This is a genomic window from Micromonospora sp. URMC 107, assembly GCF_051386315.1.
In the GTDB taxonomy this organism is placed as follows: domain Bacteria; phylum Actinomycetota; class Actinomycetes; order Mycobacteriales; family Micromonosporaceae; genus Micromonospora.
Genome location: NZ_JBPQTK010000039.1, coordinates 1 through 43,649, shown reverse-complemented (window position 1 = coordinate 43,649; position 43,649 = coordinate 1). Strand labels below are relative to the sequence as shown.

The 43,649-nt window shown below is 73.5% G+C and carries 44 protein-coding genes and 1 pseudogene; 26 read left to right on the top strand and 19 right to left on the bottom strand.

Going from position 1 to position 43,649, the window contains the following annotated elements:
- The coding region (locus tag ACSNN9_RS12125; protein ID WP_436673149.1) for a bifunctional transcriptional activator/DNA repair enzyme AdaA at nt 1-760 on the bottom strand (760 nt) is incomplete at its 3' end.
- 141 nt (nt 761-901) lie between these two features.
- Here ACSNN9_RS12125 and ACSNN9_RS12120 point away from each other — a divergent pair.
- Nucleotides 902-1,384 (top strand): hypothetical protein, encoded by a 483-nt coding sequence (locus ACSNN9_RS12120; RefSeq protein WP_436673148.1) that lies wholly within the window; start codon nt 902-904, stop codon nt 1,382-1,384.
- A gap of 122 nt (nt 1,385-1,506) precedes the next feature.
- Here the strand turns inward: ACSNN9_RS12120 and ACSNN9_RS12115 are convergent.
- A pseudogene (locus tag ACSNN9_RS12115) lies at nt 1,507-2,274 on the bottom strand (EamA family transporter); the annotation flags it as partial.
- 91 nt (nt 2,275-2,365) lie between these two features.
- Here ACSNN9_RS12115 and ACSNN9_RS12110 point away from each other — a divergent pair.
- The 4 genes from ACSNN9_RS12110 to ACSNN9_RS12095 all read left to right on the top strand — a co-directional run bounded on the left by ACSNN9_RS12110 (nt 2,366) and on the right by ACSNN9_RS12095 (nt 5,515).
- A complete protein-coding gene (locus ACSNN9_RS12110) occupies nt 2,366-2,869 on the top strand; it encodes a MarR family winged helix-turn-helix transcriptional regulator (protein WP_358080991.1) in 504 nt (167 codons plus the stop codon).
- A gap of 148 nt (nt 2,870-3,017) precedes the next feature.
- The gene (locus ACSNN9_RS12105; protein ID WP_436673147.1) at nt 3,018-3,785 is read left to right on the top strand and encodes a Type 1 glutamine amidotransferase-like domain-containing protein; all 768 of its coding nucleotides are present in this window, start codon (nt 3,018-3,020) and stop codon (nt 3,783-3,785) included.
- 141 nt (nt 3,786-3,926) lie between these two features.
- Nucleotides 3,927-5,012, top strand: coding sequence for a redox-regulated ATPase YchF (gene ychF / locus ACSNN9_RS12100; RefSeq protein WP_436673146.1), 1,086 nt, complete (start codon nt 3,927-3,929; stop codon nt 5,010-5,012).
- Nucleotides 5,013-5,110: 98 nt separating this feature from the next.
- Nucleotides 5,111-5,515 carry a hypothetical protein gene (locus ACSNN9_RS12095; RefSeq protein ID WP_436673145.1) on the top strand — a complete coding sequence of 135 codons (405 nt, stop codon included), beginning with the start codon at nt 5,111-5,113 and terminating at the stop codon, nt 5,513-5,515.
- Nucleotides 5,516-5,647: 132 nt separating this feature from the next.
- On the opposite strand, the gene ACSNN9_RS12090 is transcribed toward ACSNN9_RS12095, so the two are convergent.
- From ACSNN9_RS12090 to ACSNN9_RS12080, 3 genes are all read right to left on the bottom strand, one after another.
- Nucleotides 5,648-6,142: a GNAT family N-acetyltransferase gene (locus ACSNN9_RS12090; protein WP_358081004.1), complete on the bottom strand. Its 495-nt coding sequence runs from the start codon at nt 6,140-6,142 to the stop codon at nt 5,648-5,650.
- Between the two features lie 316 nt (nt 6,143-6,458).
- Nucleotides 6,459-6,854, bottom strand: coding sequence for a hypothetical protein (locus ACSNN9_RS12085; RefSeq protein WP_436673144.1), 396 nt, complete (start codon nt 6,852-6,854; stop codon nt 6,459-6,461).
- 41 nt (nt 6,855-6,895) lie between these two features.
- Nucleotides 6,896-7,231, bottom strand: a complete 336-nt coding sequence (locus tag ACSNN9_RS12080) for a YnfA family protein (protein WP_358081013.1) — start codon at nt 7,229-7,231, stop codon at nt 6,896-6,898.
- Between the two features lie 184 nt (nt 7,232-7,415).
- Here ACSNN9_RS12080 and ACSNN9_RS12075 point away from each other — a divergent pair, with 184 nt between their 5' ends.
- The 3 genes from ACSNN9_RS12075 (at nt 7,416) to ACSNN9_RS12065 (ending at nt 9,430) form a co-directional block, all read left to right on the top strand.
- On the top strand, nt 7,416-7,793 hold the full coding sequence (locus ACSNN9_RS12075; RefSeq protein WP_436673143.1) for a hypothetical protein: 378 nt from the start codon (nt 7,416-7,418) through the stop codon (nt 7,791-7,793).
- Nucleotides 7,794-7,869: 76 nt separating this feature from the next.
- On the top strand, nt 7,870-8,205 hold the full coding sequence (locus tag ACSNN9_RS12070; RefSeq protein ID WP_436673142.1) for a YciI family protein: 336 nt from the start codon (nt 7,870-7,872) through the stop codon (nt 8,203-8,205).
- Complete coding sequence (locus ACSNN9_RS12065) at nt 8,198-9,430, top strand: RNA polymerase sigma factor (RefSeq protein ID WP_436673141.1); 1,233 nt, start codon at nt 8,198-8,200, stop codon at nt 9,428-9,430. Before ACSNN9_RS12070 ends, ACSNN9_RS12065 begins: the two co-directional genes overlap by 8 nt.
- On the opposite strand, the gene ACSNN9_RS12060 is transcribed toward ACSNN9_RS12065, so the two are convergent.
- From ACSNN9_RS12060 to ACSNN9_RS12045, 4 genes are all read right to left on the bottom strand, one after another.
- Entirely contained in the window at nt 9,423-9,785 is a 363-nt protein-coding gene (locus ACSNN9_RS12060; protein ID WP_357563583.1) for a PH domain-containing protein, read from the bottom strand. The two genes, ACSNN9_RS12065 and ACSNN9_RS12060, sit on opposite strands and share 8 nt — an antisense overlap.
- 34 nt (nt 9,786-9,819) lie before the next feature.
- Nucleotides 9,820-10,557 (bottom strand): class I SAM-dependent methyltransferase, encoded by a 738-nt coding sequence (locus ACSNN9_RS12055; RefSeq protein ID WP_436673140.1) that lies wholly within the window; start codon nt 10,555-10,557, stop codon nt 9,820-9,822.
- 188 nt (nt 10,558-10,745) lie between these two features.
- Nucleotides 10,746-11,081, bottom strand: coding sequence for a hypothetical protein (locus tag ACSNN9_RS12050; RefSeq protein WP_436673139.1), 336 nt, complete (start codon nt 11,079-11,081; stop codon nt 10,746-10,748).
- Between the two features lie 184 nt (nt 11,082-11,265).
- The gene (locus ACSNN9_RS12045) at nt 11,266-11,571 is read right to left on the bottom strand and encodes a 4a-hydroxytetrahydrobiopterin dehydratase (protein ID WP_436673138.1); all 306 of its coding nucleotides are present in this window, start codon (nt 11,569-11,571) and stop codon (nt 11,266-11,268) included.
- 183 nt (nt 11,572-11,754) lie between these two features.
- Between ACSNN9_RS12045 and ACSNN9_RS12040 the strand changes: the two genes are divergently transcribed.
- Nucleotides 11,755-12,192, top strand: a complete 438-nt coding sequence (locus ACSNN9_RS12040) for a (deoxy)nucleoside triphosphate pyrophosphohydrolase (RefSeq protein WP_357874257.1) — start codon at nt 11,755-11,757, stop codon at nt 12,190-12,192.
- Between the two features lie 76 nt (nt 12,193-12,268).
- Here the strand turns inward: ACSNN9_RS12040 and ACSNN9_RS12035 are convergent, their stop codons facing one another.
- From ACSNN9_RS12035 to ACSNN9_RS12020, 4 genes are all read right to left on the bottom strand, one after another.
- Nucleotides 12,269-13,366 (bottom strand): succinate dehydrogenase/fumarate reductase iron-sulfur subunit, encoded by a 1,098-nt coding sequence (locus tag ACSNN9_RS12035; RefSeq protein ID WP_358081041.1) that lies wholly within the window; start codon nt 13,364-13,366, stop codon nt 12,269-12,271.
- A 4-nt stretch (nt 13,367-13,370) separates the two neighbouring features.
- Nucleotides 13,371-15,320 carry a fumarate reductase/succinate dehydrogenase flavoprotein subunit gene (locus tag ACSNN9_RS12030; RefSeq protein ID WP_436673137.1) on the bottom strand — a complete coding sequence of 650 codons (1,950 nt, stop codon included), beginning with the start codon at nt 15,318-15,320 and terminating at the stop codon, nt 13,371-13,373.
- Between the two features lie 12 nt (nt 15,321-15,332).
- Nucleotides 15,333-16,139: a hypothetical protein gene (locus tag ACSNN9_RS12025; RefSeq protein WP_436673136.1), complete on the bottom strand. Its 807-nt coding sequence runs from the start codon at nt 16,137-16,139 to the stop codon at nt 15,333-15,335.
- 307 nt (nt 16,140-16,446) lie between these two features.
- Entirely contained in the window at nt 16,447-16,995 is a 549-nt protein-coding gene (locus ACSNN9_RS12020; protein ID WP_436673135.1) for a Uma2 family endonuclease, read from the bottom strand.
- 275 nt (nt 16,996-17,270) lie between these two features.
- Here ACSNN9_RS12020 and ACSNN9_RS12015 point away from each other — a divergent pair, with 275 nt between their 5' ends.
- From ACSNN9_RS12015 to ACSNN9_RS11995, 5 genes are all read left to right on the top strand, one after another.
- Complete coding sequence (locus tag ACSNN9_RS12015; RefSeq protein WP_436673152.1) at nt 17,271-18,326, top strand: ABC transporter ATP-binding protein; 1,056 nt, start codon at nt 17,271-17,273, stop codon at nt 18,324-18,326.
- Nucleotides 18,323-19,432 (top strand): ABC transporter ATP-binding protein, encoded by a 1,110-nt coding sequence (locus tag ACSNN9_RS12010; RefSeq protein WP_436673134.1) that lies wholly within the window; start codon nt 18,323-18,325, stop codon nt 19,430-19,432. The genes ACSNN9_RS12015 and ACSNN9_RS12010 overlap by 4 nt, the downstream gene beginning before the upstream one ends.
- Nucleotides 19,429-20,436 (top strand): ABC transporter permease, encoded by a 1,008-nt coding sequence (locus tag ACSNN9_RS12005; protein WP_436673133.1) that lies wholly within the window; start codon nt 19,429-19,431, stop codon nt 20,434-20,436. The genes ACSNN9_RS12010 and ACSNN9_RS12005 overlap by 4 nt, the downstream gene beginning before the upstream one ends.
- 10 nt (nt 20,437-20,446) lie before the next feature.
- The gene (locus ACSNN9_RS12000; protein WP_357874281.1) at nt 20,447-21,433 is read left to right on the top strand and encodes an ABC transporter permease; all 987 of its coding nucleotides are present in this window, start codon (nt 20,447-20,449) and stop codon (nt 21,431-21,433) included.
- A 154-nt stretch (nt 21,434-21,587) separates the two neighbouring features.
- Nucleotides 21,588-23,330: an ABC transporter substrate-binding protein gene (locus ACSNN9_RS11995; RefSeq protein WP_436673132.1), complete on the top strand. Its 1,743-nt coding sequence runs from the start codon at nt 21,588-21,590 to the stop codon at nt 23,328-23,330.
- Between the two features lie 97 nt (nt 23,331-23,427).
- Here the strand turns inward: ACSNN9_RS11995 and ACSNN9_RS11990 are convergent, their stop codons facing one another.
- Nucleotides 23,428-25,572 (bottom strand): prolyl oligopeptidase family serine peptidase, encoded by a 2,145-nt coding sequence (locus ACSNN9_RS11990; protein ID WP_436673131.1) that lies wholly within the window; start codon nt 25,570-25,572, stop codon nt 23,428-23,430.
- 87 nt (nt 25,573-25,659) lie between these two features.
- On the opposite strand from ACSNN9_RS11990, the gene mshB reads away from it, so the two are divergent.
- The 3 genes from mshB (at nt 25,660) to ACSNN9_RS11975 (ending at nt 27,587) form a co-directional block, all read left to right on the top strand.
- Nucleotides 25,660-26,586, top strand: coding sequence for an N-acetyl-1-D-myo-inositol-2-amino-2-deoxy-alpha-D-glucopyranoside deacetylase (gene mshB, locus ACSNN9_RS11985; RefSeq protein ID WP_436673130.1), 927 nt, complete (start codon nt 25,660-25,662; stop codon nt 26,584-26,586).
- Between the two features lie 17 nt (nt 26,587-26,603).
- Complete coding sequence (locus ACSNN9_RS11980) at nt 26,604-27,041, top strand: hypothetical protein (protein WP_436673151.1); 438 nt, start codon at nt 26,604-26,606, stop codon at nt 27,039-27,041.
- A 78-nt stretch (nt 27,042-27,119) separates the two neighbouring features.
- The gene (locus tag ACSNN9_RS11975) at nt 27,120-27,587 is read left to right on the top strand and encodes a hypothetical protein (protein ID WP_436673129.1); all 468 of its coding nucleotides are present in this window, start codon (nt 27,120-27,122) and stop codon (nt 27,585-27,587) included.
- A gap of 22 nt (nt 27,588-27,609) precedes the next feature.
- Here the strand turns inward: ACSNN9_RS11975 and ACSNN9_RS11970 are convergent, their stop codons facing one another.
- Nucleotides 27,610-28,569, bottom strand: coding sequence for a GNAT family N-acetyltransferase (locus ACSNN9_RS11970; RefSeq protein WP_436673128.1), 960 nt, complete (start codon nt 28,567-28,569; stop codon nt 27,610-27,612).
- A 79-nt stretch (nt 28,570-28,648) separates the two neighbouring features.
- Here ACSNN9_RS11970 and fdxA point away from each other — a divergent pair, with 79 nt between their 5' ends.
- From fdxA to ACSNN9_RS11945, 5 genes are all read left to right on the top strand, one after another.
- On the top strand, nt 28,649-28,975 hold the full coding sequence (gene fdxA / locus ACSNN9_RS11965) for a ferredoxin (protein ID WP_091422126.1): 327 nt from the start codon (nt 28,649-28,651) through the stop codon (nt 28,973-28,975).
- Nucleotides 28,972-30,078, top strand: a complete 1,107-nt coding sequence (gene dapC / locus ACSNN9_RS11960) for a succinyldiaminopimelate transaminase (protein ID WP_436673150.1) — start codon at nt 28,972-28,974, stop codon at nt 30,076-30,078. Before fdxA ends, dapC begins: the two co-directional genes overlap by 4 nt.
- 16 nt (nt 30,079-30,094) lie before the next feature.
- On the top strand, nt 30,095-31,147 hold the full coding sequence (locus ACSNN9_RS11955; RefSeq protein ID WP_436673127.1) for a prephenate dehydrogenase: 1,053 nt from the start codon (nt 30,095-30,097) through the stop codon (nt 31,145-31,147).
- A 125-nt stretch (nt 31,148-31,272) separates the two neighbouring features.
- Nucleotides 31,273-31,917 carry an SIMPL domain-containing protein gene (locus ACSNN9_RS11950; protein WP_357874296.1) on the top strand — a complete coding sequence of 215 codons (645 nt, stop codon included), beginning with the start codon at nt 31,273-31,275 and terminating at the stop codon, nt 31,915-31,917.
- Complete coding sequence (locus ACSNN9_RS11945) at nt 31,917-32,618, top strand: nucleoside/nucleotide kinase family protein (RefSeq protein ID WP_436673126.1); 702 nt, start codon at nt 31,917-31,919, stop codon at nt 32,616-32,618. Before ACSNN9_RS11950 ends, ACSNN9_RS11945 begins: the two co-directional genes overlap by 1 nt.
- A 62-nt stretch (nt 32,619-32,680) precedes the next feature.
- Here ACSNN9_RS11945 and ACSNN9_RS11940 read toward each other — a convergent pair whose 3' ends face one another.
- Both ACSNN9_RS11940 and ACSNN9_RS11935 read right to left on the bottom strand, forming a co-directional pair.
- Entirely contained in the window at nt 32,681-35,302 is a 2,622-nt protein-coding gene (locus tag ACSNN9_RS11940) for a hypothetical protein (RefSeq protein ID WP_436673125.1), read from the bottom strand.
- Between the two features lie 114 nt (nt 35,303-35,416).
- On the bottom strand, nt 35,417-35,974 hold the full coding sequence (locus tag ACSNN9_RS11935; protein WP_436673124.1) for a sugar O-acetyltransferase: 558 nt from the start codon (nt 35,972-35,974) through the stop codon (nt 35,417-35,419).
- Nucleotides 35,975-36,072: 98 nt separating this feature from the next.
- Between ACSNN9_RS11935 and ACSNN9_RS11930 the strand changes: the two genes are divergently transcribed.
- The gene (locus ACSNN9_RS11930; protein ID WP_436673123.1) at nt 36,073-39,441 is read left to right on the top strand and encodes a S8 family serine peptidase; all 3,369 of its coding nucleotides are present in this window, start codon (nt 36,073-36,075) and stop codon (nt 39,439-39,441) included.
- Between the two features lie 52 nt (nt 39,442-39,493).
- On the opposite strand, the gene dapD is transcribed toward ACSNN9_RS11930, so the two are convergent.
- Nucleotides 39,494-40,450 carry a 2,3,4,5-tetrahydropyridine-2,6-dicarboxylate N-succinyltransferase gene (gene dapD / locus ACSNN9_RS11925; protein ID WP_436673122.1) on the bottom strand — a complete coding sequence of 319 codons (957 nt, stop codon included), beginning with the start codon at nt 40,448-40,450 and terminating at the stop codon, nt 39,494-39,496.
- A gap of 105 nt (nt 40,451-40,555) precedes the next feature.
- Between dapD and dapE the strand changes: the two genes are divergently transcribed.
- Nucleotides 40,556-41,629 (top strand): succinyl-diaminopimelate desuccinylase, encoded by a 1,074-nt coding sequence (gene dapE / locus ACSNN9_RS11920; protein ID WP_436673121.1) that lies wholly within the window; start codon nt 40,556-40,558, stop codon nt 41,627-41,629.
- Between the two features lie 83 nt (nt 41,630-41,712).
- On the opposite strand, the gene ACSNN9_RS11915 is transcribed toward dapE, so the two are convergent.
- Nucleotides 41,713-41,874: a hypothetical protein gene (locus tag ACSNN9_RS11915; RefSeq protein WP_199729509.1), complete on the bottom strand. Its 162-nt coding sequence runs from the start codon at nt 41,872-41,874 to the stop codon at nt 41,713-41,715.
- A gap of 350 nt (nt 41,875-42,224) precedes the next feature.
- On the opposite strand from ACSNN9_RS11915, the gene ACSNN9_RS11910 reads away from it, so the two are divergent.
- On the top strand, nt 42,225-43,085 hold the full coding sequence (locus ACSNN9_RS11910) for a TIGR00730 family Rossman fold protein (RefSeq protein WP_436673120.1): 861 nt from the start codon (nt 42,225-42,227) through the stop codon (nt 43,083-43,085).
- A 1-nt stretch (nt 43,086) separates the two neighbouring features.
- On the top strand, nt 43,087-43,632 hold the full coding sequence (locus ACSNN9_RS11905; protein ID WP_436673118.1) for a TIGR00730 family Rossman fold protein: 546 nt from the start codon (nt 43,087-43,089) through the stop codon (nt 43,630-43,632).
- Nucleotides 43,633-43,649: the final 17 nt, after the last annotated feature.

Genomic DNA, 43,649 nt, shown 5'->3' with positions numbered 1-43,649 from the left:
GCCCGTCCCCCGGGGTCAGGGCCACCTCGCCCGGGCCGTGCGGCAGCCGCAGGCCCCGCCGGTACGTCCCGTCGCGCACCTCCTCGACGCCGGGCAGCGCGCGCAGCGCGAGGAAGTCCAGCAGCGCCCGCGCGTGCAGCGGCGGGCGGTACGCGAGCCGCAACGTGATCGTGCCCGCCCCGCCCGGCGCGGGGCACCGACGGCGGGCGGCGCGCAGCTCGGACGGGGCCGCGCCGAACACCTCCCGGACGGTGTCGTTGAACTGCCGGACGCTGCCGAACCCGGCGGCGAACGCGACCTCCGCCATGCTCAGCCCGGTGGTCTCGATCAGGGTGCGGGCGGTCTGCGCGCGCTGCGCCCGGGCCAGGGCCAGGGGACCGGCGCCCATCTCGGCCCGCAGCATCCGGTGCAGGTGCCGCTCGGTGTAGCCGAGCCGGGCGGCCAGTCCCGGGATGCCGTCCCGGTCGACCACCCCGTCGGCGATCAGCCGCATGGCCCGGCCGACCACGTCGGCCCGCACGTCCCACTGGGGCGAGCCCGGGGCGGCGTCCGGCCGGCAGCGCCGGCAGGCGCGCAGCCCCGCCGTCTGCGCGGCGGCGGCCGAGGGGAAGAACCGGACGTTCTGCCGCTTCGGCGTCATCGCCGGGCAGGACGGCCGGCAGTAGATCCCGGTCGACGTGACGCCCGTGTAGAACCAGCCGTCGAACCGCTGGTCGCGGCTGTCGACCGCCCGGTAGCACCGCTCGAAGTCCAACTCCACGTCACCGATGATGCCCCTGCTCGTCGCCCGTGGCTCGCGGGAATCGGACGTGGCCGTGCGGGCGGGAACGGGACGCCGGGAGCCGAAAGTGTCGGTTGTGGTCGGTACCGTCCGGCCACCAACTCAAGAAGGGGTGCGGCGATGGTGAGCGTGGCGGGTCGGGAGGCGGCGTCGACACGGGACGGGCTCCCTCCGCTGGACGGCGTGGTGGTGCAGCGCTTCTACGACCGGATGCGCGCGGTCGCCCCGGCCGCCGTCGGCGCGCTCGAACGGGACCGGGCCGGCGACCCGGGGCGGGCGTTCGGTGACACCGCCTGCGGCCGGCTCGTGCGCTCGCTCGACGCCGACGGCCTCCGCGCGCTGGGCATGTGGGTGCACCACTGGTGCATGCGGTTCTACGACGACGACACCCGGGTGGCGCTGCGGCTGGTCCGGGAGATCGCCTCCCGGGCCGGGCTGGGCTGGACGGCCGACGAGGTGCGCTGGATGCTCCGCGAGTCGTACGCGGCCGGTCCCGCCGCCGAGGCCCGCTTCACCCTGCCGCTGGCCGCCGCCGGGGAGTTGGCCCCCGGCACCCTGCCGATCGAGGCCGTGGTCCCCCGCCAGGCCGGCCCCCGCGACTGACCCGCCGGGCCGGGTGACCGACCCACCGGGCCGGGCCGGCGCACCGGCAGCTGCCCGGCGACGGTGGCGCCGACCGCCACGGCGAAGCCGGCGAGCTGCCAGCCGGTCATCGCCTGCCCGAGCACGGCCCAGCCGAGCGCGGCGGCCGTCAGCGGGCTGAGCGCGCCGAGCAGCGAGACCTGGGTGACCGGCAGCCGGGCCGCGCCCCGGAACCACAGCGCGTACGCCAGCGCCGTCCCGGCCAGCGTCAGCCACGCGTACCCCACCAGCGCCGGTGGGTCGGGCACGGGCGGCGCCCCCTCGACCAGCAGGGCCGCCGGCACCACCATCAGCCCGCCGGCGGTGAGCTGCCAGCCGGTGGCGGTGAGCGTGCCGACGCCGGGCGGGCGGCCCCAGCGCCGGGTCAGCACCAGGCCCGCGCCCATCGCGGCGGTGGCGGTCAGCCCGGCGGCGACGCCGGTCGGGTCGAGGCCCGCGTGGGGGCGCAGCACGACCAGGGTGACCCCGGCCAGCGCCGCGAGCGCGGCGACCAGCGCCCGGGGGTGGGGCCGCTCCCGGAGCGCGAGCACCGTCAGTCCCGCCACCAGCAGCGGCTGGGTGGCGCCGAGCACCGCGGCGGTGCCGCCGGGCAGGTGGTACGCGGCGAGGAAGAGCAGCGGGAAGAACGCCCCGATGTTCAGCGCGCCGAGCGCGGCCGCGCGCCACCACCAGACGCCGCGCGGGCGGTGCCGGGTCAGCGCGAGCAGCAGCAGGCCGGCGGGGAGGGCCCGGATCACGCCGGACCAGAGCGGCCGGTCCGGCGGCAGCAGCTCGCTGGTGACCAGGTACGTCGTGCCCCACGCCGTCGGCGCGGCGGCGGTGAGCAGGATGTCGCGCCGGCGTCGGTCCATGGTCCCCTCAATCCTTGTCGCTAAGTATCTTGTCACCAAGCTACTTTGCGGCGAGGTAAATCGGGAGTGCGAGGTGCGGCACAATCCGGGGGTGACCGAGCGGGACGACGTCGACGGCATCGTCGAGCAGTGGCAGCGGGAGCGGCCCGGGATGCGTCCCGAGCCGATGGCGGTCTTCGGCCGGATCTACCGGCTGGCCCGCCTCGTCGGCGACGAGCAGGAGCGCACCTACGCCCGCTGGTCGATCAGCCGGGGCGAGTTCGACGTGCTCGCCGCCCTGCGCCGCGCCGGCGCCCCCTACGCGTTGGCGCCGAAGGCGCTCACCGCCTCGCTGATGCTCACCTCCGGCGGAATGACCGGCCGGCTCGACCGGCTGGAACGCGCCGGGCTGGTCCGCCGCTCGCCCGACCCGGCGGACCGGCGAGGGCTCCAGGTCTCCCTCACCCCGGCCGGCCTCGAGCTGGTGGAGGAGGCCGCCGAGGCGGGGCTGGCCGTCCAGCGCCGGCTGCTCGACGCGCTGCCCGCCGAGGACCAGCGACGCCTCGCCGACCTGCTGCGTACGCTGCTGGGCGCGGCCACCGACGGCGGGCGGTGAGCGGGGTCGCGGTCGCCGGTGGCGGGCGGTGAGCGGCGGCGCGGACCTGGGCGACCGACGGCGGTCGCCCTCGGGCCGGCGAGGTGGCCGGGCGGGTAACGGCCTCGGAGGGCGGGCGGCCGGCGGCCGGGGGCGGGCCTCGGGCAGGATGGGCACCGCCGACCCCGACGGAAGGACGACCGTGCCCGCCAGCGAACCGACCATCCTCGCCACCAGCATGGGCATCTACGCGCCGCGCCCCGAGGGCGGGCCCCGGCGGGTCAACCCCGTCTTCGACCTCGCCGCCGAGCTGGCCGAGGCCGGGCCGGAGCCGAGGATCTGCTTCCTCAACCAGGCCGAGGGGGACCAGCCGACCACGCTCGCCCGGGTCTACGAGGCGTTCGCCGGCAGCCGGTTCCGGATGACGCACCTGGCGCTGTTCCCGATGCCGAACGTCGACGACGTCCGCGCCCACCTGCTCGCCCAGGACGTCGTCTGGGTGGGCGGCGGCAGCGTCGCCAACCTCTGCGCGGTCTGGCGCGTGCACGGCCTCGGCGAGATCCTGCGCGAGTGCTGGGAGGCCGGAGTGGTGCTCGGCGGCGTCTCCGCCGGCTCGATCTGCTGGCACGCCGGCGGGGCCACCGACAGCTTCGGCACCACCCTGCGCGGCTTCACGGACGGGCTGGGCTGGTTGCCCTACGGCAACGGCGTGCACTACGACAGCGAGGAGCAGCGTCGGCCGCTGATGCACCGGCTGGTCGGCGACGGCACGCTGCCGACCGCCCACTGCACCGACGACGGCACCGGCCTGCTCTACCGGGGCACCCGGCTGGTCGAGGCGGTCGCGGACCGCGAGGGGGTCTCGGCGTACGAGGTCGGCCGCGCCGAGGACGGCACCGTGCGGGAGAGCAAGATCGCGCCGCGCCTGCTCGGCTGAGTCACGGCGCCGGACCCCGGCCGATCCTGGTACGGAAGCGCCCCTCCGGAGGCCGTTGCGTACCAGGATCCGGCACGGCCCGACTCGGCGATGACGCACCGCGTGCCGGTGTGGGACGGCACCGGCGTAAGCTGGCTCGTCGTGAGTCTCACCATCGGCATCGTCGGCCTGCCCAACGTCGGCAAGAGCACCCTGTTCAACGCGCTGACCAAGAACGACGTGCTCGCGGCGAACTACCCGTTCGCCACCATCGAGCCCAACGTCGGTGTCGTCGGGCTGCCGGACGAGCGGCTGCACACGCTCGCCGAGATCTTCAGTTCGCAGAAGGTGCTGCCCGCGCCGGTGTCGTTCGTCGACATCGCCGGGCTGGTACGCGGCGCCTCCAAGGGGCAGGGCCGGGGCAACGCGTTCCTGGCGAACATCCGTGACGCCTCGGCCATCTGCCAGGTCGTCCGGGCCTTCTCCGACCCGAACGTGGTGCACGTCGACGGCAAGGTCTCCCCGGCCGACGACATCGAGACGATCAACACCGAGCTGATCCTCGCCGACCTCCAGACCCTGGAGAAGGCGCTGCCCCGGCTGGAGAAGGAGGCCAAGCTCCGCAAGGACCGGGCCGCCGCCGTCACCGCCGCCAAGCAGGCCGTCGAGCTGCTCGACACCGGCGTCACCCTCTACGCGGGCGCCAAGGAGGCGGGCATCGAGCTGGAGCACCTGCGCGAGCTGCACCTGCTCACCACCAAGCCCTTCCTGTACGTCTTCAACGTCGACGAGGCCGAGCTGGGCAACGCCGAGTTCCTCGACGAGCTGCGCGCCCTGGTCGCCCCCGCCGAGGCGGTCTTCATGGACGCCAAGATCGAGTCCGAGCTGGTGGACCTGCCCGAGGAGGAGGCCCGCGAGCTGCTGGAGTCGATCGGCCAGCCCGAGCCGGGCCTGGACCAGCTCGTCCGGGTCGGGTTCCGCACGCTCGGGCTCCAGACGTACCTCACCGCCGGCCCCAAGGAGGCGCGCGCCTGGACCATCCCGGTCGGCGCGACCGCGCCCGAGGCCGCGGGGGTCATCCACTCCGACTTCCAGCGCGGCTTCATCAAGGCCGAGGTGGTCTCCTTCGACGACCTGGTCGCGGCCAAGTCGATGGCGGCGGCCAAGGCCGCCGGCAAGGTCCGGATCGAGGGCAAGGAGTACGTCATGCAGGACGGCGACGTCGTGGAGTTCCGCTTCAACGTCTAGCCGGCCCATGCGGTCGAGGCCTCTTTCCCGTTGGAATGCTGCTCGGGCCCCGAGCTGTGTGAACCGCTCACCGGCTGGATCTGGATCCGAGGAGAACCATGTCGAAGGACGCCACCGTCGATCTCATCCGATCGTTGATCGGAGCCATGAACGGGCCGTCGTCGGCCAGGGAGATGCGCGGGCCCGTGGAGGGCTGGGAGTCGCTGGCGATGATCCTGGTGTTCGGCGAAGGCTATCGCAGCGCACACGGGTACGCGTACTCGCCCGACGGCGTCATCACGGCGGTGGCCTGCGACTGGTCGAGCATCGAGCCGGCGGTGCAGGCGTACCTGGGGAGCCACTACGAGCCCGGCGATCCGCTGCCGGCGAAGATCCTCGTGCAGTTCGACCGGACGACCGGCAGGTACCAGGTGACGTTCGAGGACACGGACGAGGAACGCTGGGCGGTGAAGCCGGCGAACTACAGGGAGATGCGCGAAGCGCTGCGCCCGAAATTCGCCTGACCCGGTGGTGACCCGGGCGCAGACTCCGAGCCGTCGTGACCGCGTGCGATCACGTCTCCAGGCAGATGGCTCGGGCCGACGCCCGGAGCCGAGTCCAGAGGGTCCTCCGTGCCCTCGACCGACGGCCGACCGTCAGCCCACGAGACTCTTGGTCATGATGTGCTCCCGGCGCACGCCGTCGGGCATGAGATCACCGAGCTCGCCCGTGTCACGGAAGCCGTTGCGCCGGTAGAGCGCCCAGGCGTTGTCGTTGCCCCGGACCACGGCCAGCCGCAGCGTCCCCGCGCCCACCTGTCGGGCCCACTGTTCGATCGCCCGCAGGAGGTGGTCGCCCACGCCCCGGCCGCGCCCCGCCGGCGCCACGTACATCGAGATCAGTTCGACGACGCCGTCGTGCCCCGTCGGCACCCCGCTGGCCATCCCGACGGGCTGCCCGTCGAGCATCGCCAGGATGTTGTGAGAGCCGGCGATGGCCAGCCGGCCGCGCCAGCGCTCCTCGCGGTCGCCGTCGCCCTGCCAGTCCGCCAGTCGGGAGCCGAAGGCGTACGCCGCCTCCGCCAGCGCAGCGAGCCGCAGGTCCCGCCACAACCTCCAGTCGTCCTCGCTGAGCACACGCGTCTCGATCATGCGAGAAGGCTGCCGCAGGCACGGGGAGCGGGCAACCCGGTATCGCGTGCGTTCCGAAGTGCAGGTCCGGACCGATCCACCGCAGCTCACGAATCCCGAGGGTCGTCGCTCGGCGTACGGGCTCCATGAGATTCCGTGGCTCGGAGTTCCACCCCGCCATGCGGCACCGCTGGGCGGGCCGCCGGACGTCTACCGTGTCGGGCATCCGGACGGTGCCGGTGAGCTCGACGTCCCTGCCACCGCAGTCACGCCGGCCGACGAGGACGGTTGACGGCCGGGCGGCTCCCGCCGTCGTCGCGCGGCAGGATCGGCGGCCCTACCAGTCGCGCCACTCGTCGGTGAGTTCCGCCCGCCCGATGCCGCGTCGGGAGGTCAGCGCCTCGACGTCGAGGCCGGTGGCCGTCAGGACGACGTCGACGTGTTCACACAGGTCTTCGCGTTCACCCGTCTCGATCCTGCCGTGTTCCTCGTTGACGGCGTTGAGAGCCGAGACCACCCGCTCCACCGCCGCGAAGACCTCCGCGTCGGACGGCGAGGAGAGCGAGCGTACGTCTGCTTCGTAGGCGTCGAGAGCGGTGTCGACGGCGGTGATGAACGGTTCGGGCCAGAGGTGGAGGGCGTACGCGGCGTCCTCGGTGAGGGTGCCCGCCGCGACGGCGGCCCTCTGCTCCCGCACGCTGCGGCCCCACTTCTCGGTGGGTCTCGTGATCATGGCGCGCAGCGTAGCGCCGGAGTGCGACACCGCCGCGTGGTTCAGCCGCTGCGGGGGGCGTACATGATGACGGCGACCCCGACCAGGCAGATGGCCGCGCCGACGAGGTCGTAGCGGTCGGGGCGGAACTTGTCGACGACCATGCCCCAGGCGAGGGAGCCGGCGACGAAGACCCCGCCGTACGCGGCCAGGATGCGGCCGAAGTTCGGGTCGGGCTGGAAGGTGGCGACGAAGCCGTAGCACCCGAGGGCGATGATCCCGGCCGCCACCCACAGCAGCCCGCGGTTCTCGCGCCAGCCCTGCCACACGAGCCAGGCCCCGCCGATCTCGGCGAGCGCGGCGAGCAGGAACAGCAGGATCGAGCGGGCCACCGTCATGCGTCGGACGGTAGCGGCGCAGCACCTCGTCACGCCGGTCGGGTCGACCGCGGGTTCGCCGACGGCGGCGTCCGGCCCTCCCCGGCCGGGCACGCCTCCCGACGCAACCCCTCCCTCCCGCGGGGGAGGCGGTCCCCTCACGCTCGGGAGTCGGCGCGCGTCCGCCGGGCCTAGCGTCGTGACCATGGATGCTTCTCCTGGTGCGCGGCGATGGCCGGCCTACGCGGTGGCGGTGCTCTTCCTCGCGTACGCCGTGGGCAAGGCCGCCTTCGCCCTCGATTCCCGGCTCGGTTTCCCGGGCGGCCCGGTCGTCCCGGCTGCCGAGCACGACCGCTACGCCCGCGACGTGATGGGCGTGGCGACGGCGCAGTGGTCGGCGGCCGCGTCGGGGGTGGCGGGCGCCTGCCTCGCCCTCGCCACGGTCACGGCGCCGGGGCGCCGGGTGACCACCGCCGGCCCGGACGGGCCGCTGCGCCCCGCAAGGCTCGTGGGCGTAGCGGAGAGGTGTGTCGACCGTCGGCGGCCACGATGCTTCCGTACCCGCCGCCCGGTGGGATTCTGAAGTCGCCGGGCCCGACGTGTCCGGAACCGGGCCGTCCGTTCGTCACCCCGGTGACAACCCGACACCGAGGAGCGGCATGAAGTACCTGATGTTCGTCTGCACCGACAGCGAGCCGGACGCCGACCGGGCCGACTGGCCGGACATCGAGGCGTGGGTCGCGGAGAACGACGCCCGGGGCCGGCGGTTGACGGGCGACGCGCTCGCGGAGACCACGGCGGCCACCACGGTCCGCGTCCGTAACGGGGAGCTGCTGCTCTCCGACGGTCCGTTCGCCGAGACAAAGGAGGTGATCGTGGGCTTCGACCTGCTGGAGTGCGCCGACCTGGACGAGGCGATCGAGGTGGCGCGCGCCCACCCGATGGCCCGCGCGGGGCGGCTCGAACTGCGCCCGATCGTCGCCCTGGATGGCTGACGGTCCCGCCGACCCGCTCGCGGCGGCGGCCGACGCCGTCGCCGCCGCGAGCGCGGGATCGTACGCCCGGATCGTCGCGACGCTGATCCGGGTGACCGGCGACTGGACGCTGGCCGAGGACTGCGCCCAGGAGGCGTCGGCGCTCGCGCTGACCCGGTGGCCGACGGAGGGCGTGCCCGCCAACCCGGGCGGCTGGCTGATGACGGTGGCCCGCAACCGCGCGATCGACGTGCTCCGGCGGGCCTCGGTCGAGCGGCGCAAGCTGCGCGAGCTGGCCATGCTCACGCCGACCGAACCGGAGCCGGGCGCGGCGGGGGAGGGGGAGATCGTGGACGACCGGCTGCGGCTCGTCTTCACCTGCTGCCATCCGGCCCTGCCGTTGGAGGCGCGGGTCGCGTTGACGCTGCGTACGGTCTGCGGGGTCCCGACCGCCGACATCGCGCGGGCCTTCCTGGTCACCGAGTCGACCATGACCCGGCGGCTCACCCGGGCCAAGGCGAAGATCGCCGCCGCCGGCATCCCGTACCGGGTGCCGACCGGCCCGATGCTCGCCGAGCGCCTGCCCGGCGTCCTCGCCGTGCTCTACCTGCTCTTCACCCGGGGCTACGACGCCGACGGCGAGCCCGCCTTCGCCGACGAGGCGATCCGCCTGGCCCGGCTGCTCGACCGGCTGATGCCGGGCCAGTCCGAGGTGGCCGCCCTGCTGGCCCTCTCCCTCCTCCAGCACTCCCGGCGCGACGCCCGGCGGGACCGCGACGGCAACCTCGTCACCCTCGACCGGCAGGATCGCGCCCGCTGGGACCACGCGGCGATCGCCGAGGGCGTCGGCGTCCTCGCGCGGGTCGCGGCGGAGGGCCCGTACGCCCTCCAGGCCCGGATCGCCGCGTGCCACGCGACCGCCGCGTCCGCCGAGGCCACCGACTGGGTCGCGATCGCCGAGGCGTACGACCGGCTCGCCCGGTGGCAGCCGTCACCGGTGGTGGAGCTGAACCGCGCCGTCGCCCACGGCTACGCGCACGGGCCGGCGGCGGGGCTGGAGCTGCTGGCCGCCGCCCGGGCCGGTGGGGCGCTGGACGGCTACCCGCTCGCCGTCGCCGCCGAGGCCGAGCTGACCGCCCGGCGGGGCGACCGCGAGCGGGCCGCCGCGCTGTTCCGGCGGGCCGCCGACGCGCACGCTGGGGCGGAGCGCCGCGCCCTGCTGGAGCGCGCCGACCAGCTCAGCTGATGTGGTGCAGGATCACGTTGTGCACGTGGTGGCTCTTCTCGGCACCCCGGAACTCGACCTCGTAGGTGTGCGTGCCGACGTGGATGGCGATGGCCCCGGTGGAGAAGAACGAGCCGCCCCACGACTTGTTGCTGACCACGCTGACGCTGGTGATCTTCGAGTACGGGATGCTGGTGATGGCGTACCGCTTGCCGACGAAGGAGCGGTCCTGGATGATGACGCGCCGGTCGGTCAGGCCGATGAACCCGGTGCCCGTGCCGACGGCGTCGTAGACGGCGATGATCTGTTCTCCGTGGAGCAGGCCGCTCTGGATCTGCTGGAACTGCTCCTTGCGGTCGTACGTCGCGTTCGCCATGCCTCCACGGTAGGCCGGGCGCGCCAGCCCAAGATCACTCCCGGCGGGCGAGGACGAGGAACTCCCCGTCGCCCCGGCCCACCGGCTCCCCGTCCCAGCCGCCGTGGATCCGCTCCACGGCGAACCCGGCCGACCGCAGCGAACCGCGCAGCTCCTCCTCGGTGCGGACGCGCAGGGTGGCCGAGCTGAGCAGTTCCTCGCCGTCACCGAACAGGTAGTGGTGGGTGAAGTCGACCCGACCGTCGGCCACCGTGTGCACCCGCGTCCACGCCCGGACCACCTCGCCGTCGGGCAGCGTGATCCGTCGCCGCGAGTCGACCGGGTTCCAGCGCTCCCACCGCCGGTCCGCCGGGTCGCGCGAGTCGAACGCCAGCCGGCCGCCCGACACCAGCGCCCGGGCCAGGTCGGCGAGCGTGCGCGCCCACTCGTCGTCGTCCACGAGGAACTGCGCGACGTGGCTGGTCAGCACCGCCACGTCGAACGACCCGTCCGCCAGTACGGCCGAGGTCCCCTCGACCCACGTCACCCGCTCGGCGCCCGGCTTGGCCCGGGCGGCGGCCAGCGACGCGCCGGCCGGGTCGACGCCGGTGACGGCGTGGCCGGCCGCGGCCAGGGCGACGGCGAGCCGTCCCGTGCCGCAACCCAGGTCGAGGACCCGCGCGGCGGGCGTCTCGCCGACGAGGGCGAGGAACCAGTCGTCGTCGCGCGACCAGGGGCACTCGGCGTCGTAGACCGGCACCAGCCGTGGATGGCGGAACTCTGCGTGCCTCATCGACGTCGATCATGCCAGTCCGGGCGGCCCACTTCAGGCCGCGTTCGCGTCGGTCGCGGCCCGCCGGGTGCCGGCAGCGATGGGTCGCCCCGCGGCTCGTCGCCGCCGTTGGTGGCCGCGCCCCGCACGCGCGAAGCCCCGCCGGCGCATCGAGGGGGATGCGGGCGGGGCTCCGGGCGCGGTGCGGACTACCGGTTGGTGCGCGGGTCGTTGTCGCGGCTGCGGCTGCCGGACTTGGCCAGGCCACGGCTGACCAGGTAACCGATGGTCAGCAGGGTGATGTACCACCAGGCCTTGTCGGCCGCGAAGTAGTCGCCGCCGTTGTTGGCGGCGCCGTCGCCGACGGCGTTCGAGGCGACCAGCACGCCGATCACCGAGAGCAGGTAGACGGCCAGCTCCGTGGTCTTCCAGGACGGCTTGGTCTCGTCGCCGGGCCGGTGGGCGTGCCGGACGTCGTGGTCCACGTGGTGGCCGTCGTGGTCGGTCAGCCGGTCGGTCACGCGGTTCGCGGTGGGGGTGGTCATGTCAGCTCCCAAAAAGTGCGTTATCAGATAATCAGTCCGGTACGGGCCCAGTCGTCTGCTCCCGCGTCGGATTGATACCCGCGCACCTTTCAGGGAAACATCAGCCTTCCCAGGCTCTTCTCAGCCCGATCCGGTCGCCGCGCCGACGGCCGGAACCGGGCGGCACCGCCGGGTCGGGATGGGATCAGGGCTGGGTGACCGCGCGGTACGCGTCCTCGATGCGGGCGGCCAGCAGGACCTCGCCCTCGCTCAGCGGCGCGTTGCCGTGCCCGACCCGGATCTGGGTCTGGTCGGCACGGCGGCTGATCTCCGGCCGCAGGTGCAGCGCGTCGGCGACCACCTTCACCCGCTCCGTGAGGGCGGCGTGCTGCGTGTCGTCGATGGTGAGGGTGCGATGGATCTGCTCGCCCTCCCGGATCCAGCCGGTGAGGAGGGTGAGGGCGTCGCTGAGATAGTCGTGCTTGGATCGACCGCTGAACAGCGCGCGCATCACCGCACCTCCCAGGCGCCGTTGCCGGCTTGTGGCCAAATCGTCGCCGTCCCGTGTCTTGTCGGTGCCTTCCAGTCTGTCCTCGCATGCTGGGTGTGTCCACGCCCACACTTCCGGGTTCTCCTGCCCTGACGGTCGGCCACGGTACCCAAACCGCCGATTGATCTGGCACGCTGGACGCCCGTGCGGACCGAACGGGCGAATGGCGGCGGGCAGGCCGAGCGACGGGACCTCAGGGTGATCGTCGGAGCGGCGATCATCAGGGACGGTCGGGTGCTCGCCTGCGCCCGTTCCGCCCCGCCCGAGGTGGCGGGCATGTGGGAGTTCCCCGGCGGCAAGGTGGAGCCGGGCGAGAGCGAGACCGCCGCGCTCGCCCGCGAGTGCGCCGAGGAGTTGGCCGTCCGCGTCGAGATCGGCGACCGGGTGGGCCGCAACGTCCGGATGGCCCACGGCCGCTCGGTGCTCAAGGTGTACGCGGCCCGCCTGCTGCACGACGACCAGCCGCAGGCCCTGGAGCACTCGGCGCTGCGCTGGCTCTCCGCCGACGAACTGGACAGCGTCACCTGGCTGCCCGCCGACGCACCCATCGTCGCCGCCCTCCGGCCCCTCCTGTCGGCCTGAGCGGAAGCGGACACCCGGGCCGAAAGGGGACGGGGGCCGGCGGCATCAGCCGCGGCCCCCGTCATCGTCAGCGCACTCAGTGCTTGTCCTGCTCCGGGTGGGCGAAGTTCAGGTGCTCCGGCGGCAGCGGGAAGGTCACGTCGTCGCCGAACGGCGACGGCGCGGCCGCCCGGTCGAACGTGAGTTCCGTCAGCGGCAGCTTGCCGTGGTCGTCGACGGCCGGTGCGGTGGGCCTCGGCACCTCGCGGTCCCAGTTGACGCCGCGCTGTGCCTGCACCTCGGCCCGCGGGTCGTGGGAGCCGCCCGCGTGCGAGTGCACGCCCCCGTGGGCCGCGCTGCCGCGCACCGCACCGCTGACGTGTCCGCTGGTCACGCTGGTCTGAGGCACCTGACCCCTCCGGAAGATCTTGCTACCAAGCCACACGAGGGGATCGTACCTGCGGTCGACGACCCGCTCCTTCATGGGGATGATCCCGTTGTCCGTGATCTTGATGTGCTCGGGGCAGACCTCGGTGCAGCACTTGGTGATGTTGCAGAATCCGAGACCCTGCTCGGCCTGCGCGTACTCCTTGCGGTCGCTCTTCGCGTCCAGCGGGTGCATGTCCAGCTCGGCCGCCCGGATGAAGTACCGCGGCCCGGAGAACGCCTGCTTGTTCTCCTCGTGGTCACGGATGACGTGGCAGACGTTCTGGCACAGGAAGCACTCGATGCACTTGCGGAACTCCTGCGAGCGTTCCACGTCGACCTGCTGCATCCGGTACTCGCCGGGCGCCAGGTCGGCCGGCGGCGCGAACGCCGGCGTCTCCCGGGCCTTCTCGTAGTTGAACGAGACGTCGGTGACCAGGTCCCGGATGACGGGGAAGGTGCGCAGCGGGGTGACCGTGACCGTCTCGTCCTCCGTGAAGGTGGACATCCGGGTCATGCAGCTCAGCCGCGGCTTGCCGTTGATCTCCATCGAGCAGGAGCCGCACTTGCCGGCCTTGCAGTTCCAGCGGCAGGCCAGGTCGGGGGCGTCGGTCGCCTGGAGCCGGTGGATGACGTCGAGGACGACCTCGCCCTCGTTCACCTCGACCATGTAGTCCTGGAGGTCGCCGCCGTTCTCGTCGCCGCGCCAGATGCGGAACTGGCGCTTCGCGCCCGGCTTGCCGGGCCCCGGGGAGTCCTGGTTACCCATTGCGTCAGCGCTCCTTCTCGGTCTCGGCGTCGGCGACGAGGGCGTCGAACTCGGCGAGCTCCTCGTCCGTGAGGTACTTGGCCAGCTCCGCGCGGTCGAAGAGGCCGATCAGCTCCGCGCGCATCTTCGGCAGCGGCTTGCGGTCCAGCCGCACCGTGTCGCCGTCCAGCGAGCAGACCAGGTTGACCCGGCGCCACGCCGGGTCCATCGCCGGGTGGTCCTCCCTGGTGTGGCCGCCGCGCGACTCCCGCCGCTCCAGCGCCGCCTTCGCGGTGCACTCCGAGACGACCAGCATGTTGCGCAGGTCGAGCGCCAGGTGCCAGCCCGGGTTGTAGCGCCGGCCGCCGCTCGCGCTGACCTTCGCCACCCGCTCCCGCAGCTCCGCCAGCCGCACCAGCGCGTCCTCCAGCTCGCTCTCCCGGCGGATGATTCCGACGAGATCCCCCATCACCGCCTGGAGGTCCTGCTGGAGGGTGTACGGGCTCTCGCCGGTGTCCCGCTGCAACGGGGCCAGGGCCGTCTCCACCGCGGCCTCCACGGCGGCGACGCCCACCTTCGGGCGCGCGGGGAGGCTGTCGGCGTACGTGGCGGCGTGGCCGCCCGCGCGCTTGCCGAACACCAGCAGGTCGGACAGCGAGTTGCCGCCGAGCCGGTTGGAGCCGTGCATGCCGCCGGACACCTCGCCCGCGGCGAAGAGCCCCCGCACGTGGCCGAACGCGGCGCCGCTGTCGGGGTCGACCTCGACGCCGCCCATCACGTAGTGACAGGTGGGCCCGACCTCCATCGGCTCCCTGGTGATGTCGACGTCGGCCAGCTCCTTGAACTGGTGGTACATCGACGGCAGGCGGCGACGGATCTCCTCCGCCGGCTTCCGGGAGGCGATGTCCAGGTAGACGCCGCCCGCCGGCGTGCCCCGCCCGGCCTTGACCTCGCTGTTGATCGCCCGGGCCACCTCGTCGCGCGGCAGCAGCTCCGGCGGGCGCCGGTTGTTGTCCGGGTCGGTGTACCAGCGGTCCGCCTCCTCCTCGGTCTCCGCGTACTGCTTGCGGAAGACGTCGGGGACGTAGTCGAACATGAACCGCTTGCCGTCGGAGTTCTTCAGCACGCCGCCGTCGCCGCGCACCGACTCGGTGACCAGGATGCCCTTCACCGACGGCGGCCAGACCATGCCGGTCGGGTGGAACTGGAGGAACTCCATGTTGATCAGCGTCGCGCCGGCCCGCAGCGCCAGCGCGTGCCCGTCACCCGTGTACTCCCACGAGTTCGAGGTGACCTTGTAGGAGCGGCCGACGCCGCCGGTCGCCAGCACCACCGCCGGCGCCTCGAACAGCACGAACTCGCCGGACTCGCGGTAGTAGCCGAACGCGCCGGCGATCCGGTCGCCGTCGAGCAGCAGCTCGGTGATGGTGGTCTCGGAGAAGACCTTGATCCGGGCGTCGTACGAGCCGTGGTCGCGCTTGTCCTCCTGCTGGAGCGACACGATCTTCTGCTGGAGGGTGCGGATCAGCTCCAGGCCGGTCCGGTCGCCGACGTGCGCCAGGCGGGGGTACTCGTGGCCGCCGAAGTTGCGCTGCGAGATCTTCCCGTCCTTGGTGCGGTCGAAGAGCGCACCGTACGTCTCCAGCTCCCAGATCCGCTGCGGCGACTCCTTCGCGTGCAGCTCGGCCATCCGGAAGTTGTTGAGGAACTTGCCGCCGCGCATCGTGTCGCGGAAGTGCACCTGCCAGTTGTCCCGGCTGTTCACGTTCCCCATCGCGGCGGCGGCGCCGCCCTCGGCCATCACCGTGTGCGCCTTGCCGAAGAGCGACTTGGAGATGATCGCGGTCTTCTTGCCAGCGAGGCGGGCCTCGATCGCCGCGCGCAGGCCGGCGCCGCCGGCCCCGATCACGACGACGTCGTAGTGGTGTCGTTCGATTCGCGTGGTAGCGCTCGTCTGGTGGTGAGGATTCGTCATGTCAGGGGCCCTCTAGTTGATGAACCGCAGGTCGTCGAACCAGCCGGCCGCGACCGCCATGACGTAGAAGTCCGTCAGGGCGAGCGTGCCGAGGGTGATCCAGGCGAGCTGCATGTGCCGGACGTTCAGGGCCGAGACGAAGGACCAGGCCCGGTAGCGCACCGGATGCTTGGAGAAGTGCTTGAGCCGCCCGCCGATGATGTGCCGGCACGAGTGGCAGGAGATCGTGTACGCCCACAGCATGACCACGTTCAGGAGCAGGATGATGTTGCCCAGCCCGAACCCGAAGCCCTTGGGGGAGTGGAAGGCCAGGATCGCGTCCCAGGTGTTGATCAGGGAGATGATCGCGGCGGCGTAGAAGAAGTAGCGGTGCAGGTTCTGGCCCAGCAGCGGGAACCGGGTCTCGCCGCTGTAGGACTTGTGGCCGTCCGGCACCGCGCAGGCGGGCGGCGACAGCCAGAACGACCGGTAGTAGGCCTTGCGGTAGTAGTAGCAGGTGAGCCGGAACAGCAGCAGGAACGGCAGCGTCAGCGCCGCGTCCGGGATGATCCACCAGCCGGGCAGGAACCGTCCGAAGTGGGAGGCGCCCTCGACGCACCGTTCGGTCACGCAGGGGGAGTAGAACGGGGTCAGGTAGTGGTAGTCCTCGACCCAGTACCACTTGTGCATGAAGACCCGGACCGTCGCGTACGCCACCCACGCGCCGAGCCCGATCACGGTGATCAGCGGGGCGAGCCACCAGCGGTCGGTTCGCAACGTCTTCGCCGCGATGGCGGCGCGCGCCCGCGCTCCCCGCGGCCTCGTTGCCGTTGATGTCATTAGAGTCGTCTCCCTGACAGGACCCTCACGGGCGGATCAAGTTCCGGTCGGCAACGCGGACCGGCGAACCCGCACCCGCTTGCCACGTCATGCGCACACCAACGACCGCGCCGGCGATACGGCGCAGCTAAGTGACACACGTTACGCCGATCTTCGCGAGCCGTCCGCGCAAGGCAGTGTCCCGTGTGTCCCGGCCGGTGGAAAGCCCCGCACGATGATCGATGTCCGGATGTTAAGAACTTCACCCGACCCCTGTCCGGCGTACGGCGGCGACCTCACCCGAAAAGCGTCCCGCGGCGGTGGCCCGTCAGGCGAGCAGGTCCGCCGGCCGGATCGTGGCCCGGACCGGCTCGGTCAGCTCCAGCGTCTCGCCGGCCTTGGTCACCGACCGCTCGACGTAGTGGGCGCCCTGCCGCTGGTAGACGTGCACGGTCAGCGTCTCCTGCTCCACCAGGAGATACCACTCGATGCCGGCCGCCGCGTAGTAGTGCATCTTGAGCACCTTGTCGGTGGCCGCGTTGCCCGGCGAGATGATCTCGCAGACCAGCTTCACGTCGGCCGCCTCGATCCAGGGGTCGTCGAGGTCGATCGGGCCCGTGACGACGAGGTCGGGGATGGGGATGCGGCCCGGCCGGAGCCGGACGTTCACCGCTTCCAGGACGCGGAGGCCGGCTTCCCGCGTCGGGCCTCGCAAGGCGGCCCGCAGCTCACCGGAGATGTTCTGGTGGCGGGGCGTGGGGGCTGGGGTCACGTGAAGGCTCCCGTCGAAGAGTTCGACGCGCTGCTGCGTCTCGCCGAGGGCGAGGTACTCCTCTTCGCTCCACGGGCCGTCGTGGCCGAACACCGCCGCGGTCATCGTCACCTCCACCTCGGGCCGGGGGACATCCTTGCGGGACTGCCGCGCCCATCGTCGCACCCGCTGTCGGGCGCGGCAGGTCAACGCCGGTGAATGCCGAGGTGAGGGGTGTTCAGGCCCGTTGCAGAGTCGTTACGCTGTGGCCCGCTGACAGCCCCCGGCTATGTAGCTTATTTTCACCCTCAGTGCTTTCCTGTAAGTTCTCTTCGTCACTGAGGGAGGCGGTCGTGGACAGGCCGGAGTCGGCGCCGTCCGGGAAACCGGACCGCCCCAGCGTGCCGGAGCAGCGCTCCGGCCAGGACCCCTACCTGCGGGTGAGCGACCTGCGGGTCCGTTTCGACACCGAGGACGGCGTGGTGCGCGCCGTCGACGGGGTGTCGTTCGAGGTGGCGCGCGGGCGCACCCTCGGTATCGTCGGCGAGTCCGGTTCCGGCAAGAGCGTCACCTCGCTGGCCATCCTCGGCCTGCACAACGCCAAGCGGACCAGCATCACCGGCGAGATCTCCCTCGGCGGCCGCCAGCTGGTCGGCCTGCCGGACGAGGAGGTACGCCGGCTGCGCGGCCGGGACATGGCGATGATCTTCCAGGACCCGCTGTCCGCGCTGCACCCTTACTACACGGTGGGCAGGCAGATCGCCGAGGCGTACCGGGTGCACCACCCGAAGGCCGGCAAGCGCGAGGTCCGCCAGCGCGCGGTGGACATGCTGGGCCGGGTCGGCATCCCGCAGCCGGCCCGCCGCTTCGACCAGTACCCGCACGAGTTCTCCGGGGGCATGCGGCAGCGGGCGATGATCGCGATGGCGCTGGTCAACGACCCGGACCTGGTGATCGCCGACGAGCCGACCACCGCGCTGGACGTGACGGTGCAGGCGCAGATCCTCGACCTGCTGGCCGACCTCCAGGCCGAGTTCCACTCCGCGATCATCCTGATCACCCACGACCTGGGCGTGGTCAGCCAGGTCGCCGACGAGGTGCTGGTCATGTACGGCGGGCGGGCCGTCGAGCACGGCAGCGTCGAGCAGGTGCTCCGCCGGCCGCAGCACCCGTACACCTGGGGTCTGCTCTCCAGCGTGCCCTCGCTGCACGGCGACGCGGACGCGGACCTGGTGCCGATCAAGGGCAACCCGCCCAGCCTGATCAACCTGCCGTCCGGCTGCGCCTTCCACCCGCGCTGCCGGTACGCCGGCCGCAACGGCGACCGGTCCCGCACGGAGGTCCCCGAGCTGCGCCCGGCGGGCGCGCCCGGCCACCTGGTGGCCTGCCATCTCTCCGCCGACGACCGGACGCTGCTGTACGCGGAGGACATCGCCCAGGTGGGAGTGGCCCGATGAGTAGTGCCCAGGCGGACACGGTGCCGGTGCGACCGGCCGAGACCGGGGAGCCGCTGCTGCGGGTGCGCGGGCTGGCCAAGCACTTCCCGGTGCGCAACGGTCTGCGGCGCACCGGACTGGTCCGGGCCGTGGACGGGCTCGACTTCGACGTGCGGCCGGGCGAGACGCTCGGCCTGGTGGGCGAGTCCGGCTGCGGCAAGACGACCACCGGGCGGATGCTGGTCCGGCTGCTGGAGCCCAGCGCGGGGAGCATCGAGTTCGCCGGGCGGGACATCACCCACGCCGGGCGCCGGGAGCTGCGTCCGCTGCGGCAGGACCTCCAGATCATCTTCCAGGACCCGTACGCGTCGCTGAACCCCCGGCACACGGTCGGCCGGATCATCGCGATGCCGTTGCAGGTCAACGGGATCGACCCGCCGGGCGGGGTGAAGAAGCGGGTGCAGGAGCTGCTGGAACTGGTCGGGCTCAACCCGGAGCACTACAACCGGTACCCGCACGAGTTCTCCGGCGGCCAACGGCAGCGCATCGGCATCGCCCGGGCGCTGGCCCTGCGGCCGAAGCTGATCGTCGCCGACGAACCGGTCTCCGCCCTGGACGTGTCGATCCAGGCGCAGGTGGTCAACCTGCTCCGCGATCTGCAACGCGACCTGGACCTGGCGTTCGTCTTCATCGCCCACGACCTGGCCGTGGTGCGGCACTTCTGTCAGCGGGTCGCCGTCATGTACCTCGGCAAGATCGTCGAGATCGGCGACCGGGACGACATCTACGAGCGCCCGCAGCACCCGTACACCCGGGCGCTGCTCTCGGCGATCCCGGACGTCACCAAGCTCGGCCCGGCCGGCCGGATCCGGCTGGCCGGCGACGTGCCCACCCCGCTCAACCCGCCGTCGGGCTGCCGGTTCCGCACCCGCTGCTGGAAGGCGCAGGACGTCTGCGCGACCCAGGAGCCGGCGCTGGTGCCCCGCGACGGCGGCGGCCAGGCCGCGGCCTGCCACTTCCCGGAGCAGGGGCCGGTCGGGGCGAGCCCGGCCGTCGGAGCGGTGGGCGCGGACCCGACCGGCGGGTCGGGAACGACCGGCGCGGGCGTCGAGGAGGTGTCGAGATGAGCATGTCCCCGGTGGAGGGCGTGGCGCTGGTCGAGATCGAGTCGGGCGGCGACGCCGACGCGCCGAAGGTGAAGGGCTTCGTCGGCCGCTCGCCCGGCCAGCTCGCCCTGATCCGGCTGCGCCGCGACCGGACGGCGGTGGTCAGCGGGGCGATGCTGGTCGTCTTCGTGCTGGTGGCGCTCGCCGCGCCGCTGATCGAGGCGCTCTACGGGATCAGCCCGCGCGACCAGTTCCAGAACAAGCTGGACGGCTTCGGCATGCCGCTCGGCTACGCCGGCGGCGTGTCGGGCGACCACTTCTTCGGGCTGGAGCCCAACCTCGGCCGGGACATCTTCATCCGGCTGATCTACGGCCTGCGCACCTCCCTGCTGATCGCCTTCGCGGCGGCGGTGATCACGGCGGTGCTCGGCATCGCGCTCGGCGCGCTCGCCGGCTACCTCGGCGGCTGGTTCGACACGGTGATCAACTGGATCACCGACCTGACCCTGGCCATGCCGTTCCTGGTCATCGCGCTGGCCCTGACCCCGACCCTGACGCTGCGCTTCTACGGCGAGCGGGACGCGGTCGACCCGGCCTTCGGGGTCGGGGTGCTGATCGCGGTCTTCGCGATCTTCGGCTGGACCAGCACCGCCCGGCTGGTCCGGGGACAGGTGATCGCGCTGCGCGAGCGGGAGTTCGTGGAGGCCGCGAAGGCCAGCGGCGCCGGGCTCGGGCACATGGTCTTCCGGCAGCTGCTGCCGAACATCTGGGCGCCGATCCTGGTGTCGTTCTCGCTCGCGGTGCCGCAGTTCATCACCAGTGAGGCGGCGCTGTCGTTCATCGGCGTCGGGCTGACGGAGGAGACGCCGAGCTTCGGTCGGATGATCTACCAGAGCCTGGACTACCTCCAGACCGACCCGGCGTTCGTCTTCTTCCCCGGCATCACGATCTTCGCGCTCGTGTTCGCGTTCAACCTCTTCGGCGACGCGCTGCGCGACGCGCTCGACCCGAAGTCGTCCCGGTAGGGGTGGTCCGATGGCGCGCTTCCTGATCAAGCGGATCTTCTCCGCGGTGCTCACCCTCTTCGCGGTGAGCGTGCTGACCTTTCTGATGTTCTTCGCGCTGCCGCGCGACCCGGTCACCGGCATGTGCCCGAAGAACTGCAACCCCGAGCGGCTCGAGCGGGTCCGCGAGGAGCTGGGCCTGCGCGACCCGCTCATCACCCAGTACGCCGGCTACATGAAGGGCATCTTCACGGGCCGCGACCTGGGCAGCGCCCAGGGCGGCAGGTGCGACGCGCCCTGCCTGGGCTGGTCGTACGTCAACAACGAGGCGGTGCTGGACACCATCACCCGGGTGCTGCCGGTGACGCTGAGCATCGTGCTCCCGGCGGCCATCCTCTGGCTGCTGCTCGGGGTCGGCCTCGGCATGGTCTCGGCGCTGCGCCGGGGCACCTGGCTGGACCGCGCGGCGATCGGCTTCTCGCTGACCGGCGCCTCCCTGCAGCTCTACTTCGTCGGGGCGGTGCTGCTGCTGGTCTTCGTCTACAACCTGCGCCTGCTGCCGGTGCCGAGCTACACGTCGTTGCTGGACAGTCCGGTGAAGTGGGCCAGCGGGCTGGTGCTCTCCTGGGTCGCCCTGGCCTTCCTCTTCGCCGCGATCTACGCCCGGCTGTCGAGGGCGCAGATGCTGGAGACGCTCTCGGAGGACTTCGTCCGCACCGCGCGGGCGAAGGGCCTGGCCAAACCCAAGGTGTACGGGCGGCACGCGCTGCGTGCCGCGATCACGCCCGTGGTCACCATCGCCGGTCTGGACGTCGGGGCGGCGCTGGGCGGCACGGTGATCACCGAGACCACGTTCGGCCTCCAGGGGCTGGGGCGCACCGCCGTCGAGGCGGTGCGGGCCGGCGACCTGCCCACGATCATGGCCACCGTGCTCATCTCGGCGGTCTTCGTGGTCCTCGCCAACGTGCTGGTCGACCTGCTCTACGCCGCCATCGACCCCCGCGTACGGCTGGGCTGACCTGCCGTGCCGGCCGCCGGGCCGGAGCGGGACGTCCGCCGGCCGGACGGCGGTGAAATTTATCGACAACTGTTACACAACTTGTAGGTTTTCTTCTTTACGATCCTCGGGACGTCGGCGTTCACGCCGGTCACCTGGGTGGAGGAGGTAGGAGATGCGACCACGCGTAGCGGCCGCCGCAGGCGGCGCGATCGCACTGGTTGTGGCACTGGGTGCTTGCTCGGAGAACACGGGCGAGGGCACCACGGTGGACACCGAGCGGAAGCAGACCGGGGTCATCGCGACCGACCCGAAGGATTCCATGGGGCCGGCGGCGGAGGTGCCCGGCGCCCAGAAGGGCGGCACCTTCACCATCATCCGGGAGACCCCGATCTCCCACCTGGACCCGCAGCGGACGTACTCGTTCGCCGGCCTGATGACGTCGCCCCTGTTCTCCCGCTACCTGACCACGTGGAAGGACGACGGCAAGGGCGGCCTGGTCCTCGTCGGCGACCTGGCCGAGACGCCGGGCACCAACGTCAACAACGACTGCAAGGTCTGGGAATTCAAGGTCAAGGACGGCGTCAAGTTCGAGGACGGCCGGCCGATCACCTCGAAGGAGATCGCGTACGGCATCGCCCGCTCCTTCGACCCGGACCTCTCCGGCGGCCCGACCTACATCCAGGAGTGGCTGGCCGACAGCCCGCAGTTCGACACCAAGTGGGACTTCAAGAAGAACAAGACCTCGCTGCCGCCGGGCCTGACCACCCCGGACGCGAAGACCCTGCGCTTCGAGTTCGCCAAGCCCCGCTGTGACCTGCCGTTCGCGGTCTCGCTGCCGACCACCGCGCCGCTGCCGGCCGACAAGGACACCGGCGTCAACCTGGACCACGCGCCGTTCTCGTCCGGTCCCTACAAGATCGCGAAGAACCAGGTCGGCGTGCAGATCACGCTGGACCGCAACCCGCACTGGGACGCGAACACCGACCCGGTGCGGCACCAGTACCCGGACCAGTTCGTCTGGAGCTTCGGCCCGACCGCCGACGCCGCGAACAACCGGGTGATCGCCGACAACGGCGCCGACCAGAGCGCCATCGCCTTCAACTACGTGCCCGCCTCGCTGGTCGCCAAGGTCGCCAACGACCCGGCCCTGAAGCAGCGCAGCATCCTCTCCCCGACGCCGAGCGCCAACCAGCTCGTCATCAACAACCAGCGGGTGAAGGACCTGAAGGTCCGCCAGGCGCTGAACTACGCCATCGACCGCGAGGGCCTGATCAAGTCCGTCGGCGGGCAGACCGTCGCCTCCCCGATGACCACGCTGATGCCGTCGTCGACGATCGGCTACAAGGCGTTCGACGCCTACCCGGCCGGCGCCAACGGCAACGTCGACAAGGCCAAGGAGCTGCTCGGCGGCCAGACGCCGGAGCTGGTCCTCGGCGTCGCCGACAACTCGACCGAGCAGCAGATGGCCACCCAGCTCAAGGGCAACCTGGAGCGGGCCGGCTTCAAGATCACCGTGCGGAACATCCCGGACGACTCGAAGCTCGACGAGATCAAGAAGAAGGACAACCCCTGGGACCTGTACATCGGTAACTGGGCGGCGGACTGGCCGAGCGGCGCCTCGATCCTGCCGGTGCTCTACGACGGCCGCACCATCAAGGCCGAGGGCAACAGCAACCAGTCGTACTTCAACGACCCGGCGATCAACGCCGAGTTCGACCGGATCCTGGCCCTGCCGCCGACCGAGCAGGGCCCGGAGTGGGCCAAGCTCGACGAGCGGATCATGAAGGAGCACGCCCCTGTCGTGCCGCTCTACGTCGACGTGGCCTACCTCGTGCACGGCTCCAAGGCCGGTGGGGTCTTCATCTCCAGCGTCTTCGGCTACCCGTCGTTCGTGAACGCGTTCGTCAAGCAGTAACCCGCACCGCTCCTGGGGCCCCGGTCGACGACGTCGTCGACCGGGGCCTCGTGCGTCCGCCGCCGCGCGTCCCTGTCCCAGGTGGCGGCGGGCGAACCTATCCGAGGTGGCGGCGGACGAAGTCGAGTTCGAGCCTGAGCAGGCGCTCGGCGGTGCCCCCGGCGGCCATGTGGGTCGCCCCGGTCAGCGGGAGCACCGAGTGCGGCCGGCCGGTCGCCAGCAGCGCCGCGGAGAGCCGCAGCGTGTGCGCGGCCACCACGTTGTCGTCGACCAGACCGTGCACCAGCAGCAGCGGCCGGGCCTCGTCCGGCCGCTGCACCGGCTCGCCGGCCAGCTCCACCAGCGAATGGTGCGCGTAGATGTCCGTGCCGTCGTCCGGCAGGCCCAGGTAGCGCTCCGTGTAGGCCGTGTCGTACAGCGCCCAGTCGGTGACCGGCGCCCCGACGATGCCGCACCGGAACAGCTCCGGGTGCCGCAGCACCGCCAGCCCGGCCAGCCACCCGCCGAACGACCAGCCGCGCACCGCCACCCGGTCCAGGTCCAGGTCGGGGTGCTTGCCGGCCAACGCGGTGAGCGCGTCCACCTGGTCGAGCAGGACGACGTCGGCCACCCGCCGGTGGATGGCCTTCTCGAACGAGGGGGCCACGCCCGGCGTGCCGCGGTTGTCGATGGTGACGACCGCGAAGCCGGCGTCGGCCCACCACTGCCGCTCCAGCCACGCCGCGCGGGCCGCCAGCACCTCCTGGTGCCCCGGCCCGCCGTAGACGTCCAGCAGCACCGGCAGCCGCCGGCCGGTGACGTGGTTGTCCGGGTAGAGCACGGCCGTCGGCAGCCGCCGGTCGGTGACCCGCTCCAGCAGCGGCAGCGGAGAATACGGCGGGGTGGCGGCGAGCGAGCGCAGCACGGCGACCTCGTGCTCGCCCCGCCACACCGTCCACCGGGTGCCCGCGTGGTCGAGCGTGGCGCTCCCCACCACCAGCACGTCCGCGCCCACGGCGGCGGTGTGCCAGCCCGGCTCGGTGGTGATCCGGCGGGCGTCGACGCCGCCGCCGATGGTGGTGCGCACCCGGAACAGGTGCCGCTCGCTCGGCTCCCCGTCGCTCGCCTCCACCAGCAGGTCGGCCGGGCCGCTGCCGCCGGGCAGCCGCCCCACCACCCGCCGCACGTAGAGCGACGGCGGGGTGAGCAGGGTGCCGTCGGCGAAGAGGCAGCGGGCGTCGTACCCGTCGTGGGCGAGTTCGCCGCCGACGAGCACCCGGCCGTCCGGCAGGTGCGCCGGGGTGCCGGGGATGGGCTCCACCCAGCGCGGGTCGGCCAGCTCGGCGTGCACCTGGGTCTCGCCGGTGCGCGGGTCGACGGCGAGCACCAGGCCGTGCTGCTGGGAACGGCGCAGCACGGTGATCAGCGGTCCTCCGTCGGCCCAGTGCACGGCGGTCAGGTACGGGTAGGTCTCCCGGTCCCAGTGCACGTCGACCCAGCCGTCGTCGAGGTCCAGCAGGTGCAGGCTGACCTCGGCGTTCGCGCTGCCCGCTCGGGGGTACGCAACCGTGGTCGGCGGGCTCGCCGGGTCGGCCGGGTCGTGCAGGTGCCAGCGCTGGACCCGGGACTCGTCCACCCGGGCGGCCAGCACCGAACGGCCGTCCGGCGCCCACCAGTAGCCGCGGAACCGGTGGAACTCCTCGGCCGCGATGTGCTCGGCCAGCCCCCAGGTGACCCCGGAGTCCTCGCCGGCCAGCAGGGTGTCCGTGCCGTCGTGCTCCACCACCCGCAACTGCCCCCGGCGCACCCCCTCGGCGGCGTCGGTGACGTAGGCCAAGCGCTGTCCGGTGGGGTCGGGCCGGGGGTCGAGCACCGGCCCGACGGTGGCCACCTCGACCACGTCGCCGTGCACCAGGTCGGCCCGGAACAGCCGCCCGGCCAGCGCGAAGACCGCCACCCGCCCGGCGCCGTCCAGCGTGTACGAGCCGATGCCGGAGGCGCTCAGCCGCAGCCGCTCGCGCAGCGCGCGCTCGCCCGGGCTCAGCGCGTCGGCGTCGGCGTCGGCCCCGAGCAGCGCCGCCGGGTCGGCGACCAGCCGCTCCTCGCCGGTCGCCACGTCGAGCAGCCAGAGTGCGTCGGCCGGGTCCTCCGGGCCGGCCGAGCGCAGGAAGACCACCCGGGAACCGTCGTCGGCCACGGTGACCGCCCGCGGCGCCCCGCGGCTGAACCGGCGGGTGCGGGCGGCCAGCTCCGGAAAGTCCACAGCCCCGATCGTAGAGCGGCGACCGGGGGTGATGTGGCCGACCTGCGCGGACGCGTCAGGGCCGGCGGAAGGGAACCGCCGGATAGAGTGACCGGCGTGACGACGCTGCCTGACCGCCGCCTCCTGCTGGTCCACGCGCACCCCGACGACGAGTCCATCGGTACCGGCTCGACGATGGCGCACTACGCCGCCGCCGGCGCCCACGTCACCCTGGTGACCTGCACCCTCGGCGAGGAGGGCGAGATCCACGTGCCGGCGCTGGCCCAGCTCGCCGCGGCCGAGGCCGACCAGCTCGGCGGCTGGCGGATCGCCGAGCTGAACGCCGCCTGCGCCGCGCTCGGCGTCACCGACCACCGCTTCCTCGGCGGCGCCGGCCGCTACCGCGACTCCGGCATGATGGGCCTCGCCACGAACGAGCACCCCCGCGCCTTCTGGCAGGCCGACCTCGACGAGGCCGCCGGGCACCTGTTGGAGATCATGCGGGAGGTACGCCCGCAGGTCATGGTCACGTACGACGACAACGGCTTCTACGGGCACCCGGACCACATCCAGGCGCACCGGGTGGCGATGCGCGCGCACGAGCTGGCCGGCGCGGAGGGCTTCGCCCCGGCGAAGGTCTACTGGACCGCGATGCCGCTCAGCGTGCTGGAGGCCGGCCTGACCCACTTCGCCGAGTCGACGGACAACCCCTTCGCCGGCATCGAGGACATCTCGGAGCTGCCCTTCGGCACGCCGGACGCGCAGATCGCCGCCCGGATCGACGCCACCGACCAGCACGCCGCCAAGGAGGCGGCGATGCGCGCGCACGCCACCCAGATCCCCGACGCCTCCTGGCTCTACACGATCGCCGGCAACTTCGGCAGCGAGTTCATGGGCGTGGAGTACTACACCCTCGCGGTGGGGGAGAGGGGACCGGGCAGCGGCCCGTACGGCTGGGAGGACGACCTCTTCGCCGGGCTCGACGTCGCCGACGGCCCGGGCCGGTCCCAGGTCGCGGCGGCCGGCCTCCGGTGACCCTGCCCGTCGCGTCGATGTCGGCCGCCCCGGAGCAGAGCGCCCCGCCACCGTCCGGACGGTCCCGGCGGCTGCTCGACCTCGCCCTGCGGGCGGCCGGCGGGCTGGTCGCCGTCCTCGCCGGGTCGCTCACCGCGGTCCTGGAGCTGCTGCTGGCCACGCTCCGGGTCGGCGGGCAGCTCATCGGCGTCTCGGTGCTCGTCGCCATCGGCGCGAACATCGCGCTGAGCTGGTTCGCGCACGAGACCGTCGGCCGCCGGTGGGCGGTGGCGCTGCCCGCGACGCCGTGGTTCGTCCTGATGGCGGTCGCGGCGGTCCGCACCGCCGAGGGGGACCTGCTCGTCACCGGCGACAACTGGGTCGGCCTGGCGATGATCGTGGCCGGCGCGATGACCTTCGCGGTGATGGGTTTCCGGCAGATCCTGGCACCGCCACCCGTCCGGTCGGAGGACTGACGACGCACCGGTCGCGGTGGTAGACATTCCTGCCAGGAAGCCCGCCACCGGAGCGGGCGGTACGGCGGGAGGCGTGCGATGAGTGAGCGGTGGCGCGCGATCGGGGTTCTCGCGGTCGCGCTGTTCGCGGTCAACGTGGTCGCCCGGCTGGTCACCCGGTTCGGCTTCGACGGCGACGAGACGGCCGCCGCCGACCGGGTGTCGCTGGGGATGTTCGTGGTGATCGGGCTGGTCCTGGCCGCGGTCGCCTTCGTCTGGGGGAAGCGGCGGCCCGTCGCCGGCTGGGGGGCGGATCTGGCCGCCGCGGTCGGGCTCGCGCTGCTGCTGACGGTGCTGGTCGGGCCGCTGCTGGTCGGCGACAACCCGTTCGGCGGGGGCGCGGGCACCTTCTTCGCCCAGATCTGGCTCTACCTCGCGGCGGCCGGCGTCGGCGTGCTGCTCGGCTACCTGCTCCTCACGGCGCTCGGCCTGGACCACCGCTCGCAGTCGCTCAAGCGGTACGCCGAACTGAGGGCCACCAAGCCCCGCCGCGTCGTCCGCCGCTGACCCGACCCCGCCGGGCCGGGTTTCAGGCCGGCGGCGTGCGGGTGAGGTAGGTGTGGTGGGTGGTGAAGCCGAGGCTGCGGTAGAGGGCCACGGCCGGCGCGTTGCGCTGCTCGACCTGGAGGAAGGCGTGCGAGGCGCCGGTCGCCGCGCCCCAGTCGGCGAGCGCCCGGATGATCCGGCCCGCCAGGCCCTGCCGCCTCGCCTCGGGCAGCACCTCGACCAGGCTGAGCCCGAGCCAGCGCCCCTGCCCGGTGACCGTGCCCCGGCCGATGGCGAGCAGGGTGCCACCGGCGTACACGTGGGCGAAGCGGACCTGGTCCACGGCGGTGAGCACGTGCCGGGCGGCGTCCGGCAGGCCGCCCTTGCGGCCGGCGGCGACGGCGAGCCAGTCGTCCGACGGATCGGCGGCCAGCTCGACCGGCGGCGCTCCGGCGGGCTTCGGCGCGGCCGGCGGCAGCCCCGCCAGCGGCACGGTCTGCACCAGCACGGGCGGCCGGCCGCCCCAGCCGCGGGCGTCCAGCTCCGCGCCGACCGGGGCGGCGAGCGGCAGCGGGGTGTTGACCATCGGCGGCTGGCCGAGGTCGGCGTACCAGCGTTCCACCGCGTCGAGGGCGGCGGGCAGGGGCCGGTCCGGGTCGCCCACGGGCAGCGCCGAGTTGGCCCGGCCGGTCCAGCCGTCGGCGGCGCGCAGCCGCCAGTCGCCGAGCCGCCCCCGGACGGCGGCCGGCCAGGCCTCGTCGGCGGCCAGTTCCAGCTCGACCACCGCCGCGGCGGTGGGCCGGCGCGTCGGCGGCACCCGCTTGGCCCGGTGCACCTCGGCCATCGGGACCCGGAGCCGGCCCTGCGCGGTGGCGAGTGTGAGATGGGTTTCGCTCAGCTCGACCAGTTCGCCGAGGGCGTCCGAGAAGAGCGGCCGACCTTCGCGAATCCCCACGATTCGGCGGACCACGATCCGGTGTCCCACATCCTGCTGTCGGAGCACGATCGACCCCCTCCCCGGCGAGATACTAGGCTCTTACCGTCGCGGGTGATCGCGGCGTGTCTTGCGGAGGAGAAGACCGGTGACCTACATCATCGCCGAACCGTGCGTGGATGTGCTCGACAAGGCTTGCATCGAGGAATGCCCGGTCGACTGCATTTACGAGGGCAACCGGATGCTCTACATCCACCCCGACGAGTGCGTCGACTGCGGTGCGTGTGAGCCGGTCTGCCCCGTAGAGGCGATCTTCTACGAGGACGACGTCCCGGAGCAGTGGAAGGACTACACCGGCGCCAACTACGAGTTCTTCGAGGAGCTGGGTTCGCCCGGTGGCGCCTCGAAGATCGGCAAGGTGGAGAAGGACGCGACCTTCGTCGCCGCGCAGCCGCCGCGCGGCGAGGGCCACTGAACCGGCCCGCGCCGGTCTCGTCGCGGCTGCCGGAGTTCACCTGGGACACCCTGGGCGCCGCGGCCGCACTGGCCGCGGCGCATCCCGAGGGCGTGATCAACCTCTCCATGGGTACGCCGGTCGACGCGGTGCCCGAGGTGATCCGGCAGGCGCTGGCCGACGCGTCGAACGCGCCGGGCTACCCGCTGACCGCCGGCACCCCGGTGCTGCGCGAGGCGATAACGGCCTGGGTGGCACGGGCCTGCGGCACCGGCGTCGACGGCTTCGGCGTGCTGCCGACGATCGGCTCCAAGGAGCTGGTCGGCTGGCTGCCGACGCTGCTCGGGATCGGGCCCGGCGACGTCGTCGTGGTGCCGTCGATCGCCTACCCGACCTACGAGGACGGGGCCCGGCTCGCCGGCGCCACGGTCGTGCGCGCCGACTCGCTGACCGCCGTCGGCCCCACCTCCCGCGTGCGCCTGGTCTGGGTCAACTCGCCGGGCAACCCGACGGGCCGGGTGCTGCCCGCGGCACACCTGCGCAAGGTGGTCGACTGGGCCCGGGAGCGCGGCGCGGTGGTCGCCAGCGACGAGTGCTACCTGCCGCTGGGCTGGTCCGCCGAACCCGTCTCGGTGCTCTCGCCCGAGGTCTGCGGCGGCTCGTACGACGGCGTGCTGGCCGTGCACTCGCTCTCCAAGCGGTCCAACCTGGCCGGCTACCGGGCGGGATTCGTGGCGGGCGACCCGGCGCTGGTGGCGGAGCTGCTCAAGGTCCGCAAGCACGCCGGGATGATCGTGCCGGCGCCGGTGCAGGCGGCGATGGTGGCCGCGCTGCGCGACGAGCGGCACGCCGACGAGCAACGGGAGCGCTACCGCGCCCGGCGGGACGCCCTGCACGCCGCGTTCACCGGCGCCGGCTTCACCGTCGAGCACTCGGAGGCCGGGCTCTACCTCTGGCTGACCCGGGGCGAGGACTGCTGGGAGACGGTCGACTGGCTGGCCCGGCGGGGCATCCTGGCCGCGGCGGGCGTCTTCTACGGCCCGGGTGGCCGGCAGCACGTCCGGGTGGCGCTGACCGAGTCCGACGAGCACGTGGCGGCGGTCGCCGGCCGGCTGAGCGCCTGAGCGCCGAGGCGCGGTCATGACCGACGACGCGTCCCGGCCGGACCCGACCGGACGATGGGCCGGGGAGCGGGCGGCGGTCGTGGGCACCGGCCTGATCGGTGGTTCCGTCCTGCTCCGGCTGCGCGACGCCGGTCTGGACGTCGCCGGGTGGGATCCGGACCCGGCGACCCGCCGGCACGCCCGGCGGCAGGGCGTCGAGGCCCCGGAGACGCTCGACGAGGCGGTTGCCGGCCGCAAAGTGGTCCTGCTCTGCGGCCCGCTGCGCACGCTCTCGGACACCCTGCTGCGGGTCGCCCGGGCGGCCCCGCCCGACTGCGTACTGACGGACGTCGGCAGCACGAAGGCCGAGCTGGCGACCTTCGCCGCCCGGCACGGGCTCGTCGACCGGTTCGTGCCGGGGCACCCGATGGCCGGCGCGGGCTCCGCCGGGCTCACCTCCGCCACGGCCACGCTGCTCGACTCCGCCGCCTGGGTGCTCTGCCCGTCCGCGGGCCCGGCGACGGCCGCGTTCCGGTGGCTCGCCGGCCTGGTCATCGACGTGTTTCGCGCCCGGGTGGTGCCGATGTCCCCGCAGGAGCACGACCAGGCCGCCGCGCTCGCCTCCCACGTCCCGCACCTGCTCGCCGGGGCGTTGGCGGGGGCGGCGCAGCGCAGCGCCCTGCGAGACGCGGTCCTCGCCCTCGCCGCCGGGAGCTTCCGGGACGGCACCCGCGTCGCCGGCACCCCGGCCGTGCGTACCGCGAACATGCTGCTCGGCAACCGGGACCGGGTGCTGGCCGAGTTGGCCGGCGTCACCGCCTTCCTCGGCGGGCTGACGGACGCGCTGCGGGTCGGTGACGCGGCATCCCTGATCGCGCTGTACGACGAGGCCGGGAAGGCCCGCTCCGCGCTGCTCGCCCGCCCGTTCGACACCCTCGTCCGGGAGTTCCCGACCGCCGGTGACCATGCCGCCGAGGTGGCCTGGCTGCGGCGGCTGGGGGCAGACGGGGGACACCTGAGCACCTGCCGGGACGTGGCCGGCACGGTCGCCTACACCGCGCACGTCCCGGCGGGCCCCGCGCCGGCCTGAGCTCCTTCCGGATTCCGCGCCCGACCGCGACGGCGGGCGAACGGCCCGCTCCCTTCGCGCTCGCGCCAATCGGCGGTGGTCCGGGACGGCGGGCGGACCGGTGGGAGCGCGGTTAGGGTGAGGGCATGGTGGACGGACCGGTGGTGGTGGTGCGCGGCGAGGCGTACCGGGAGGTCGCTCCGGAGATCGCCCGGTTCGCGGTGACCGCCAGGGCGCGCGACCGGGACCGGGAGGCCACGCTGACCCGGCTGGCCGAGCGGGCCGCCGCCGTCCGGGTGCTGCTCGACGGCGAGGGCCCCGGCATCGACCGGCGGGAGACCGGCGAACTCCAGGTCAGGCCGGAGACCCGGCGCTCCGGGGAGCGGGTGGTGGCGTACAGCGGCAGCGTGACCACCACCGTGACGGTCAGCGACTTCACCGCCCTCGGCGAGCTGATGCTGCGCCTGGCCGACCAGGACCAGGTCGAGGTGGCCGGGCCGTGGTGGTCGCTGCGGCCGGGCAGCCCGGCCCACCGGGAGGCCCGGCACGCCGCGCTCGCCGACGCGCTGCTGCGCGCCCGCGAGTACGCGGAGGCGCTCGGCGCCCGGGTGACCGCACTGATCGAGCTGGCCGACGCGGGCGCGGCGGAGCAGCCGATGATGAGCCGGATGGCGTACGCGATGGACGGCGCCGAGAGCAGCCCGCCGGAGCTGGAACTCGACCCGCAGCCGCAGACCGTACACGCCGCGGTGCAGGCGCGGTTCGCGATCAGCGAGCCGGTCCTCGGCTGATGGCCGGCGCCCGGGTCGTCGGGACCGACGAGCTGGTGGCGCGGGCGCGGGCCCTCGCCGAGGCCGGCCCGCGGCAACTGCTCGGCATCGCCGGGCCGCCCGGTGCCGGGAAGTCGACGCTGGCGGAGCGGATCGTCGAGGCGGTCGGTCCGACGGCCCGGCTGGTGCCGATGGACGGCTTCCACCTCGCCCAGGCCGAGCTGCGCCGCCTGGGCCGGGCGGAGCGCAAGGGCGCCGTGGACACCTTCGACGCCAACGGCTACGTCTCGCTGCTGCGCCGCCTGCGCCGGCTGGAGCCGACGGCGGTCTACGCGCCGGCGTTCCGCCGGGACCTGGAGGAGCCGGTGGCGGGCTCGATCGAGGTGCCGCCGTCGGTGCGGCTGGTGGTCACCGAGGGCAACTACCTGCTGGTGGCGGCGACGCCCTGGGACGAGGTGCGGCAGCTGCTGCACGAGGCGTGGTTCCTCGACCTGGACGCCGAGCTGCGGTTGCGCCGGCTGACCGTCCGGCACGAGGCGTACGGGCGGTCGGCGGAACAGGCCCGGGCGTGGGCGACGGGCAGCGACGAGACCAACGCCACCCTGGTGGCCGGCACCGCGCACCGTGCCGACCTGGTCGTCCGGCTCGCCGAGCCGCCCCCCGTCGAGCCGCACGGCCGCCCGGCGAAGGTTGAGTCGCACCGGCCGCCCGGCGAAGGCTGAGGCGGGCCGGGCAACCGGCGGAGGCCGAGGTGGATCGGCGGCCGTCGCCGGGGCGAGCCGGGTCAGCCGGGGCCGCGCCGGGGTGCCGGGACGCCCCGGCGCAGCAGCCCCGCCACCCGCGAGCGTTCCCGGTGGAACTCGGGGGCCTCCGGGTAGCCGCTGTGGTTGCGGATCGGCGGGTCGGCCACCTCCCCGTCGCTGGGGTGCAGCGCCTCCGGGTCGCGTACGGGCACGTTCCGATCGCCCGCCGTGACCGGCCAGCCGAGCGGGTCGGTGTCCCGCCAGAAGTTGGTCCAGCGGACCCGGCCACCGGGCGTGGTCAGCGCCTCGGCCAGCGCCGGCAGCCGCTCCGGGCCGAAGTACCCGGGGAAGACCCGCCCGTAGAGCCGGGTCAGCTGGCAGCCGTACGAGAGGAACCAGATCCGCCGGCGCGAGCGGGCGGGCAGCTGGAGGATCACCGCCGCGCAGATCACCGTGCCCTGGCTGTGCCCGGAGAGGATGATCCCGTCCACGCCCCGGGGGTCGTGTTCGGCGAGCGCCAGCAGCCCTGCGGTGCGGGTCTGCAACTCGGGCACGGCCCGCTCGGCGTAGCTGGGCGGGGCCAGCGGGTGCGCGGTCCGGGGCCAGAAGGTGCCCACGTCCCAGACCACGCCGACCGAGCGGCGGACGAGGTCGTTGCGGTAGACCAGCAGGCCCACCGTGGCGATCAGCACCGGCAGCCAGCCGAGCAGCCGGCCGCCGACCTCGGAGATCCATTCGACCACCGCGGCGCCGCCGGTCGCTCGCGTGGGGTGCGGCGGGTCGCGGGAGAGCAGGGCGGCGCAGCCGAGGGTCGCCAGCACGGCCGACACGGCGGCGTAGCAGCCGACCAGCCGCACGGCGTGCTCGCCGACCAGCCGGTGCAGCGCCCGCCACGCGCTGACGTCGCGGCAGCGCCGCAGGTCGTGCGCGGAGAGCGGGGCGTCGGTCCGTGCCGTCGCCGCCGCGTACTCGTGGCGACGGAGCCGGAGGTAGAGCAGACCGGCCCGGGCGAGGGTGGCGGCGAGCACGAGCAGGGCGACGGCGAAGACGAGCCCGGCCCACAGCACGGGAACCGGGGGCACCACGGGGGAGAGCCCGCGCGGTGCCGGGCCGCCGTCGAGCCGGCCGGTGACCCAGTAGAGCAACCCGGCGCTGTAGGAGACGCAGAGCATCCAGCCGAAGCCGGCGATCACCGCCGGAGCCCGGCCGCCCCAGGCCAGGTCGGTGTGGGGCTCCGGCGGCTGTCGTTCGGTCGGCGACCCGACGCGCGGCAGCAGCAGGCCGGTGGCGGCCAGGGCGACGACCGGGACGACGACCGTCCAGAACTCCAGCGCTGCGGGCGCGGGCGGCAGCCCGGGCAGCCAACCGGTGAACCAGGCGAACACGAGGGGGAGCAGCAGGGCGGCCGCCGCCGGCGCGGCCAGCGCCCGCCGGCCGGACCGGGCCACCGACCCGATCGCGATCAGCAGCAGCAACTGCCCGGTGCCCAGCCAGGCGACGATCCAGTCGAGGCCGGGCAGCGACCGGTCGGCCGTACAGGTCGGCGCGACGGGATGCAGGGCGCAGCCGGGCACCCGGCGCAGGTCGGCCAGGGGGGTGCCGGCGGGACCGTCGGGCAGCAGCAGGATCAGCACCGTCCCGACCAGCCCGGCGCCGGTGAGCACGGCGACCGCGACGCTCCATCCGCCGAGCGGGGTGGCCCCCGCGCGCCGGGTCAGCCCGGGCCGCGCGAGCGCCACGACCGCGACCAGCACGACGGCGGCGAGCGCCGCCACGGTGGGCCAGGCGACGGCCGCGCGGCCGTCCCGGGGCGGGTCCACCGCGAGGACGGCACCCAGCGGTACGGCGGCGGCGACGACCACGCCGGTGCACAGGTGCAGCACGGCGCCCCTGCGCAACTGGCCCTCGCCGGTCCAGAAGGTGCGGTCCTGCAACGGGTTGTCGGGCGGGCCGGCCGGCGATTCGAGGGCGGCCGCATCCGCCTCGGGGCGATCCGGCCCGTCCGTCGGGGCCCCGACCGGCTGCGGGTCGCTCGGCGGGGGAACCGGTTCGGCGGGCATCTGTGCCTCGTACTGGTAGGTCCGCCAGCTCACGAGCCCGAGCAGGGCCAGCACGCCGAGCGGCACGAGCAGGCCGACGGCCAACGGCCTCGCGCCCTCGCTCCACCAGCCCCGCCCCAGGAACTCCCAGGGGCCGGGGATCCGGCGCAGGCATTCGTCGTCGACGCACTGCCAGCCCACGAGGTCGACCCCGACGGCGGTGAGGGTGAGGGCGAAGGTGCCGGTGAGACTCAGGCAGAACAGCCGGACCAGCCAGGCCGTGATCCCCGAGGTGCTGTGCCAGCGTTCGGTGCCGGGATCGGCCGGGATGGACGGCCGGGCGTGCAGCGCGACGTTGGCCAGGGTGAACGGGAGCAGCAACGTCCACAGTGCGCGCTCCACGTCCCGCGCGGTCCGCGCGCCGGAGGTCAGCTGCCCCCAGCTGTACGCCTCCACGACGACCGGGTCGGCCGGCTCGGCGACGGGGGAGCGGTAGAAGCCGGTGACCGGCCCGCCCGCGACGAGCCACGGCGGGGGCGGCGCGTCGGCCCCCGGTGCCGGGCGCAGGCCGAGGATCTGACCGGGGGGCGTGTTGGAGACCCCGTGCACGCGCAGTTCGAGCACCCGACCGACCATCCCCGCCTCCCGGTGACGACGTCACCACCCACAGTGCCGCGCGCCGGGGCGACCGCGCCAGTGTCGGGAGGGTGTTTGTGCAGGTGGCGGGCTTGATGGTGGTCAGTCGAGCTGGCGTACGACCCGGGCCGGGTTACCCACGGCGACGACGTTCGCCGGCAGGTCCTTCGTCACCACGGCACCCGCGCCGACGACGGTGTTCTCCCCGATGGTGACGCCGGCGAGCACGATGGCCCCGCCGCCGAGCCAGACGTTGTCGCCGATGGTGATCGGTTTGGCCGCCTCCCACTTGTCGCGGCGGGGCCCGGGCTCGACGGGGTGGGTGGGGGTGAGCAGTTGCACGTTCGGTCCGATCTGGACGTCGGCGCCGATGGTGATCGGGGCGACGTCGAGCAGGACCGCGTTGAAGTTGACGAAGCTGCGCGGCCCGATCCGGACCTGCCAGCCGTAGTCGACGTGAAGCGGCGGTCGGACCCAGGTGCCCTCGCCCACCTCGCCGAGCAGGTCGCGCAGGGCCGCGAGCCGGGCCTCGGGCTCGGCGGCCGGGCTGGTGTTGAAGCGCTCCATCAGCCGCGTCGCCCGGTCGAGGTCGGCGGCGATCTCCGGATCGTCGGCGACGTAGGGCTCGCCGGCCAGCATGCGTTCCTTCATGGAGGTCATGAACCGATCATCTCCGAGGGGCGGTGCTGTCCGTTGGCTGGTCCGTCATCTTCGCGACTTCATTTTGCATACCCGGTATGCAACCCTGATGACTGTCAATGCGTCTCTCCCTACAGGTAGTAACGCCCGACGAGGAGGATCCGTTGCAGCGAAGAAGACTGTTCGGTCTCGGCCTGGTGCTCGGCATGGTGCTCGGCACCCCCGGCATGGCCGTCGCCCAGAAGCCCGCCGCCCCGACCGTCCGTCCTGACGCGACCCCGCCGTCCCCGGCGGCGGGCGTCGGCAACCGCCCGGCCACCGTCACCCTGCTCACCGGCGACCGGGTCACCCTCAGCGGCTCCCGGGCCAGCGTGCGCCCCGCGCCCGGGCGCGAGGACGTCCGCTTCCTGACCCGACGGGAGCGGAGTCACCTCTCGGTCGTACCCGAGGACGCCCTGGCGCCGATCCGGGACGGGCGGATCGACCGGCGGCTGTTCGACGTCACCGAACTGGTCGCCGCCGGCTACGACGACGCCCGGCGCGACGACCTGCCCCTGCTGATCACCGGCGGCACCGGCGCGGCCCGGCGCTCCGCCGTGCCCGGCGGGGTGACGGTCACCCGCGAGCTGCCCGCCGTCGGCGGGCTCGCCGCCACGGCGAGCAAGCGGCGGGCCGCCGAGGTCTGGGCGGCGGTCACCGCCGCCGGCGCGAGGGTCGGCGCGGCAGGGGGTGCCGACCGGATCTGGCTCGACGGCCGGCGGCAGCTCACGCTCGACCGCAGCGTGCCGCAGATCGGCGCGCCGGAGGCACACCGGGCCGGCTACACCGGCCGGGGCGTGCGGGTCGCGGTGCTGGACACCGGGATCGACGCCACGCACCCGGACCTGGCCGGCCGGGTGGCGCAGGTGCGGAACTTCACCGAGGAGACCGCGCCGGGCGACGTCGTCGGGCACGGCACCCATGTCGCCTCGACGATCGCCGGCAGCGGCGCCGCCTCGGGCGGCCGGATGCGGGGCGTGGCCCCGGACGCGACACTTCTCGACGGCAAGGTCTGCGAGACGTACGGCTGCCCCGAGTCGGCGATCCTCGCCGGCATGCAGTGGGCCGCCGTCGAGCAGCGGGCCCACGTGGTCAACCTCAGCCTCGGCGGCTTCGACACCCCGGAGGTCGACCCGCTGGAGGAGGCCGTCAACACGCTCACCGCGCAGACCGGCGCCCTCTTCGTCATCAGCGCCGGCAACTCCGGCCGGTTCGCGCCGGTCAGCTCCCCCAGCACCGCCGACGCCGCCCTCTCGGTGGGCGCCGTCGACCGGGACGACAGCCTCGCCGACTTCTCCAGCCGTGGCCCCCGCACCGGTGACGACGCGCTCAAGCCCGACATCACCGCCCCCGGGGTGGGGATCGTGGCGGCGCGCAGCCGCGACGGGGTGATCGGCGAGCCGGCCGGGGACGGGTACGTGGAGATGTCGGGCACCTCGATGGCCGCCCCGCACGTCAGCGGCGCGGCGGCGCTGCTCGCCCAGAAGCACTCCGACTGGAAGGCCGACCGGCTCAAGGCCCTCCTGATGTCCTCGGCGAAGCCGCGCCCCGAGCTGACCGCGTACGAGCAGGGGGCCGGGCGGGTCGACCTGGCCGACGCGATCTGGCAGACGGTGACCAGCGACCCGCCGAGCGTGTCGCTCGGGCGGGCGCTCTGGCCGCACGGCGACGACACCCCGATCACCCGCACGGTGACCTGGCGCAACGACGGCGCGACCACGACCGACCTGGACCTGACCGTCGAGGCGACCGGCCCGGACGGCAAGCCGGCCCCGGCCGGCATGTTCACGCTCGGCGCGAGCCGGATCGCCGTGCCGGGCGGCGGCACGGCGAGTGCCACCGTCACCGCCGACACCCGGGTCGACGGCCCGGACGGTCACTACACCGGCCGGATCGTCGCCCGCTCCGGCGGCGCGGTGGTGGCCACCACCCCGCTGGCGGTGCACCGGGAGGTGGAGAGCTACACGGTGACCGCCCGGCACCTGAACCGCGCCGGCACGCTCGCCGGCGAGCACAGCACCACGCTGGTCTCCCTCGACGAGCTGAACCCGTACGACCTGTACGACGCGGACGGCACCGCCGAGCTGCGGGTCCCCAAGGGCCGGTACGGGCTGGTCAGCTACGTGTTCGACGTGGACGGCGAGGAGGTCGTCGCGGCCACCCAGCTCGTCCAGCCGGAGCTGGTGGTCGGCGGGGACACGCGGATCACCCTCGACGCCCGACGGGGCAGGCCGGTCAGGATGAGCGTCCCGCAGCGCTCGGCCACCCCGGCGCTCGTCGCCACCGAGGCGAGCTTCCTCGCCGAGGCGGGCAGCTACACGTTCGGCCTGCTGGACTCCGACTTCGACGGCATCTTCACCGGCGGGCTCGGGCAACCGGTGCCCGGGCACCGGTTCGTCGCCGCGGTCAGCAGCCAGTGGGCCGACCTGGGAGCGGCGAGCAGCCCCTACCTCTACGCCCTCAGCGAGGCCGTGCCGGGCCGGATGCCGACCGGCTTCGTCCGGCACTACCGCGCGAAGGACCTGGCCACGGTCACCCACCGGTTCAACGGCGGCAGCCCGGGGCTGGTCACCGACCGCCTGGTCTTCGCGCACCGGGATCCCGACCTCGGCGGCTGGGCGGTCGGCCTGCCCACCGCCACACCGGGACAGCGCGTCGAGCGCTACAACACCCGGGGCGTGCGCTGGTCCTCCTGGCTGGAATTCGGGGTGCCGACCCCGGACGGCTGGAACGACACCAAGGCGATCCTGTTCTCCGAGGAGCGGAGCCTGCGGGCCGGCCGGCACTACCGGGAGAGCTGGAACAGCGCACCGTACGGGCCGTCGTTCCCGGCGGCCGGGATCACCCGCCAGGGCGACCGCATCGAGGTGGACCTGCCGCTGCACAGTGACGCCGAGGGGCACCCCGGCGGCTCGGTCGCCGACACCTCCCGCACCGCCCTCTACCGCGACGGGGTGCTGGTAGGGGAGAGCGAGGCACCGGCGTACGGCGGGTTCGACGTGCCGCCGGGCGCGGCCGACTACCGGCTGGAGGTGTCGTCGAAGCGGAGCTTCACCGACCTCGCCACCGAGGTGGCGGCCACGTGGACGTTCCGGTCCCGGCACGTCGCCGGGGACGACCCGGCCGCGTTGCCGGCGTCGGCGATCCGGTTCGCGCCCCGGCTCGACCGGGACAACGCCGCTCCGGCGGGCCGGAGCTTCGTGATCCCGGTCCAGGTGCGGCGGCAGCCGGGCGCGCCCTCGGCCCGGGTCGCCGCGCTGACCGTCGACGTCTCGTACGACGGCGGCAAGACCTGGCAGCCGGCCCGGGTCCGGCCGGGCGGCCAGGGCTGGACGGCCGTCGTCGAGCACCCCGCCGGCACCGGGCACGTCTCGCTGCGGGCCACCGCCCGGGACACCGCCGGCAACACGGTCACCCAGCGCGTCATCCAGGCGTACCGCCTGCGCTGAGGCGTACCCCCGCCGGGTCCGCGACCGACCGCGGGCCCGGCGGGGGCGACCGTCAGTCGTTGGCGTGCAGCGCGGCGTTCAGCTCGATGCCCCGGCCGGTGCGCGGCTTCGCCTCCAGCGCGCCGGTGACGGAGTTGCGCCAGAACAGCAGGCCGTCCACCCCGGACAGCTCGCGGGCCTTGACCACCCGGCCGTCCGGCAGGGTGACCTTCGAGCCGGCGGTGACGTAGCAGCCCGCCTCCACCACGCAGTCGTCGCCGAGCGAGATGCCGATGCCGGCGTTCGCGCCGAGCAGGCTCCGCTCGCCGATGCGGACCTTGTCGGTGCCGCCGCCGGAGAGGGTGCCCATGATCGAGGCGCCGGCACCGACGTCGGAGCCGTCGCCGACCACCACGCCCTGCACGATCCGTCCCTCGACCATCGAGGCGCCGAGCGTGCCGGCGTTGAAGTTGCAGAAGCCCTCGTGCATGACCGTGGTGCCGGCCGCCAGGTGCGCGCCGAGGCGCACCCGGTCGGCGTCGGCGATCCGCACGCCCGAGGGCACCACGTAGTCGGTCATCCGGGGGAACTTGTCCACCCCGTACACGGCCAGGTGGCGGCCGGCGGCCCGCTCGATGACCCGCAGCTCGTCCACCCGCTCCGGGGGGCACGGTCCGGCGGAGGTCCAGGCCACGTTCGCCAGCTTGCCGAAGATGCCGTCGAGGTTGAGCTCGTTGGGCCGCACCAGGCGGTGGGAGAGCAGGTGCAGCCGCAGGTACGCGTCGGCGGCGTCCTTGATCGGGTCGTCCAGCGAGCCGATCACGGTGACCACCTGGACGGTACGCAGCCCGGGCAGCGCCCGGTCGCCGACGGCCCCCGGCGGCAGGTCCAGCACGTCCGCCTCGTCCTCGCCGGCGACCAGCGGCAGCTCGCCGAGGCCCAGCTTGCCGGTCGGGTACCAGGTGTCGAGCACCTGGTCGTCAGCGGTCACGGTGGCCAGGCCGATGCCCCAGGCGGATTCGGACGTCACTGATTCACCTCTCGTTCGTGCTGCGGGCGGCGAGCGCGTCCTACCCGGGCCGCCCCGGAACGCTCGCTCCGCGCGCTCGCCAGAACTGACGGTACCGTGCGAACCATGGAGAACCCGCTGACCCCCGAGGTCCTGGCCGATCCGGTGGCGCTGACCCGTGCGCTGGTCGACATGGAGTCCGTGTCCCTCAACGAGAAGGCGATCGCCGACTGCGTGGAGGAGGTGCTGCGGGGCGTACCGCACCTGACCACGTACCGGCACGGCAACACGGTCATGGCGCGGACCGACCTGGGCCACGACCAGCGGGTCGTGCTCGCCGGTCACCTGGACACCGTGCCGTTGAACAACAACTTCCCGTCGACCATGCGCGGCGACCTGATGTACGGCTGCGGCACCTCGGACATGAAGTCCGGTGTGGCGTACGCGCTGCACCTCGCGGTGAGCCTGCCGAATCCGCGCTACGACGTGACGTACTTCTTCTACGAGGCGGAGGAGATCGAGTCGAAGTACAACGGCCTCTTCCTGGTCGCCGAGGCGCACCCGGAGTGGCTGGAGGCGGACTTCGCGGTGTTGCTGGAGCCGACGTACGGCATCGTCGAGGCCGGGTGTCAGGGCACCATGCGTTCGGTCGTCACCACCACCGGCGTACGCGCCCACTCGGCCCGCTCCTGGCACGGGGTGAACGCGATCCACGCGGCCGGCGAGGTGCTCGACCGGCTCACCACCTACGAGGCGCGCCGGGTCACCATCGACGGCTGCGACTACCGGGAGGGCATGAACGCCGTCCGCATCCACGGCGGCGTGGCCGGCAACGTGGTGCCCGACCGGTGCGAGGTGGAGGTCAACTACCGGTTCGCGCCGGACCGGACCCCGGCCGAGGCCGAGGCGCACCTGCGCGAGGTCTTCGCCGGCTTCGAGGTGCGGGTCACGGATTCGGCCGCCGGCGCCCCGCCCGGGCTGGAGGCGGCGCCCGCCCAGGAGTTCCTCGCGGCGGTCGGCGCCGCGCCGATCGGCAAGCTGGGCTGGACGGACGTGGCCCGGTTCGCCGCGATGGGCATCCCGGCGCTCAACTTCGGCCCCGGCGACCCCAACCTGGCGCACCACCCGGACGAGCACGTCGAGATCAGCAAGATCCGCGACGGCGCCGCCACCCTGCACCGCTGGCTCGCCTCCGCCTGACGCCCCGTGGGGCGTCCCCCGCATGGACGGAAGGTCCGCGTCGGATGACGCGGACCTTCCGCTCGCGGTGCTGTCGGTGCGGCTCAGACGGTGGTGGACGCGTCGGCGGTGGGCCGGGCGTCGGTCTGGCCGCCCTGGTCGGTGGACGGTTCCATCAGGCGGGCGCGGCGGCGCTCGGCCACCACGTCGCGGATGCGGCGCTGCATCTGCCGCCGGATCCGGATCATCTCGCTGTTGCTGATCACGCTGACTCCTCCCCCGAAGGCGCGCGCCGGGGCATACCCGGTATGTGAATAGTAAGACGTCCGTGCGACCGAATTAGTTGCCCAAGATCCGGAATTATTTTTCGCTCGTCGTCCGGCCCGCTGCTCGGCCCGTCGTCCGCTGCTCGGCCCGTCGTCCGTTGCCCGTTCCGGCCCGTTGCCCGGTGCGGACAGGCGCTCGGCCGCGCCCCGTCCCGCGCCCGGCTCGTGCCCCGTTCCTCGCCCGGCCGGCGCCTTCCTCCGGCCGTCCGGCGCCCCCGGCCGTCGGTCGATGGCGGGCCGGGTCGCGGTGCCGCGCACCTGGCAGGTGCCACTCCACTACGGTTGCTCCCATGGGTCAGAGCAACGGGCGGGAGGCCGGCCGCGAGCCGGGACGGGAGCGGCACCGGGGTGCCGTGACACTGCGTCGGCAGGCGATCACGAGCAGCACCGCCGACCAGCGCCTGCTCGATTCGCGGGGGCGCGGCGACTGGAAGACCAAGGACGCCTGGCGGGCGCTGCGCATCCTCTCCGAGTTCGTCGAGGGCTTCGACACACTCGCCGACCTGCCCCCGGCGGTCAGCGTGTTCGGTTCCGCCCGCAGCCGGCCGGAGAGCCCGGAGTGCCAGATGGCCGAGGCGCTGGGCGCGGCCCTGGCCCGGGCCGGCTACGCGGTGATCACCGGCGGCGGGCCGGGTGTGATGGAGGCGGCCAACCGGGGGGCCAGCGAGGCCGGCGGACTGTCGGTGGGCCTCGGCATCGAACTCCCCTTCGAGCAAGGGCTCAACGAGTGGGTCGACCTGGCCATCGACTTCCGCTACTTCTTCGCCCGCAAGACCATGTTCGTCAAGTACGCCCAGGCGTTCGTCGTGCTGCCCGGCGGGTTCGGCACCATGGACGAGCTCTTCGAGGCGCTGACCCTGGTGCAGACCGGCAAGGTCACCCGGTTCCCCGTGGTGCTGATGGGCGCGGCCTACTGGAGCGGCCTGCTGGACTGGCTGCGGGACACGATGGCCGCCGACGGCAAGATCGGCCCGGTCGACCTGGAACTGATCTGCGTGACCGATGAGGTCGACGCGGCGGTTCGGCACATCGTGGAGGCCGAGGCCGCCCTCAACGTCGAGCAGGAGGCGGTCCGCGAGGAGGCTGTCGCCGTCACCGCCGCCGAGCAGCAGGCCGCCGCCGAGGCGGGCGACGGGAACCGGGACCGCTGACGTGGCGGCGATCTGCGTATTCTGCGCCTCCTCCCGTACGCTCGACCAGCGCTGGCTGGACCTCGCGGCCGAGACGGGCGCGCAGATCGCCCGGCGCGGGCACACCCTCGTCAGCGGTGGCGGGTGCGTCGGCATGATGGGCGCGCTGGCGGACGGGGCACGGGCCGCCGGCGGCCGGACGGTCGGCGTGATCCCGCAGTCGCTGGTCGACCTGGAGGTCGCCGACCTGGCGTCGGACGAGTTGCTCGTCACCGACTCGATGGCCAGCCGCAAGACCCTCATGATCGACAAGTCGGACGCGTTCCTCACCCTGCCGGGCGGGCTCGGCACCCTCGACGAGCTGTTCGAGGTCTGGACGACCGCCACCCTGGCCCTGCACACGAAGCCCATGGTGCTGGTCGACACCGACGGCTTCTACCGCCCGGTGCTCGACTGGCTGGGCGCCCTGGCCGACCAGACCTTCCTGAAGCCCGCCGGCCTGGGCCTGCTCACCGTGACCGACACGGTCCCCGCCGCCCTGGACGCCCTCGAACTCCACCTGACCTGACCCCGCCCCCACCGGCC

Coding starts and splice junctions, on each gene's coding strand:
- ACSNN9_RS12065 (WP_436673141.1), top strand. CDS start 8,198: ATGGCTGACGGTCCCGCCGACCCGCTCGCGGCGGCGGCCGACGCCGTC.
- ACSNN9_RS12045 (WP_436673138.1), bottom strand. CDS start 11,571: ATGCGCGCGCTGTTCAGCGGTCGATCCAAGCACGACTATCTCAGCGAC.
- ACSNN9_RS11910 (WP_436673120.1), top strand. CDS start 42,225: ATGGGTCAGAGCAACGGGCGGGAGGCCGGCCGCGAGCCGGGACGGGAG.
- ACSNN9_RS11980 (WP_436673151.1), top strand. CDS start 26,604: ATGTCGGCCGCCCCGGAGCAGAGCGCCCCGCCACCGTCCGGACGGTCC.
- ACSNN9_RS12010 (WP_436673134.1), top strand. CDS start 18,323: ATGAGTAGTGCCCAGGCGGACACGGTGCCGGTGCGACCGGCCGAGACC.
- ACSNN9_RS12030 (WP_436673137.1), bottom strand. CDS start 15,320: ATGACGAATCCTCACCACCAGACGAGCGCTACCACGCGAATCGAACGA.
- ACSNN9_RS12105 (WP_436673147.1), top strand. CDS start 3,018: ATGGGCACCGCCGACCCCGACGGAAGGACGACCGTGCCCGCCAGCGAA.
- ACSNN9_RS12075 (WP_436673143.1), top strand. CDS start 7,416: ATGGATGCTTCTCCTGGTGCGCGGCGATGGCCGGCCTACGCGGTGGCG.
- ACSNN9_RS11995 (WP_436673132.1), top strand. CDS start 21,588: ATGCGACCACGCGTAGCGGCCGCCGCAGGCGGCGCGATCGCACTGGTT.
- ACSNN9_RS11935 (WP_436673124.1), bottom strand. CDS start 35,974: ATGACCTCCATGAAGGAACGCATGCTGGCCGGCGAGCCCTACGTCGCC.
- dapE (WP_436673121.1), top strand. CDS start 40,556: ATGGAGAACCCGCTGACCCCCGAGGTCCTGGCCGATCCGGTGGCGCTG.
- ACSNN9_RS12070 (WP_436673142.1), top strand. CDS start 7,870: ATGAAGTACCTGATGTTCGTCTGCACCGACAGCGAGCCGGACGCCGAC.
- ACSNN9_RS12035 (WP_358081041.1), bottom strand. CDS start 13,366: ATGGGTAACCAGGACTCCCCGGGGCCCGGCAAGCCGGGCGCGAAGCGC.
- ACSNN9_RS11930 (WP_436673123.1), top strand. CDS start 36,073: ATGCGTCTCTCCCTACAGGTAGTAACGCCCGACGAGGAGGATCCGTTG.
- ACSNN9_RS12060 (WP_357563583.1), bottom strand. CDS start 9,785: ATGGCGAACGCGACGTACGACCGCAAGGAGCAGTTCCAGCAGATCCAG.
- ACSNN9_RS12005 (WP_436673133.1), top strand. CDS start 19,429: ATGAGCATGTCCCCGGTGGAGGGCGTGGCGCTGGTCGAGATCGAGTCG.
- ACSNN9_RS12020 (WP_436673135.1), bottom strand. CDS start 16,995: ATGACCGCGGCGGTGTTCGGCCACGACGGCCCGTGGAGCGAAGAGGAG.
- ACSNN9_RS12055 (WP_436673140.1), bottom strand. CDS start 10,557: ATGAGGCACGCAGAGTTCCGCCATCCACGGCTGGTGCCGGTCTACGAC.
- ACSNN9_RS12080 (WP_358081013.1), bottom strand. CDS start 7,231: ATGACGGTGGCCCGCTCGATCCTGCTGTTCCTGCTCGCCGCGCTCGCC.
- ACSNN9_RS12000 (WP_357874281.1), top strand. CDS start 20,447: ATGGCGCGCTTCCTGATCAAGCGGATCTTCTCCGCGGTGCTCACCCTC.
- ACSNN9_RS12050 (WP_436673139.1), bottom strand. CDS start 11,081: ATGACCACCCCCACCGCGAACCGCGTGACCGACCGGCTGACCGACCAC.
- ACSNN9_RS11950 (WP_357874296.1), top strand. CDS start 31,273: ATGGTGGACGGACCGGTGGTGGTGGTGCGCGGCGAGGCGTACCGGGAG.
- ACSNN9_RS12095 (WP_436673145.1), top strand. CDS start 5,111: ATGTCGAAGGACGCCACCGTCGATCTCATCCGATCGTTGATCGGAGCC.
- ACSNN9_RS11975 (WP_436673129.1), top strand. CDS start 27,120: ATGAGTGAGCGGTGGCGCGCGATCGGGGTTCTCGCGGTCGCGCTGTTC.
- ACSNN9_RS12025 (WP_436673136.1), bottom strand. CDS start 16,139: ATGACATCAACGGCAACGAGGCCGCGGGGAGCGCGGGCGCGCGCCGCC.
- ACSNN9_RS12120 (WP_436673148.1), top strand. CDS start 902: ATGGTGAGCGTGGCGGGTCGGGAGGCGGCGTCGACACGGGACGGGCTC.
- ACSNN9_RS12090 (WP_358081004.1), bottom strand. CDS start 6,142: ATGATCGAGACGCGTGTGCTCAGCGAGGACGACTGGAGGTTGTGGCGG.
- ACSNN9_RS11945 (WP_436673126.1), top strand. CDS start 31,917: ATGGCCGGCGCCCGGGTCGTCGGGACCGACGAGCTGGTGGCGCGGGCG.
- ACSNN9_RS12085 (WP_436673144.1), bottom strand. CDS start 6,854: ATGATCACGAGACCCACCGAGAAGTGGGGCCGCAGCGTGCGGGAGCAG.
- ACSNN9_RS11955 (WP_436673127.1), top strand. CDS start 30,095: ATGACCGACGACGCGTCCCGGCCGGACCCGACCGGACGATGGGCCGGG.